This window comes from Anoxybacillus sp. EFIL (genome assembly GCF_013096955.1).
Lineage (GTDB): Bacteria > Bacillota > Bacilli > Bacillales > Anoxybacillaceae > Anoxybacillus > Anoxybacillus ayderensis.
In genome coordinates this window covers 461,374-519,044 of record NZ_SDLH01000001.1, presented here as the reverse complement: position 1 = coordinate 519,044, position 57,671 = coordinate 461,374, and the positions used below count along the sequence as shown (strand labels likewise).

61 protein-coding genes, 1 riboswitch and 1 other annotated feature (2 of these 63 only partly in view) are annotated in these 57,671 nt (G+C 43.9%); of the genes, 38 read left to right on the top strand and 23 right to left on the bottom strand.

Annotation, left to right across the window (positions count from 1 at the left end):
* From cobT to ES017_RS02640, 5 genes are all read left to right on the top strand, one after another.
* Positions 1–580 carry the 3' portion of a nicotinate-nucleotide--dimethylbenzimidazole phosphoribosyltransferase gene (gene cobT / locus ES017_RS02660; RefSeq protein ID WP_021094033.1) on the top strand. It extends 446 nt beyond the left edge of the window, so the window shows 580 of its 1,026 coding nt (coding positions 447–1,026); its start codon lies off the left edge, out of view; it ends in the stop codon at positions 578–580.
* Positions 573–1,322, top strand: a complete 750-nt coding sequence (cobA, locus tag ES017_RS02655; RefSeq protein WP_035062932.1) for a uroporphyrinogen-III C-methyltransferase — start codon at positions 573–575, stop codon at positions 1,320–1,322. Before cobT ends, cobA begins: the two co-directional genes overlap by 8 nt.
* A complete protein-coding gene (gene cobO / locus ES017_RS02650) occupies positions 1,316–1,837 on the top strand; it encodes a cob(I)yrinic acid a,c-diamide adenosyltransferase (RefSeq protein WP_021094035.1) in 522 nt (173 codons plus the stop codon). Before cobA ends, cobO begins: the two co-directional genes overlap by 7 nt.
* Positions 1,838–1,912: 75 nt before the next feature.
* Positions 1,913–2,212 carry an AbrB/MazE/SpoVT family DNA-binding domain-containing protein gene (locus ES017_RS02645; protein ID WP_042534498.1) on the top strand — a complete coding sequence of 100 codons (300 nt, stop codon included), beginning with the start codon at positions 1,913–1,915 and terminating at the stop codon, positions 2,210–2,212.
* Positions 2,200–2,619 carry a type II toxin-antitoxin system VapC family toxin gene (locus ES017_RS02640; protein ID WP_021094037.1) on the top strand — a complete coding sequence of 140 codons (420 nt, stop codon included), beginning with the start codon at positions 2,200–2,202 and terminating at the stop codon, positions 2,617–2,619. The genes ES017_RS02645 and ES017_RS02640 overlap by 13 nt, the downstream gene beginning before the upstream one ends.
* Before the next feature lie 24 nt (positions 2,620–2,643).
* On the opposite strand, the gene metH is transcribed toward ES017_RS02640, so the two are convergent.
* From metH to ES017_RS02625, 3 genes are all read right to left on the bottom strand, one after another.
* A complete protein-coding gene (metH, locus tag ES017_RS02635) occupies positions 2,644–6,033 on the bottom strand; it encodes a methionine synthase (protein ID WP_021094038.1) in 3,390 nt (1,129 codons plus the stop codon).
* Positions 6,026–7,873, bottom strand: coding sequence for a bifunctional homocysteine S-methyltransferase/methylenetetrahydrofolate reductase (locus ES017_RS02630; protein WP_021094039.1), 1,848 nt, complete (start codon positions 7,871–7,873; stop codon positions 6,026–6,028). The genes metH and ES017_RS02630 overlap by 8 nt, the downstream gene beginning before the upstream one ends.
* 69 nt (positions 7,874–7,942) lie before the next feature.
* Positions 7,943–8,045, bottom strand: a riboswitch (SAM riboswitch).
* A gap of 90 nt (positions 8,046–8,135) precedes the next feature.
* Positions 8,136–8,627 (bottom strand): YajQ family cyclic di-GMP-binding protein, encoded by a 492-nt coding sequence (locus ES017_RS02625; protein WP_021094041.1) that lies wholly within the window; start codon positions 8,625–8,627, stop codon positions 8,136–8,138.
* Between the two features lie 168 nt (positions 8,628–8,795).
* Here ES017_RS02625 and ES017_RS02620 point away from each other — a divergent pair, with 168 nt between their 5' ends.
* From ES017_RS02620 to ES017_RS15855, 3 genes are all read left to right on the top strand, one after another.
* Complete coding sequence (locus ES017_RS02620; RefSeq protein ID WP_021094042.1) at positions 8,796–9,761, top strand: BMP family lipoprotein; 966 nt, start codon at positions 8,796–8,798, stop codon at positions 9,759–9,761.
* A 9-nt stretch (positions 9,762–9,770) separates the two neighbouring features.
* Complete coding sequence (locus ES017_RS02615; protein WP_235045427.1) at positions 9,771–11,426, top strand: methyl-accepting chemotaxis protein; 1,656 nt, start codon at positions 9,771–9,773, stop codon at positions 11,424–11,426.
* Positions 11,427–11,572: 146 nt separating this feature from the next.
* Positions 11,573–11,662 (top strand): putative holin-like toxin, encoded by a 90-nt coding sequence (locus tag ES017_RS15855; RefSeq protein ID WP_003395444.1) that lies wholly within the window; start codon positions 11,573–11,575, stop codon positions 11,660–11,662.
* Between the two features lie 398 nt (positions 11,663–12,060).
* Here the strand turns inward: ES017_RS15855 and ES017_RS02610 are convergent, their stop codons facing one another.
* Both ES017_RS02610 and ES017_RS02605 read right to left on the bottom strand, forming a co-directional pair.
* Positions 12,061–12,186 (bottom strand): DUF3941 domain-containing protein, encoded by a 126-nt coding sequence (locus ES017_RS02610; protein WP_003395443.1) that lies wholly within the window; start codon positions 12,184–12,186, stop codon positions 12,061–12,063.
* A gap of 29 nt (positions 12,187–12,215) precedes the next feature.
* The gene (locus ES017_RS02605) at positions 12,216–13,079 is read right to left on the bottom strand and encodes a DegV family protein (protein ID WP_021094768.1); all 864 of its coding nucleotides are present in this window, start codon (positions 13,077–13,079) and stop codon (positions 12,216–12,218) included.
* 87 nt (positions 13,080–13,166) lie between these two features.
* Here ES017_RS02605 and ES017_RS02600 point away from each other — a divergent pair, with 87 nt between their 5' ends.
* Positions 13,167–14,000: a YitT family protein gene (locus tag ES017_RS02600; protein ID WP_021094767.1), complete on the top strand. Its 834-nt coding sequence runs from the start codon at positions 13,167–13,169 to the stop codon at positions 13,998–14,000.
* 24 nt (positions 14,001–14,024) lie between these two features.
* Here ES017_RS02600 and ES017_RS02595 read toward each other — a convergent pair whose 3' ends face one another.
* The 3 genes from ES017_RS02595 to ES017_RS02585 form a co-directional block, all read right to left on the bottom strand.
* A complete protein-coding gene (locus tag ES017_RS02595; protein ID WP_021094766.1) occupies positions 14,025–14,198 on the bottom strand; it encodes a DUF3813 domain-containing protein in 174 nt (57 codons plus the stop codon).
* A 1-nt stretch (position 14,199) separates the two neighbouring features.
* On the bottom strand, positions 14,200–14,352 hold the full coding sequence (locus ES017_RS02590) for a hypothetical protein (protein ID WP_009361918.1): 153 nt from the start codon (positions 14,350–14,352) through the stop codon (positions 14,200–14,202).
* Between the two features lie 89 nt (positions 14,353–14,441).
* Positions 14,442–15,248: a Cof-type HAD-IIB family hydrolase gene (locus tag ES017_RS02585; protein WP_021094765.1), complete on the bottom strand. Its 807-nt coding sequence runs from the start codon at positions 15,246–15,248 to the stop codon at positions 14,442–14,444.
* 108 nt (positions 15,249–15,356) lie between these two features.
* On the opposite strand from ES017_RS02585, the gene ES017_RS02580 reads away from it, so the two are divergent.
* Positions 15,357–16,124, top strand: coding sequence for an alpha/beta fold hydrolase (locus tag ES017_RS02580; RefSeq protein ID WP_021094764.1), 768 nt, complete (start codon positions 15,357–15,359; stop codon positions 16,122–16,124).
* Positions 16,125–16,237: 113 nt separating this feature from the next.
* On the opposite strand, the gene ES017_RS02575 is transcribed toward ES017_RS02580, so the two are convergent.
* The gene (locus ES017_RS02575) at positions 16,238–16,921 is read right to left on the bottom strand and encodes a Crp/Fnr family transcriptional regulator (protein ID WP_021094763.1); all 684 of its coding nucleotides are present in this window, start codon (positions 16,919–16,921) and stop codon (positions 16,238–16,240) included.
* A 175-nt stretch (positions 16,922–17,096) separates the two neighbouring features.
* Here ES017_RS02575 and argC point away from each other — a divergent pair, with 175 nt between their 5' ends.
* The 9 genes from argC (at position 17,097) to clpB (ending at position 29,381) form a co-directional block, all read left to right on the top strand.
* Positions 17,097–18,122, top strand: a complete 1,026-nt coding sequence (argC, locus tag ES017_RS02570) for an N-acetyl-gamma-glutamyl-phosphate reductase (RefSeq protein WP_021094762.1) — start codon at positions 17,097–17,099, stop codon at positions 18,120–18,122.
* Between the two features lie 14 nt (positions 18,123–18,136).
* Positions 18,137–19,363 (top strand): bifunctional ornithine acetyltransferase/N-acetylglutamate synthase, encoded by a 1,227-nt coding sequence (gene argJ / locus ES017_RS02565; RefSeq protein WP_021094761.1) that lies wholly within the window; start codon positions 18,137–18,139, stop codon positions 19,361–19,363.
* A gap of 7 nt (positions 19,364–19,370) precedes the next feature.
* A complete protein-coding gene (gene argB, locus ES017_RS02560) occupies positions 19,371–20,135 on the top strand; it encodes an acetylglutamate kinase (RefSeq protein WP_035063161.1) in 765 nt (254 codons plus the stop codon).
* A complete protein-coding gene (locus ES017_RS02555) occupies positions 20,132–21,289 on the top strand; it encodes an acetylornithine transaminase (protein WP_021094759.1) in 1,158 nt (385 codons plus the stop codon). Before argB ends, ES017_RS02555 begins: the two co-directional genes overlap by 4 nt.
* Before the next feature lie 49 nt (positions 21,290–21,338).
* Entirely contained in the window at positions 21,339–22,406 is a 1,068-nt protein-coding gene (locus ES017_RS02550; protein ID WP_021094758.1) for a carbamoyl phosphate synthase small subunit, read from the top strand.
* A complete protein-coding gene (locus ES017_RS02545; protein ID WP_171334712.1) occupies positions 22,399–25,503 on the top strand; it encodes a carbamoyl-phosphate synthase (glutamine-hydrolyzing) large subunit in 3,105 nt (1,034 codons plus the stop codon). Before ES017_RS02550 ends, ES017_RS02545 begins: the two co-directional genes overlap by 8 nt.
* Positions 25,500–26,444: an ornithine carbamoyltransferase gene (gene argF / locus ES017_RS02540; protein ID WP_171334711.1), complete on the top strand. Its 945-nt coding sequence runs from the start codon at positions 25,500–25,502 to the stop codon at positions 26,442–26,444. The genes ES017_RS02545 and argF overlap by 4 nt, the downstream gene beginning before the upstream one ends.
* 89 nt (positions 26,445–26,533) lie before the next feature.
* Complete coding sequence (locus ES017_RS02535; RefSeq protein WP_003395421.1) at positions 26,534–26,713, top strand: YjzC family protein; 180 nt, start codon at positions 26,534–26,536, stop codon at positions 26,711–26,713.
* An 85-nt stretch (positions 26,714–26,798) separates the two neighbouring features.
* The gene (gene clpB, locus ES017_RS02530; RefSeq protein WP_171334710.1) at positions 26,799–29,381 is read left to right on the top strand and encodes an ATP-dependent chaperone ClpB; all 2,583 of its coding nucleotides are present in this window, start codon (positions 26,799–26,801) and stop codon (positions 29,379–29,381) included.
* Positions 29,382–29,406: 25 nt separating this feature from the next.
* Here clpB and ES017_RS02525 read toward each other — a convergent pair whose 3' ends face one another.
* Positions 29,407–29,586 carry a YjzD family protein gene (locus ES017_RS02525; protein ID WP_042894246.1) on the bottom strand — a complete coding sequence of 60 codons (180 nt, stop codon included), beginning with the start codon at positions 29,584–29,586 and terminating at the stop codon, positions 29,407–29,409.
* 138 nt (positions 29,587–29,724) lie between these two features.
* On the opposite strand from ES017_RS02525, the gene ES017_RS02520 reads away from it, so the two are divergent.
* The 7 genes from ES017_RS02520 (at position 29,725) to ES017_RS02490 (ending at position 35,658) form a co-directional block, all read left to right on the top strand.
* On the top strand, positions 29,725–30,426 hold the full coding sequence (locus ES017_RS02520) for an alpha/beta fold hydrolase (protein ID WP_171334763.1): 702 nt from the start codon (positions 29,725–29,727) through the stop codon (positions 30,424–30,426).
* A gap of 84 nt (positions 30,427–30,510) precedes the next feature.
* Positions 30,511–31,470: a BMP family ABC transporter substrate-binding protein gene (locus tag ES017_RS02515; RefSeq protein WP_021094752.1), complete on the top strand. Its 960-nt coding sequence runs from the start codon at positions 30,511–30,513 to the stop codon at positions 31,468–31,470.
* Positions 31,471–31,577: 107 nt separating this feature from the next.
* The gene (locus ES017_RS02510; RefSeq protein WP_021094751.1) at positions 31,578–32,510 is read left to right on the top strand and encodes a beta-ketoacyl-ACP synthase III; all 933 of its coding nucleotides are present in this window, start codon (positions 31,578–31,580) and stop codon (positions 32,508–32,510) included.
* 33 nt (positions 32,511–32,543) lie between these two features.
* Positions 32,544–33,785, top strand: a complete 1,242-nt coding sequence (fabF, locus tag ES017_RS02505; protein WP_171334709.1) for a beta-ketoacyl-ACP synthase II — start codon at positions 32,544–32,546, stop codon at positions 33,783–33,785.
* Positions 33,786–33,856: 71 nt separating this feature from the next.
* Positions 33,857–34,579 (top strand): DUF2268 domain-containing putative Zn-dependent protease, encoded by a 723-nt coding sequence (locus ES017_RS02500; RefSeq protein ID WP_021094749.1) that lies wholly within the window; start codon positions 33,857–33,859, stop codon positions 34,577–34,579.
* A 55-nt stretch (positions 34,580–34,634) separates the two neighbouring features.
* A complete protein-coding gene (locus tag ES017_RS02495; protein WP_171334708.1) occupies positions 34,635–34,841 on the top strand; it encodes a YuzI family membrane protein in 207 nt (68 codons plus the stop codon).
* A 76-nt stretch (positions 34,842–34,917) separates the two neighbouring features.
* Positions 34,918–35,658 (top strand): YjbA family protein, encoded by a 741-nt coding sequence (locus ES017_RS02490; protein WP_042894250.1) that lies wholly within the window; start codon positions 34,918–34,920, stop codon positions 35,656–35,658.
* A 30-nt stretch (positions 35,659–35,688) separates the two neighbouring features.
* On the opposite strand, the gene trpS is transcribed toward ES017_RS02490, so the two are convergent.
* Positions 35,689–36,678, bottom strand: a complete 990-nt coding sequence (trpS, locus tag ES017_RS02485; RefSeq protein WP_171334707.1) for a tryptophan--tRNA ligase — start codon at positions 36,676–36,678, stop codon at positions 35,689–35,691.
* A gap of 47 nt (positions 36,679–36,725) precedes the next feature.
* Positions 36,726–36,953: a binding site (T-box leader), on the bottom strand.
* 35 nt (positions 36,954–36,988) lie between these two features.
* Positions 36,989–37,321 (bottom strand): DUF3899 domain-containing protein, encoded by a 333-nt coding sequence (locus ES017_RS02480; protein ID WP_216367384.1) that lies wholly within the window; start codon positions 37,319–37,321, stop codon positions 36,989–36,991.
* Between the two features lie 283 nt (positions 37,322–37,604).
* Between ES017_RS02480 and ES017_RS02475 the strand changes: the two genes are divergently transcribed.
* From ES017_RS02475 to ES017_RS02455, 5 genes are all read left to right on the top strand, one after another.
* A complete protein-coding gene (locus tag ES017_RS02475) occupies positions 37,605–39,257 on the top strand; it encodes a peptide ABC transporter substrate-binding protein (RefSeq protein WP_021094744.1) in 1,653 nt (550 codons plus the stop codon).
* A 104-nt stretch (positions 39,258–39,361) separates the two neighbouring features.
* Positions 39,362–40,291: an oligopeptide ABC transporter permease gene (gene opp3b / locus ES017_RS02470; RefSeq protein WP_021094743.1), complete on the top strand. Its 930-nt coding sequence runs from the start codon at positions 39,362–39,364 to the stop codon at positions 40,289–40,291.
* Entirely contained in the window at positions 40,288–41,301 is a 1,014-nt protein-coding gene (opp3C, locus tag ES017_RS02465) for an oligopeptide ABC transporter permease (protein ID WP_021094742.1), read from the top strand. Before opp3b ends, opp3C begins: the two co-directional genes overlap by 4 nt.
* Before the next feature lie 20 nt (positions 41,302–41,321).
* On the top strand, positions 41,322–42,380 hold the full coding sequence (locus tag ES017_RS02460) for an ABC transporter ATP-binding protein (protein ID WP_042534479.1): 1,059 nt from the start codon (positions 41,322–41,324) through the stop codon (positions 42,378–42,380).
* Positions 42,377–43,306, top strand: coding sequence for an ABC transporter ATP-binding protein (locus ES017_RS02455; RefSeq protein ID WP_171334706.1), 930 nt, complete (start codon positions 42,377–42,379; stop codon positions 43,304–43,306). Before ES017_RS02460 ends, ES017_RS02455 begins: the two co-directional genes overlap by 4 nt.
* A gap of 100 nt (positions 43,307–43,406) precedes the next feature.
* Here ES017_RS02455 and ES017_RS02450 read toward each other — a convergent pair whose 3' ends face one another.
* Positions 43,407–43,598, bottom strand: a complete 192-nt coding sequence (locus ES017_RS02450; RefSeq protein ID WP_009362180.1) for a hypothetical protein — start codon at positions 43,596–43,598, stop codon at positions 43,407–43,409.
* Positions 43,599–43,846: 248 nt separating this feature from the next.
* Between ES017_RS02450 and spxA the strand changes: the two genes are divergently transcribed.
* Entirely contained in the window at positions 43,847–44,257 is a 411-nt protein-coding gene (spxA, locus tag ES017_RS02445) for a transcriptional regulator SpxA (protein ID WP_021094738.1), read from the top strand.
* 17 nt (positions 44,258–44,274) lie between these two features.
* On the opposite strand, the gene cls is transcribed toward spxA, so the two are convergent.
* Both cls and mecA read right to left on the bottom strand, forming a co-directional pair.
* Positions 44,275–45,780, bottom strand: a complete 1,506-nt coding sequence (cls, locus tag ES017_RS02440) for a cardiolipin synthase (protein WP_021094737.1) — start codon at positions 45,778–45,780, stop codon at positions 44,275–44,277.
* A gap of 57 nt (positions 45,781–45,837) precedes the next feature.
* Complete coding sequence (mecA, locus tag ES017_RS02435; RefSeq protein ID WP_021094736.1) at positions 45,838–46,506, bottom strand: adaptor protein MecA; 669 nt, start codon at positions 46,504–46,506, stop codon at positions 45,838–45,840.
* Positions 46,507–46,729: 223 nt separating this feature from the next.
* Between mecA and ES017_RS02430 the strand changes: the two genes are divergently transcribed.
* A complete protein-coding gene (locus ES017_RS02430; RefSeq protein WP_021094735.1) occupies positions 46,730–47,914 on the top strand; it encodes a competence protein CoiA in 1,185 nt (394 codons plus the stop codon).
* 37 nt (positions 47,915–47,951) lie between these two features.
* A complete protein-coding gene (pepF, locus tag ES017_RS02425) occupies positions 47,952–49,748 on the top strand; it encodes an oligoendopeptidase F (protein WP_021094734.1) in 1,797 nt (598 codons plus the stop codon).
* Positions 49,749–49,778: 30 nt separating this feature from the next.
* Here the strand turns inward: pepF and ES017_RS02420 are convergent, their stop codons facing one another.
* From ES017_RS02420 to ES017_RS02400, 5 genes are all read right to left on the bottom strand, one after another.
* Complete coding sequence (locus ES017_RS02420; RefSeq protein ID WP_021094733.1) at positions 49,779–49,943, bottom strand: hypothetical protein; 165 nt, start codon at positions 49,941–49,943, stop codon at positions 49,779–49,781.
* Between the two features lie 219 nt (positions 49,944–50,162).
* A complete protein-coding gene (locus ES017_RS02415; RefSeq protein WP_035063158.1) occupies positions 50,163–51,005 on the bottom strand; it encodes a ClpXP adapter SpxH family protein in 843 nt (280 codons plus the stop codon).
* Positions 50,992–51,393: a globin domain-containing protein gene (locus ES017_RS02410; RefSeq protein ID WP_171334705.1), complete on the bottom strand. Its 402-nt coding sequence runs from the start codon at positions 51,391–51,393 to the stop codon at positions 50,992–50,994. The genes ES017_RS02415 and ES017_RS02410 overlap by 14 nt, the downstream gene beginning before the upstream one ends.
* Positions 51,394–51,449: 56 nt before the next feature.
* Entirely contained in the window at positions 51,450–52,055 is a 606-nt protein-coding gene (locus tag ES017_RS02405) for a lytic transglycosylase domain-containing protein (protein ID WP_003395364.1), read from the bottom strand.
* Positions 52,056–52,100: 45 nt separating this feature from the next.
* A complete protein-coding gene (locus ES017_RS02400; protein WP_171334704.1) occupies positions 52,101–52,676 on the bottom strand; it encodes a CYTH domain-containing protein in 576 nt (191 codons plus the stop codon).
* A 133-nt stretch (positions 52,677–52,809) separates the two neighbouring features.
* Here ES017_RS02400 and ES017_RS02395 point away from each other — a divergent pair, with 133 nt between their 5' ends.
* The 4 genes from ES017_RS02395 to ES017_RS02380 are packed head-to-tail and all read left to right on the top strand — an operon-like array spanning position 52,810 to position 55,506.
* Positions 52,810–53,166, top strand: coding sequence for a UPF0738 family protein (locus tag ES017_RS02395; protein ID WP_003395360.1), 357 nt, complete (start codon positions 52,810–52,812; stop codon positions 53,164–53,166).
* A 12-nt stretch (positions 53,167–53,178) separates the two neighbouring features.
* Positions 53,179–53,817 carry a GTP diphosphokinase gene (gene yjbM, locus ES017_RS02390; protein ID WP_171334703.1) on the top strand — a complete coding sequence of 213 codons (639 nt, stop codon included), beginning with the start codon at positions 53,179–53,181 and terminating at the stop codon, positions 53,815–53,817.
* A gap of 6 nt (positions 53,818–53,823) precedes the next feature.
* Positions 53,824–54,615, top strand: coding sequence for an NAD kinase (locus ES017_RS02385; RefSeq protein WP_003395357.1), 792 nt, complete (start codon positions 53,824–53,826; stop codon positions 54,613–54,615).
* Positions 54,616–54,627: 12 nt separating this feature from the next.
* Complete coding sequence (locus ES017_RS02380; RefSeq protein WP_171334702.1) at positions 54,628–55,506, top strand: RluA family pseudouridine synthase; 879 nt, start codon at positions 54,628–54,630, stop codon at positions 55,504–55,506.
* On the opposite strand, the gene prpE is transcribed toward ES017_RS02380, so the two are convergent.
* From prpE to ES017_RS02365, 3 genes are all read right to left on the bottom strand, one after another.
* Positions 55,503–56,240, bottom strand: coding sequence for a bis(5'-nucleosyl)-tetraphosphatase PrpE (prpE, locus tag ES017_RS02375; RefSeq protein ID WP_171334701.1), 738 nt, complete (start codon positions 56,238–56,240; stop codon positions 55,503–55,505). The two genes, ES017_RS02380 and prpE, sit on opposite strands and share 4 nt — an antisense overlap.
* 67 nt (positions 56,241–56,307) lie before the next feature.
* On the bottom strand, positions 56,308–56,694 hold the full coding sequence (locus tag ES017_RS02370) for a hypothetical protein (RefSeq protein WP_042894268.1): 387 nt from the start codon (positions 56,692–56,694) through the stop codon (positions 56,308–56,310).
* Positions 56,695–56,719: 25 nt separating this feature from the next.
* On the bottom strand, positions 56,720–57,671 hold the 3' portion of the coding sequence (locus ES017_RS02365) for an amidase domain-containing protein (RefSeq protein WP_012575650.1). It continues 149 nt past the right edge of the window; only the last 952 of its 1,101 coding nucleotides appear in the window; the start codon falls outside the window, past its right edge; its stop codon occupies positions 56,720–56,722.

Sequence of the window (57,671 nt, the reverse complement as noted above, 5' to 3'; positions counted from 1 at the left end):
TATGATTGATTACGGCATCCGCTGTTTGATCGTTGGGGAAATGGGGATCGGCAATACGACGACAGCTAGCGCTCTGTTAGCAGCGATAAGCGGCCGCAACGTGGCTGAACTTGTCGGCAAAGGAACCGGTGTTCGTGATGAAGCATTGAAACGTAAGCGAGACGTGATTGAACGTGCCCTTGCAAAACATAAGCCGAGTGCGTCTGATGCCATCGATTTATTGACAAAAATCGGAGGGTTTGAAATTGCGGCGATGGCGGGAGCGATGATCGCAGCCGCAGAGCGACGCATTCCGATTTTGCTTGATGGCTTTATTTGTACCGTCGCGGCGTTAATCGCCGAACGACTGGATGAGCGGGTCGTTCATTATATGATTGCGGGGCATCGGTCGCAAGAACCGGGTCATCGCATCGCTCTTGAGTTGTTACATAAAGAGCCGCTTCTTGATTTACGTATGCGTCTTGGAGAAGGAAGTGGAGCGGCGGTGGCCTTTCCGATTGTCAATATGGCGCTGGCGATGCTTCATATGGCGACATTTTCATCAGCAAACGTAGCGACAGGGAGCGATCATGATGAATAAAGGAAAAGTATATATTGTTGGGGCAGGTCCAGGGGATCCGAAGCTCATTACTGTATACGGACGTGAATGTATTGAAAAGGCGGATGTCATTATTTACGATCGGCTCGTGAGTTCACAGCTGTTGACTTACGCAAAAGAAGGAACAACGCTTTTATATTGCGGCAAAGAGCCGAGAAAGCATGGGAACATTCAGCAACAAATTCATCAATGGCTTGTTGAACATGCGTTGCAAGGAAAGACGGTCGTCCGTTTAAAAGGCGGCGATCCGTTTATGTTCGGTCGCGGCGGGGAAGAGGCGGAGCATTTACGCGCATACGGCATTCCGTATGAAATCGTCCCAGGTGTGACAGCTGGCGTCGCTGCTCCGGCATATGCTGGCATTCCTGTGACGCATCGCAATTATGCTGGAGGGGTGACGTTTATTGCAGGACATCAGAGCGGGGAACGTGATCGCATTCGCTGGGACGCATTAAGCGAGGCAACAGATACGATCGTATTTTATATGGGGATGGCAAACATCGCTTATATTTGTGAACAACTACAACGTCATGGTAAAGATGGCGAGACGCCTGTGGCAGTCATCGAATGGGCAACAACGACAGAGCAACGAACCGTTGTTGGTACGTTACAAACAATCGTTGACATCGTTCATGAAAAACAACTTTCTTCCCCTGCCATTATCGTTGTCGGAGATGTCGTCCGCTTACACGATCAATTAAAGTGGGTGGAAGAAAAATGGTGATTGTTTATACGGGGGATGGAAAAGGAAAAACAACCGCAGCGGTCGGCCTTGCCGTTCGCGCTGCGGGACATGGAAAAAAAGTGATCGTCATTCAATTTATTAAATCGCCCTACCGTCCATATGGCGAGGCGAAAATATTGCAGCAACTTGGTATTGACGTGCATCAAACAGGGGTTGGCTTCACGTGGACGAAAACGCCAGAAGAACATCGCCAAGCGCTACAAAAAGGGTGGGCGTTTGCACAACAGCATGTGTTATCTGGTTTATACGATGTCGTCGTTTTAGACGAATTAAATGTTGCTTTAGCCATTTCGTCGTTTCCGATTGATGATGTTTTACCGCTTCAAGATGTTGTGCATACGTTGGCGAATAAGCCGGCGCATACGCATGTTGTCGTGACAGGAAGAGGGGCAAAAGAAGAAATCATTCAACTTGCCGATTTAGTGACGGAAATGAAAGAAGTGAAACATTATTACCATAAAGGCGTTCATGCGATCAAAGGAATTGATTTGTAGATGATTCGTTATTTCATCTTTACCATTGAATAATGTAAAGATAAAATAAAAGTAAAGAATATGTGGGGGGATACGATGAAAAATAACACATATGTTTATGCGTCGACGCTTTCTTCGAAACATCAAGTGACGATTCCGACGAAGGTGAGAGAATTGCTCGGGGCAGAACCGGGCGATCAAGTTGTGTTTGTTTATGGCGAAAATCAAGAAGTAACGTTGAAAGTAAGAAAGAAAGATTCGTTACTATCGTTATTTGGAAGCATGCCACCAAAGCGGGAACAAGAAGAGATGAATTGGGAGGACATTCGAAAAGAAGCTAGAGAACAATGGCTTGCTAGCAAGCAGAAGAAAGAAGATGAACGATGTACATTTTAGATGCAAATGTAATTGTTCGCTTTTTAACTAACGATGATAAAATCCAATCACCAATTGCTTATCGATTATTCGAAAAGGCGGTAAACGGAGAACTGTCGTTTGTACTACATCCGTTAGTGATTGCAGAATGTTGTTGGGTTCTCGAGTCAAAACGTTACGGTTATCGGAAAGAAGAAATAGCTGAACGCTTAACACAGCTCGTTGAGGCTCCTTGTATAAAAACGATCGATAAAGAAATTGTGCTGCAAGCGATAGCGAGTTACGGAAAGCATCGGGTTGACTTTGCGGATGCTTATCTTAGTTCACTTATGAAACATTCCCATACTGTACAAGCGGTCATCACATGGAATGAAAAGGACTTTAAAAAACTAGCATGTGAATATTATTTGCCTGATCGTATTGTGTGAAAAAGCTGATGAAAGTCAGCTTTTTCACAACACGTTAAAATATCTTGCTTCCGGATGGGCGAAGACGATGGCAGAAACGGACGCTTCTGGTTCCATCATATAGCCTTCCGTTAAATGAATGCCGATTTCTTCTGGGCGTAAAAGGCGGAATAGTTTTTCTTGGTCTTCGAGATTCGGACAAGCAGGGTAGCCGAAAGAAAAACGCTGTCCTTGATATTTTGCCGCAAATCGTTGTTCCATCGTAAAATCAGGAGAATCTGGAAAGCCCCAACGGTCGCGCATAATTTGATGGACGCGTTCTGCTAATCCTTCCGCTAGTTCAAGCGCTAACGCTTGAATGGCGTGGCTTTTTAAAAATTGTCCTTCTTCTTTTAGACGTTGTGCCATATCGCGCACACCTGCCCCGGCCGTCACAGCAAATAGCCCGACATAGTCGATTTGTTCATTCGAAAGATAATCTGCTAAGCATAAATATGGCGCTTTCGTTTGTCTTGGAAACGTAAACGTTTCAATGACCGTTTGTTGATCATGCGGGTCATAAATAATGATCGTATCGCCATCGCTTCTGGCTGGGAAAAATTGATATACCGCTTTCGGTGAAAGCGACTTTGTTTGTTTTGCTTCAGTGAGCAGCTCATCGATTAACTCTTTTAACATGATCGCTTTTTCGTTTCTTTCCGCCAACAGCTTTTTTACATTTCCTTTTAAACCGAGATGGTGCCCGAGAAGCATTTGCCAATTGACGTACGGTTCAATATGTGAAAGCGGAATGTCTTTTAATATATGTTTTTCTGTATCGGTCGGCACGTAAATCGGTGCTCGCTTCACATTTGATTTTGTCATGACAGCGACTGCGCTTTGCTGTTCGATTGTTTGTTTCGTTTTTTCTTTTTTCTCATAAGAAATGTCTTGTTGGACGATACGGTTGGCAAGCGTCAATCCTTCCATCGCATCTTTCGCGTATAAAACAATGCCGTCGTATTCTGGCGCGATTTTCGTATCGGTAAATTTCCGTGAAAGAGCGGCGCCGCCAACTAAAATTGGCAAGGAGATGCCCGCTTGTTTTAAGTCTTGGGCGGTGAGCACCATTTGTTGAGCTGATTTCACAAGCAGCCCAGATAAGCCGATCATGTCTGGCTGTTCGTTTCGCACCGCTTCGATGAGCTGTTGCGGCGTGACTTTAATGCCTAAATCGACGACGTGAAACCCGTTGTTACTTAAAATAATATCGACTAAATTTTTTCCGATGTCGTGCACATCGCCTTTGACTGTTGCGAGCAGCACTTTTCCTTTGACGCTCGTTTCGTTTTTTTCCATATACGGCTCTAAAAAGGCGACGGCCGCTTTCATCACTTCTGCGCTTTGTAACACTTCCGCGACGATGAGCTGATTATCATTAAATAGGCGACCGACTTCGTCCATTCCGTTCATCAGCGGACCGTTAATAATATCAAGCGGGCTGTACGTTTGTAAGGCGAGCGTCAAGTCTTCGATGAGCCCGTCTTTCGTTCCTTCAATGACGTATGTGGCAAGCCGCTCTTCTAACGTCATATGGACGTTTGTTTGTTTCGGTTGTTTCGTTTTATCGCGATAAAATTGAATAAATGCGTTTAACGTTTCATCGTTTGTGTGAAATAACAACGCCTCTGCTAAGCGCACTTCTTCTTCAGGAATGGACGCAAAGCGCTCTAATTTTTCCGTATTGACGATCGCGTAATCGAGCCCTGCTTGCGTGCAATGGTATAAAAAGACGGAGTTTAACACTTCGCGTCCGACAGGTGGCAAACCAAATGAGACGTTGCTAATGCCGAGCATCGTTAAGCAGTTTGGCAAATGTTTTTTAATGAGGCGAATGCCTTCGATCGTTTCTTTTGCTGCGCCAATATATTGCTCATCTCCAGTGCCAATCGGGAAGACGAGCGGATCGAAAATAATGTCGTGCGGTGAAACGTCATATTTATTGACGAGTAAATCGTATGAACGAAGGGCGATGTCAAGCTTTCGTTTTGCTTCAATCGCCATTCCTTGTTCGTCAATTGTGCCGACGACGACTGCTGCACCGTATTGATGAAGAAGCGGAATAATTTTTTCAAACCGTTCTTCCCCGTCTTCTAAGTTAATGGAGTTAATAATCGCTTTTCCTTGGGAATACGATAACGCACAGGCGATGACGTCTTCATCGGTCGAGTCGATGACGAGCGGCACTTTCACTTTTTTCACGACTTGTTGAATAAATTGTTCCATATCTTCTTTTTCATCGCGGTCAGGGTCCGCTAAACAAATGTCGATGACGTGCGCTCCATTTTTCACTTGTGCGCGCGCAATTTCTGCCGCTTCTTCATATTTGCCTTCTGCGATGAGCCGTTTAAATTTACGTGAGCCAATGACGTTCGTTCGTTCCCCGACAAAAAGCGGACGCATCGTTTCATCATATATCAACGCATCAATGCCAGACACAGCGTGCATGGCAAACTGTTTTGGGATCACGCGCGGCGGAATGTCGCGAACAGCTTCCGCGATAGCGCGAATATGTTGTGGCGTCGTGCCGCAACAGCCGCCGACAATGTTTAACCATCCTTTTTCAGCAAATTGGCGAATTTTTTTCGCAAGCATGTCTGGCGTTTCGTGGTAATGCCCTTCTTCGTCAGGAAGCCCAGCGTTCGGATAACAGCTGACGGCCGTGTTCGCTAATGAAGCGAGCGAGCGCAAATGGTCGGTCATAAATTCCGGACCTGTGGCGCAGTTTAAACCGACGGCAAAAGGTTTCATATGTTGAATGGAAATAAAAAACGATTCGATCGTTTGCCCGGCAAGCGTCGTTCCCATCGGTTCAATCGTTCCAGAAATCATCAGCGGCACTCGTTTTCCGACCGCTTGAAACGCTTCAGTAATACCGAGAAAGGCGGCTTTGACGTTTAATGTATCTTGGCACGTTTCTAACAACAATAAATCGACGCCGCCAAGTAATAGCCCGCGCGCTTGTTCTTCGTATGCGGAAACGAGCTCCGCAAACGTCGCTCCGCCTGTGACAGAAAGCGTTTTTGTCGTCGGGCCCATCGAGCCGGCAACGAAGCGCGGCCAATCGGTTGTCGTATATTTTTCCGCTGCTCGTTTTGCAAGTTTAGCTGCTTCGATATTTAACTCAAGCGCTAAATGGCCGAGGTCATATTCATCTAGTACGATGCGCGTTGCCCCGAACGTATTCGTTTCGACAATGTCAGCTCCTGCGGCAAAATACGCTTCATGAATGTGAGAAATGACGTGTGGGGCAGTGATCGTTAAATATTCGTTGCATCCTTCATATGCTTCACCGCCAAAATCGTCTGCGGTTAAGTTGGCGGCTTGGATCATCGTCCCCATCGCTCCATCAATAATTAAAATTTTCTTTTCAAGCTGTTCAAATAAACTAGCCATGATAAACCGTCCTTTCTTTTGCGAGCCGCTCTTTTTCATGAATGTAGCGAACGAGTTCGACCGTCATATCGTAACGTAAAAATGGTGTAATTAAATAAATGCCTTGGAATAAATCGAACGCGGCATCGATGAGCGCTTTGGCGATCGCTAATCCTTCTTTCGTTGATTGAACACGGTCGTTTGCGCACATGGCCATGCGGTTGCGAATGTCGTCAGACAATGTAATGCCCGGCACTTCGTGATGTAAAAAGTCAGCGTTGCGTGCGCTTGTGAGCGGCATAATGCCGATGTAAATGGGCGTCGGTAAATGTTTCGTCGCTTCATACACGTCTTCGATTTGTTTTTCGCTATAAAGCGGCTGTGTTAAAAAGTAGTGCGCCCCGCATTCAATTTTTTTCTCGAGCCGCTTCACCGCTTTATCTAAATGGCGTACGTTCGGGTTAAAGGCGGCAGCGATCGAAAAGTTCGTTTTTTGTCCGAGCGGTTTGCCTGAGTACGAAAGCCCTTCGTTAAATTGGCGAATTAACGAAATGAGGTCAAACGATGATAAATCGTAGACGGACGTTGCGCCCGGAAAATCGCCTACTTTTGATGGATCGCCTGTTAAAGCGAGCACGTCGGTCATGCCGAGCGTATGAAGCCCCATTAAGTGCGACTGCAAGCCGATTAAGTTTCGATCGCGACATGTAATATGAATGAGCGGGCGCATGCCGAGCTGTTGTTTGACGATCGTGCCGACAGCGACGTTGCTAATGCGCGGTGTCGCAAGCGAATTGTCGGCAAGCGTTAAGGCATCAATGTTCGCTTCTTTTAACGCCTTTGCTCCTTCTAAAAATGTCGTTAAGCCGAGTTTTTTCGGCGGATCGAGCTCGACGATAATCGATCGGCGCGTGCGAGCGATGTCAGCAAGAGAAGGGGCTGTCGTTTGTTTTTCTTCTTGGACGACGATCGGATGGCGCTGTTTTACTTCTTTTTTATATACAGGTGTGCGATCGGAAAGGGCGCGAGCAATGGCGGCAATATGTTTTGGCGTCGTACCGCAACAGCCGCCGATAAGCCGAACCCCTTGTTCACGAAAGGCGCGCGCCGTTTCTTCAAAATATTGTTCGCTCGTTTCGTAAATAAAGCGACCGTCGCGATATTGCGGCAAGCTTGCGTTCGGATATACCGATAAAAAAGCGCGTGTTGGAATCGGCACTTCTTCAAGCGAGCGCAACATATGATATGGACCGAGATGGCAATTTAAGCCGACGACATCGGCACCGAGTTGTTCTAACTCGGTCAGCGCTTCGGCAAGTGGCATTCCGTGTTGCAGAACGCCGATATCGTGCAACGTGACGTGGGCGATGATCGGCAACGTCGTTTCTTTGCGAGCGATGGAAAGCACCGTTTGCAATTCTTCAAAATCGTAATACGTTTCAAGCAAAAGTCCGTCGACACCTTCGTTTAACAACACGTACAGCTGTTCACGAAACGTTCGTTTCACTTCTTCAAGAGAAATCGTGCTTTTATTCGTGCTACGCAGTCCTCCGATCGTACCGAGCACGTAGGCGCGCCCTTTTGCCGCTTTTTTGGCAAGTTCGACCGCGGCTTCGTTTATTTTTTTTACGTCATCTTGCAGCCCGTAACGTGCTAGTTTCACGTAGTTGGCGCCGTATGTGTTCGTTTGAATGATTTCTGCGCCTGATTCAATATACGCTTCATGAATATGGACAATTTCTTCAGGTTTTGTGACGTTTAATTCTTCAAAACAACGATCGATGCCGTGCGCATATAATAATGTCCCCATCGCTCCATCAGCGATGACGATGCGTTCTTTTAAATCATCTAACAATCCCACGTCCATTCCTCCGTTTCTTCGTTTAAAGTAAAAAAGTCTTCCCCATAAGAAGAAGACTTGACGCGCTCCTTCTTATCTTCCAAGCGAATCGCTTGTCTGGACTTAGCACCTTGACGATCGTCAGGTTGCTGAAGGTTCATCGGGCCAGTCCCTCCCCTTCTCTCGATAAGATGTTGTATGAAGTTATTCATAAATGTAACTGATTTTTTAGAAATATTCAACTATTTTATTTCAAAAAAGAAAAAGAAGGCAAAGCGCCTTCTTAACGGTAGTTGACGAATTGAACGTCAATCGGTAAATCTGCCTCGCGAATGGCGGCGATCACTTTTTGCAGGTCGTCTTTACTTTTGCCGCTGACGCGAATTTGGTCTTCTTGAATTTGACTTTTTACTTTTAAGCCTGTATTTTTAATGATTGTGTTAATTTTTTTCGCATTGTCTTTGTCGATGCCTTGGACGAGTTTCGCACGTTGACGCACCGTTCCGCCAGATGCTGCTTCCACTTTTCCGTATTGAATGTTTTTTGTCGGCACGCCGCGTTTAATGAGTTTGCCGATGAGCACATCTTTGAGTTGCTCCAGTTTAAACTCATCGTCAGAAATGAGAATGAGCTCATCTTTTTCAAGCGAAATGTCGCTTTTGCTTCCTTTAAAGTCGTAGCGGTTTTGAATTTCTTTTAACGCGATGTTGACTGCGTTCGTCACTTCCGACAAATCGACTTTTGACACAATATCAAATGAACTTTCTTTTGACATATGAACCACCTCAGCATAAATTCGTTGTGCTTCCATTATAGTCGATTGTTGTCATACGAACAACTTTACAAAATCTTTATATTATAAAAAGTAAATAAAATGTCGGAATGTGTCGATATAATAAATGAAGCACGATTTGATCGAGAGATAAGGAGATGAGGAAATTTTATGAAAAAAATGATTTCACTCTTGATGGCATTCGTTTTGTTGCTTGCCGCGGGATGTTCGCAAACGAGTTCTTTTCAACCGAAAGAGCGAATAAAAGTGGGCATTATGTTGTCAGACGTCGGACTCGGTGATCAGTCATTTAGCGATTCGGCGTTTAAAGGATTAATGAAGGCGCGCGATGAGCTCGGCATCTTTTTTGACTACCGTGAGTTAAAAGAAACCGAGACGTATGAAAAAGGGTTAACAGAGCTCGTTGAAGCAGGGAACGATCTCGTCATCGGATTAGGATTTATGGTGCAACAAGATTTAGAAAAAGTCGCGAAAAAATATCCGAAACAGCAATTCGTATTAATTGATGCGGTATCTGATCTGCCGAACATTACATCGATTACGTTTAAAGAAGATGAAGGAAGCTTTTTAGCGGGCGTAGTGGCTGGCATGTTGACGAAAACGAACAACGTCGGTTTTGTTGGCGGAGCGGATGTGCCGCTCATTCGTAAATTTGCGAACGGTTTTATTCAAGGGGTAAAAGCGGTTAAACCGGAAGCGAACGTGCAGGAAGTGTATGCCGGCAATTTCGGTGATGATAAGCTTGGGGCACAAATTGCAAAACAAATGATCGCAAATGGGGCAGACGTCTTGTATGCCGCGGCTGGATTTACCGGTGTCGGCGTGCTGCGCGAGGCGGAAATGAATAAAAAATATGCGATCGGTGTCGATAGCGACCAATATTTTTATGCGGAAAAAGCGGTTGTCACATCGATGTTAAAAAATGTCGATGTCGCATTATATACAGTCATTAAACAATACGTTGAAACGAAAGAAGTGCCAAAAGGGACGGTTCAACTTGGCTTAAAAGAAAACGGCGTCGATTTGGCGCCGATTCGCGTCGTGACGTTCACTCCAGAGCAACAAGCGACGCTTGAAAAATGGAAAGAAAAAGCGACAAACGGCATCGCAAAATAAAGGAGGAATATGATGACGATTAAACAACGATTGTTATTTCACTCATTAGCTACACCCATCATTGCAGGGGCTATTATTGTGTTTATTATTATAAATATGCTTTCGATTCAATCGTCGAATCAAGATTTTGTGCCGCTCATGATGAAAGCGCAACATTTGCAGGCGGAGCTAAAAGCGACGAAACAAAGTTTAAGCAACTATGCTTACAGTCCGACAGAAGGAAATAAACAAGAAGTGATCGTTCGTTTAGCGGAATCGGAAAAGCTGCTTCAAGCATTAAATAAAGGATTAACTGAGCCGTATTTTCGTTCTGCGCTTGAGCAAGCGAATAAAAAATTCGCTGAGCTTGCGAAACAATCGAATGATGCGCTTGATGCAAACGATGTAGCGGAAGTGCGCCGCCAGTCGATGCGTGCCGAAGGGGTATTGAACGATGTGTACGTCATCAACACGTATGTGAGCGAATATTATGCGCACATGCAAAACACGTTACAAAAACAAATTGATCGCGTCATTACCGTTTCGCTTGTTGCGATTGCGGTTGTGCTATTGTTTGCAGGATTTAGCGGCGTGCGTTTAACACAAAAAATGTCGACGCCGTTGCGAAAAATTGCTGAAAACGCAAAACAAATTGCGAACGGCAATTTGCGCATTGAGCCTGTGAAGTATAGTGGAAAAGACGAATTGGCCGATTTAAATGCGGCGTTTACGGCGATGGCTGATCAATTGAATGTGTTGCTTCAGTCAGTTGATACAGTCAGCAAGCAAGTCGAAGCGTTTGCGAAAGAAATTGATGAAGAAACGAAGACGTTAACAGAAATTAATAACCAAGTCGCTGTATCGACGAACGAATTATCTGCAGGGGCGCAAAGCATTTCTGAAGACTTACAAAGCGCCGTACAGCTCATTGAGCGAATGGAAGGAACTGTGCAGCAAAACGTCGGTCGGACGGAGCAAACGGCCCGTTATAGCGATGAAGCCGTTGAAGCGATTACGCATGGTCAAGCCGCGTTAGCAGAACAAAAAGGATTTATTGATGAAAATACGAAGGCGACCGCTTCGATTGAACAATCGACTGCGCAGTTTGCGACGTATGCAAGCAAAATTCAAGATATGGCAAAAGCGGTTGCTGATATTGCAACGCAGACGAACTTGCTTGCGTTAAATGCGGCCATTGAAGCGGCGCGAGCAGGGGAAGCGGGCAAAGGATTTGCCGTCGTTGCCGAAGAAGTGCGCAAGCTTGCGGAAGAATCGTCAAAAGCGACAAGCCAAATTTTCGAAATGGTACAGCTTATCCAATCGGGGTTGACGAATGTGACAGAAGCGGTTCGTCGTGGGGTTGACATTGCCGAAGCGCAGGCGAAAGCGATTGAAACGACGACGGAGGCGTTTGCACAAATTGAAAATAAAGTGCATCATATTACGACAGATATTCAAGCGCTTGTCGTCGGCATGAACGAATCAAAAGAGCTCGGCAAAAACGTTTTACAAAACGTTGAAAGCATTAGTGCGGTTGTCGAACAGTCAGCCGCAGGAAGCGAACAAATTGCCGCTTCCATGGTCGAACAGTTAGAAGCGTTCAAAAAAATGAGCGAAAAAGTGACGACGTTGCGTCAACTAACAGACGACTTACAACAAACGATGGCAAAGTTTCAAATGAAGTAAAAAAGATGCTCCGCGCGAGCATCTTTTTTACTAAGTATTGTTCAACTTTTTCGTTTTCAGTCGTATGTTGCAGTGATATAATGTGAATGGCACGGTGATATGCAGGGTGGGCAGTGGCTACTCCCTTATAGAAAGGGGGGCTACTGATGATTGCAGTTGAAGATGCACTAACGTTAATGATTGCCTTTGCATCTTTAATTGTCGCAGTAATTGCGGTTGCTAAAGATAAAAAGTAACCCACCCTGCTAGGCCCAAGTGAGGGTAGGTTACTTCCTAACATGTCTCGGGCCACTGCACGTCTTGCAGTAAGCCGTGTATCGTAGGGCATTGGTGGCAGCCAATGCCCTATTTTTAAAAGATAAGAAAGTATAAAAGTTCGAATTGATGTCTAGCTCCAAGCGCCATCGGCTCGAGTCGCTCCGCCCCACACTGCGGCGGCGACACATTGAGATACTTCGGTGTTGTTGCCCACGCAGAACCAAGCGACCGCTTGGTTCGAGCTCTCCTCGGTGGGGCTTGTGCGCTCTTCGCCGATAGGCGGGCGCTTTGCGCTTTTCTTATGTCAATTCATTTTCACCTTTCATTATAACGCGAAAAGGGAACAATGAAAAGAGATACTGCGATCCTCTTGTTTTTACAAATGATTCGTTTCTTTTGAATAGGCGCGTTTGCCAGCTTGGCGGTTTTTTTCGCGCTCCATATTTTTTTCATGTCGTTTGGCATTATTGTCTTTTGCTTTTTTGTCGTTATCGCTTGTCATCATCTCGCCCTCCTTTATCGGTAGTGTAATCATTGCTCAACCTGTTTATTCAAGAAAAAGAGGGCAATCGTTCCCGGTCCGGCATGCGCTCCGATGGCGCCGCCGATTTCAGAAATGAAAAATTGTTTGCATCCGAACGTTTCTTCAATCATCGCTTTTAGTTCGAGCGCCGTTTGTTCATCGTCGCCGTGACTAATGCCGATGAGTTGGTGTTCAACGTTTGCTCCGCGCTGTTGCATCAGCTCAATCATGCGCTTCAACACTTTTTTCCGTCCGCGCACTTTTTCAATCGGAATTAACTTTCCGTCCTCGACGTGAAGAAGCGGTTTAATGTTTAACACTCCACCGACGAACGCAGCGGTTTTGCTGACGCGTCCGCCGCGCGCTAAATATTGCAAGTCATCGACGGTGAAAATATGTTCCATATGGCGACAATACGTTTCGATTGTCGTGACGACATGTTCATACGGCATGCCGCTTTCAGCTAGCTCAACCGCTTTTTTTACGACAAGTCCAAGGCCGAGCGATGCGCATTTCGAGTCGATGACCGTCAATTTTGCATGAGGATATTGTTCAAGCACTTCGTTTTTCATCATGACGGCTGTTTGATATGTACCTGACAAAGCAGAAGAAAAAGCAATGTAAATGGCAGGGATGTTTTCTTGCGCAAGTGTCGTAAATAGCTCTTTCATTTCGGAAGGTTTCGCTTGCGACGTTTTCGGCACATCGCCTTTACGCATCGCTTCGTATACTTGTTTTGGTTGAATCGTCAGTTGGTCATCGTAATCGTGGTCGTTAATATGAACAACTAACGGCAAAAAGGCAATTTGTTTTTCTTGTATAAAAGAAAGTGGCAAATCGCACCCGCTATCCGCTATAATTTTAATATTCATTTCAATCACCCCTATGTATGTACTTATTTTAAGTGTAGCGATTCTTATAAAAAAAAACAATCTTATCGTTTTGTAGGAGGATGTTCTGTGGATGTAAAAAAATTGTTTGTCGTCGTGATTGGCGGATTATTAAATGCGATCGGCATGAATTTATTTTTAATTCCAGCAAACGTATATACGAGCGGATTTGCTGGAGCAGCTCAGCTCATTTCAAAAGTCGTTGGGGACTATACACCTTATGCGATTTCAACCGGTTTGTTGCTTTTTTTATTTAACATTCCGGTAGCTATTTTAGGGTGGAAAAAAGTAGGGAAGTCATTTACGTTTTACAGCTTTTTAAGCGTTGTGTTCATGTCGTTATTTCTCGAGCTCATTCCGATTCGTTCGCTTTCGGAAGATATTTTATTAAATGCGGTATTTGGTGGGGTGATTGCGGCCATCGGAACGGGCTGGACGTTAAAGTGGGGGGCGTCAACCGGCGGTTTAGATATTATTGCGCTCGTGTTGTCGCGCGTGAACGATCGTTCCGTTGGGACGTACATTTTTGCGCTTAACTCGATTATTATTTTAACGGCTGGATATATGTACGGTTGGGAAAAGGCGCTCTATACGCTTGTGACGTTGTATGTCACGACGCGCGTCATTGACGCCATTCATACGCGCCATCAAAAGCTTACGGCGCTCATTATTACGACAAAAGGGGAAGAGATGAAGCAGGCGATTAAATCGCAAATGGTTCGCGGCATTACCGTCATTCCAGCCAAAGGTGCATTTTTAAATGAAGATAAAGATATGTTAATGATCGTTATTACGCGCTATGAATTGTTTGATTTAAAACGAATTATTAAAGAAGTCGATCCAAAGGCGTTTACGAACATTATGCAAACGACAGAAGTGGTCGGCTTTTTCCGAAAAGAGTAGAAGCTGCGCACGAGGCGCAGCTTTTTACAATGCATCGAGTTCGTCTCGCAAGTCGTGCAACTGTTTTCGTTCGGCATCGTTGGCGTTGGCGAAAGCGGATGAGAGCGTATTTTTTGCCACAGCGATGGCGCGTTCTGTTTTTTCTTCTTTCGCTCTGGCGACTGCTTTTTTCGCTTGTTGAAATAACGGATTGCCCATATTAAAATCCCCCGAGGTTCGTATGGTCTGCTTTCTCTGCTTTGCGTCGTTCCGCTTCTTCATACGTCATATGATACGGAATGCGCTCATCATGTTTATAAACAGCATCGGCACCTTGCTGAATGAAACGTTTTGATTTATTTCGTTTGCCCACACGACATTCCCCCTTGTTCGCCGCTTGTGACGCATATGGCGTCGATGATAGTTTGTTCATGTTTGCGCCACAATACGTGAGGGAATTTTTTATAACTTTAATAACGATTGCAAATAAACGGCGATGCCATCTTCTTCATTTGTTTTTGTTACATCGTCTGCGATTGCTTTTAACGGTTCAATCGCATTGCCCATCGCGATGCCTACCCCAGCCCATTTTAACATCTCAATATCGTTATCTTCATCGCCGAAAGCGATGACGCGCTCGCGTGGAATGCCGTAAAAAGAAGCAATTTTTTCAAGACCGACTGCTTTATGAATGCCGGTTCGGACGATTTCAATGACGTGCCATGGGGCTGTCCAACTGCGATGGTCGATGACGTTCGCATGCACGTCTGATAAATATGTGCGAATGCGTCCAACGTTTTGTTCATCAGATAAAATTAAAATGCACGTCGGATCTTTGCGTAAAATGTCACGCAAGTTTCCGATATATACATTTGGGTTTCCTAAATTAAACAAATCAAGCAACTGTTCGTCATGTTCGTGAAAATACACATCGTCCATCACTTCGGCTAAAATGTTGCGCACGTTGTATTTTCGGCTTACTTCAACAATTTCTTTCACCGTCCCTAACTGAAGCGGCGTATGGTACATGCCCCAGCTGTCGTCTTTCGGATGATGAACGAACGCCCCGTTAAAATTGACGATTGGCGTCGTTAATTGTAATTGTTCATAATACATTTTGCTTGCGCGATACGGCCGTCCTGTCGCAATGACGACGATATGTCCCGCTTGTTTTGCTTTTTGAATGACGTCATATGTACGATCAGAAATCGTTTTATTATCTTTTAATAACGTGCCGTCTAAATCAATCGCAATTAAATGTTGGTCCATCGTTTGTTCCCCTTTTCGTTAAAATGATTCATTATTAGTGTATCGTTTTTCCAAAATATTTGTCTATATGGTAATATAATGTTAAAACATAAAATGGGAGATGAGAACATGGTATCCATTATTCGTGAGTCAATCGCAAACGTTCCGTGCTTGCATGTAGTGAAAGAAGATGATAAACATCATATGCGACCACTTGTCATTTTTATTCATGGATTTACAAGCGCAAAAGAACATAATCTTCATTTCGGCTATTTGCTTGCCGAAGCCGGATATCGTGTCGTGCTGCCGGATGCGCTTTATCACGGGGAACGTCCAAATCCGCTTTCTGACGATAAATTATATTTGTCGTTTTGGGATATTGTGTTAACGACTATACGTGAATTAGAAGAGATAAAAAATGAACTAGTCGAGCGAAAACTTGTTGACCCTGAGCGTATCGGTGTCGTTGGTACATCGATGGGAGGCATCGTGACGTTTGGGGCGTTAACGCAATATGATTGGATTCGCGTCGCTGGTTCGCTCATGGGCAGCCCATGCTATCAAACGTTTTTTGATTTACAGCTGCAATTTGCTGAGCGAAAAGGAATGACGTTGCCGCTTTCTAACGAACAAATTGAAACGTTGCGCAACACGTTAATGGCGTACGATTTATCGTTGCAGCCTGAAAAATTAAACGGCCGTCCGCTTTTCATTTGGCACGGAAAACAAGATGATGTCGTCCCGTTTGATTATACATACGCGTTTTACAAACAAATCGAGCCGTTCCATCAGCCGCTTATGATGCTAGTTGATGAACATGCGGGACATAAAGTGACGCGCGAGGCATTTTTACAAACGGTTCAATGGTTTGTCACACATTTATCGTCGTGCAAATAATAATAAATGGAAAATCGCTGTCGATTAAAAAAGTAGGGATTTATGAAATTGTGAATGCTGTTTATTTTGCGCTTGTCATTATAATCGTTTATTAAGCCGACAAATGTGTCGGCTTATTTCATGTTGCATATATCGATGGGGCAGCCTTCACAGCGAATTTCATCTTTTAAAAATTGCACATCGTGAATCGTGATTTTTCCTTTCTCGACAGAAACGATGCCGAGTTCTTTTAATTCTTTTAACAGACGGCTGACGACTTCGCGTGCGCTGCCGCAAAAATTGGCGAGCTCTTGATTGGTCATCGGCATATCAATGAAAATGCCGTCTTCTGTTTCGACACCGTAGCTATTCGCTAAGCGAATAAGCGTCGAATACAACGCCCCTTTTTTTCCGTGCAAAATTAAATCGCGTATTTTCGTTTGCATTCGTTGCAATTGCAAATGAACCCATTGCATAAACTGTAACGAAAACGCATGATCCGTCAACAGCTTTTCTTCAAGTTGCTGTTTGTGAATAACAGCTAACGTTCCTCCTTCCATCATTTTTGCACTTACCGTACAGATACACGTCAATTGAAACGGAACGACCTCCCCAAACGCATCGCCTTGTTCACAAATGCGAAGCAATAGTTCGCGCCCTTCCTCCGTCGTTTTGCTTAATTGCACTTTCCCTTCACATACAATATATAGCTCGTTTGCCGCTTCTCCTTCGCGAAATATATATTCTCCTTTTTGCATATCAATCATATGGTGAGGAAGGGAAAGAAGATCGGATAAGGAGATCGGTTGAATTGTCATACACTAACCACCTTTAATTATTGTCTACTTCCATTAAAAAGAAAAATACATATTCGGTCAATAAATGAATGAGAAAAATGAAAAAATATTTAAATATACATTTGATTTTATTTTTATGCAGTATTATAATGATAACTAAATTTATAACAATATACAGAAAGTGGGGAGCTGTTTCATGAAAGTCTCCATTATCGGAGCGACAGGCTATGGGGGCATTGAGCTCATTCGCTTATTGCAACATCATCCGCACATGCGCGTCGCTTCTGTTCATTCATCTTCACAAGCAGGTGTTTCGCTGCAAGATGTGTATCCGCATATTGGGGGGCGTTTCGTCTTGCGCGATATTCAAAGCGACGATATTGAAGGCGATCTTGTTTTTTTAGCGACGCCACCCGGCGTATCGAGCGAATGGACGCCGAAATTGCTTGCGGCGGGACATAAAGTCATTGATTTATCTGGAGACTTTCGTTTGCGCGATGGGAACGTATATGCGAAGTGGTATAAAAAAACGCCGCCGAACGAAGAAGTGCTCAAACAGGCGGTATACGGTTTAACGGAATGGAATCGCGAGCACATTGCAAACGCCAGTTTAATCGCCAATCCCGGCTGTTATCCGACAGCGACGTTGCTCGGATTAGCGCCGCTTGTCATTCAAAAATGGATCGTGCCTCATTCTGTTATCGTTGATGCGAAATCGGGTGTATCAGGTGCAGGACGTGGGGTATCGCTTGGCGTTCATTTTGCGGAAACGAATGAAAACGTAAAAATATACAAAGTAAATACACATCAACATATTCCGGAAATTGAACAAATGTTGCGCGATTGGAACGAACAAATGGGGCCGATGACGTTTAGCACGCATTTAATCCCGATGACGCGCGGCATTATGGCGACGATATATGCGGAAGCGGCATGCATCGTATCGCTTGATAGAATGATAGAGTTATATAAAGAAACGTATAAACATTGCCCGTTCGTTCGTGTTCGGGAAGCAGGGTCTTTCCCATGCACGAAAGACGTGTACGGTTCAAACTATTGCGATATTGGAGTCAGTTACGATGAACGAACGAATCGCATCACGGTTGTGAGCGTGATCGACAACTTAGTGAAAGGGGCGGCGGGGCAAGCCGTTCAAAACGCCAATGTGATGCTTGGATTAGAGGAACAAACCGGACTAACATCGATGCCGATGTATCCGTAAATGGGGTGGAGAAGATGAAGTTGATCGAAGAAAAAGTGAAATATGTCGCAGATGGAACGATTGTCACACCAAAAGGATTTCAAGCTGCTGGTGTGCATGCAGGGTTACGCTATACGAAAAAAGATTTAGGGGTAATCGTTTGCGACGTGCCGGCATCGTGTGCGGCCGTTTATACGCAAAACGTGTTTCAAGCCGCACCGCTTCAAGTGACGAAACAAAGCATTGCGGTCGAACAAAAGCTTCAAGCGGTCATTGTCAACAGCGCATATGCGAACGCATGTACAGGGGAACAAGGATTAAAAGACGCATACGAAATGCGAAAGTTGTGCGCGGAGGCGTTTGGGCTTCCAGAACATCTCGTTGCTGTTGCATCGACAGGAGTGATCGGTGAATGTTTACCGATGGAAAACATTCGCGCGAGCATCCCAAAATTGAAACCGACGGCACAATTAGATGGAGCCGTTGATTTTCAAACAGCGATTTTAACGACGGATCTCGTCATGAAAAAAACGTGTTATGAAACGGTTATAGACGGTCAAGTCGTGACGGTTGCAGGAGCGGCAAAAGGATCGGGAATGATTCATCCAAATATGGCAACGATGCTTGCTTTTATTACGACGGATGCAAACGTCCCATCAGACGTATTGCAAGATGCGCTTCGTTCCATTACGAACGTATCGTTTAATCAAATTACGGTCGATGGGGAAACGTCAACGAACGATATGGTCATCGTCATGGCGAGCGGGTTAGCTGGCAACGAGCCACTTTCTCCACAACATCCAGATTGGGCAAACTTTTATGAAGCGCTCCGTCAAACGTGTGAACATTTAGCGAAGCAAATTGCTCGCGACGGAGAAGGGGCAACGAAATTAATTGAAGCGCGCGTCAAAGGAGCGCGAACGGACGAAGAAGCAAAATGGGCAGCGAAACATATTGTCGGTTCCAACTTAGTGAAAACAGCAGTGTACGGAGCGGACGCAAACTGGGGACGCATTATTGGTGCAATTGGACATAGCGGAGCATTCATAAACCCGAATTGCGTGGACGTATGGATCGGTTCGATTCAAATGTTAAAACAAAGTCAACCGGTGCCGTTTTCGGAAGAAGAGGCGAAAGCGGCTTTAATGGAAGATGTCGTCGTGATTACAGTCGATTTACATGTCGGCAACGGGGAAGGCATTGCGTGGGGCTGTGATTTAACGTACGACTACATTAAAATTAATGCAAGTTATCGCACGTAAGGAGGGGATGAATGTGATTGTCATCAAATGCGGGGGCAGCGTGCTTCATGAGTTATCCCCATCGTTTTTTACAAGCGTGCAACAATTAAGAAACAGCGGGCTTGATGTTGTTATCGTGCATGGCGGGGGGCCAGATATTGGACAATTGTTACATGCGCTCGACATTCCGTCTGAATTTGTAAATGGATTGCGAAAAACGACAAAAGACGTGTTAGACGTTGTCGAAATGGTATTAAACGGAAAGGTGAACAAAACGCTCGTCTCGCTTTTACAAGCAAACGACATTCGCGCCGTCGGTTTGTCCGGTGTCGATGATTGTTTGTTGCAAGCGAAACCAATCGACGTACAAACGCTCGGCTATGTAGGAGAAGTCGTACACGTTCATGCGAAGATTGTGCATACGTTGTTGCGTCACGGATACGTGCCCGTCATTGCACCGATCGGAATGGATGAGCATGGCCAGACGTATAACATTAACGCAGATACAGCGGCGGCGGCGATTGCACAGGCGCTTTCAGCTGACAAACTCGTTTTTGTGACAGACGTCGCTGGCATTTTAAGCAACGGAGAAGTTGTCAAAGAAGCAACCGCTCATATGATTGAAGCGATGATTGCAGATGGAACGATTTCAGGAGGAATGATTCCGAAAGTGAAAGCGGCTCTTCATGCGCTCAACTCGGTCAATGAAGTCGCTATTGTGAGCGGAAAAGTCCCATTTTATAAAGAAGGAACGTGGCATGGAACGATGATGAAGAAAGAGGTGTACGTATGATTTTCCCAACGTATCAACGGTTTCCGATTACGGTTGCTAAAGCGGAAGGAACGAAACTCATCGCCACAGACGGAAAACAATATCTTGATTTTGTCGCAGGCATTGCGGTATGTAATCTCGGCCATCGCCACCCTGCTGTACAGCAGGCGCTCGAGGCGCAGCTAAACGAAGTATGGCACGTATCTAATTTATTTCATCTCCCTATTCAAGAAGAAGTCGCTTCCCTTCTTGTGCAACATTCCGTTGGCGATGCGGTGTTTTTTTGCAATAGCGGAGCGGAAGCGAACGAGGCGGCAATCAAGCTTGCACGCAAACATACGGGACGTTCTAAAATCATTACGTGCGAACAGTCGTTTCACGGTAGAACGTTTGCGACGATGACAGCGACCGGGCAAGCGAAAATTCACGATGGATTCGGCCCGTTGTTGCCGACGTTTACGTACGTGCCGTTTAATGATATCGCTGCGTTAGAACGAGAAATGGATGAAACGGTGGCAGCTGTCATGGTTGAAGTCGTGCAAGGCGAAGGCGGTGTTGTTGTCGGAGAAAAGTCATTTTTACAGGCAGCCGAGCAGCTTTGCCAAACGTACGGAGCATTGTTGATCGTCGATGAAGTGCAAACAGGCATCGGACGAACAGGCACGTTGTTTGCTTATGAGCAGTTCGATCTTTCCCCTGATATCATTACCGTCGCAAAAGGATTAGGAAGCGGCTTTCCTGTCGGGGCGATGATCGGAAAGAAACATGTCATATCGACGTTTAGCGCCGGAGTGCACGGCTCAACGTTTGGCGGAAACGCTTTGGCGATGGCGGCGGCGAAAGCGACGCTTCACATCGTGACACAACCGTCATTTTTACGGGAAGTACAAGAAAAAGGGACGTATTTTAAACAAAAATTAGCCGAACAGTTAAACAACGTTCAAATCGTGCAAGATGTGCGCGGTTTAGGGCTCATGATCGGCATCGCATGCAGTGAACCTGTTGCGAATATATTGCCGCATATTCATGAGCGTGGGCTTCTTGCTTTAGCAGCGGGGCCGAACGTCATTCGTTTATTGCCACCGCTCATCGTGACGAAAGAGGAACTTGATGAAGCGATAAATATATTACAAGAAGCGTTAACGTCATATGAACGTGATTTTTTATACGTATGAATGAATAAAAATTCTGTTTGTTTAATAAACATTCGTTTGGGGTGTGAACATGGAGGCGTATTTACATTTACAAAACGGCAAAATGTTTGCCGGAAAATTGGAAACGGCATGGACGGGAGATATTGCGGGGGAAGTTGTCTTTTTTACAGGGATGACAGGATATCAAGAAGTGTTAACAGATCCGTCGTATAAAAATCAAATCGTCGTATTTACGTATCCGCTTATTGGAAATTACGGGATTAACGAAGTCGATTTTGAAAGCAAACAGCCGCATGTAAAGGCGGTCATCGTTTATGAAGCGGAGGAGACAGGGTATCATTACGAAGCGACGTATAGTTTGAAACAATATTTGCAAAAATGGAACGTTCCGCTTCTCACCCATGTCGATACGCGAGCGGTCGTGAAACAAATTCGTGAGCACGGGGCGATGCCTGCGGTTATTTCAACGAGCCGGCAGGCGGTCGTGCAAGTGGAAGAACAAGCGCCCGTGCCGCTCGTGAGCACATCGGACATACAAACGTACGGAAACGGTCATATGCACGTTGTTTTGTTTGATTTCGGATATAAAAAGTCAATCGTTCATTCGTTAATGGCGTACGGCTGTCGCGTGACGGTCGTTCCGTACAATACGACGTTACAAACGGTCGAACAACTTGAGCCAGACGGAGTATTATTATCGAACGGACCGGGGGATCCGAAACAATTGTCTTACTATTTGCCAAATATTTTAGCGGTCATCGAACGGTATCCAACGCTTGCGATTTGCCTTGGGCATCAACTCGTTTCGCTCGCTTACGGCGGGGATACGGAAAAATTGCCGTTCGGGCATCGTGGAGCAAATCAGCCGGTATATGATGCGAAAACGAAAAAAGTGTTGATGACTTCGCAAAATCACGGCTATGTGGTGAAGGCAGAAAGTTTAGCGCATACGCCGCTTTCCATTCGTTTTATTAACGTCAATGACGGTTCGGTGGAAGGTGTCGCCCATGAAACGAAGCCGATTTTATGTGTGCAATATCATCCGGAAGCGCATCCTGGACCAAACGATACACAATTTATTTTTGCTGAATTTGTTGACATGATGAAAGCAGCAAGAAAGGAGAAAGTATATGCCTAAAGATTCAACGCTTCGTTCGATTCTTGTGATCGGTTCTGGTCCGATCGTCATCGGGCAAGCGGCAGAGTTTGACTATTCGGGAACGCAAGGTTGCTTAGCATTAAAAGAAGAAGGATACCGCGTCATTTTAGCAAACAACAATCCAGCGACAATTATGACGGATGAAGTGCATGCGGATGCGGTATATTTTGAGCCGCTGACGGTAGAAAGTATGGAAAAAATTATCGCAAAAGAGCGACCCGATGGGCTATTAGCGACGCTTGGCGGACAGACGGGACTGAATTTAGCGTTCGCTTTACATGAACAAGGTATTTTACAAAAGTATAATGTCCGCTTGCTCGGCACACCGATCGAATCGATTAAACGTGGCGAAGACCGTGAAGCGTTTCGGGCGTTAATGTATGAATTAAACGAGCCGGTGCCAGAAAGCGAAATTGTGACGACAGTTGAAGAAGCGGTACAATTTGCGAAACGAATCGGGTTTCCGATCATCGTTCGCCCAGCGTATACGCTCGGGGGAACGGGTGGCGGCATCGCACAGACGATGGAGGAGCTTGTCGACATCGTTACAAAAGGATTGCAAGAAAGCCCGATCACGCAATGTTTAGTGGAACGGAGTGTCGCGGGATTTAAAGAAATTGAGTATGAAGTGATGCGCGACCATACGAATACGTGCATTACGATTTGTAATATGGAAAACATCGATCCGGTTGGCATTCATACCGGTGATTCGATCGTCGTTGCGCCGTCGCAAACGTTGACAGATGTCGAATATCATATGTTGCGCTCAGCTGCCATTAAAATTATTTCGGCGCTCGGTGTTGTCGGAGGATGCAACATTCAATTTGCGCTCGATCCAAAAAGTAAAAAGTATTATTTAATTGAAGTGAATCCGCGCGTGAGCCGATCTTCTGCTCTCGCATCAAAAGCGACAGGGTACCCGATCGCAAGAATGGCGGCAAAATTAGCGGTCGGTTATACGCTTGCGGAACTAGTGAATCCAGTGACAGGACATACGTATGCGAGCTTTGAGCCTGCACTCGATTATGTTGTCGTGAAATTTCCGCGCTTTCCGTTTGACAAATTTTCGTTTGCCGATCGTCGCCTCGGCACGCAAATGAAAGCGACAGGAGAGGTAATGGCGATCGACCGTAATTTCGAGCGTGCGTTACAAAAGGCGCTTCATTCGCTTGAGTTAGATCATATCGGTTTACATTCACCAGCGCTTGCGAAACAGACGACGAAGGTGTTAGTAGATATCGTCAAAGCGGGAGACGATCGCCGCTTTTTCGCCATCCTCGAGCTGCTTCGTCGCGGTATAGCGACAGAACAAATACACGAATGGACGAAAATCGATTTGTATTTTTTAACGCGTTTCGCTCAGCTCATTGCGCTTGAACAACAGGCGAAAAACATAACGCTCGATACGGTAGATGAACAAACGTTTCGCACGTTGAAAGAGAAAGGGTTTTCCGATGCGTATTTAGCTTATATATGGAACGTTGATGAAAAAGATGTGCGAGAAAAAAGAAAAGCATATGGCATCGTTCCATCTTATAAAATGGTCGATACGTGTGCTGCTGAATTTTCGGCTGAAACATCGTATTATTATTCGACATATTTTGGCGAAAGTGAAATACAAACGAGCGATCAGCGGAAAATGCTTATTCTCGGCTCAGGTCCGATTCGCATTGGGCAAGGGGTTGAATTTGATTATAGCTCTGTTCATTGCGTGTACGCTTTGCAGCAAGCGGGATATGAAGCGATTTTAATGAACAATAACCCTGAAACAGTCAGCACCGACTTTACCGTTGCCGATCGTTTATATTTTGAGCCGCTGACGGTAGAAGATGTGTTAAATGTCGTGGAAGCGGAAAACGTCGAAGCGGTCATCGTGCAGTTTGGCGGTCAAACGGCCATTAACTTAGCGAACAAGCTTGAATCGTACGGTGTGTCAATCATCGGCATGAATAGTGAGATCATTGACCAACTAGAAGATCGGGAACGTTTTTATGCGCTCCTTCAGTCGCTCGACATTCCACATGTGAAAGGAACGATGGCAAACGATGAAGCGGAATTAATGGAAAAAGTGGAACGTATCGGTTATCCGCTTTTGCTTCGCCCATCGTACGTCATTGGCGGGCGTGGAATGCATATTGTTTATGATGAACAACAGCTTGCTTCACTAATCCAACAAGAAATGGTATATCCGATGTTAATTGATGAATATGTACGCGCAAAAGAAGGAGAGTTTGATGCGATTTGTGACGGACATAATGTGTTCGTTCCGACAATTATTGAACATGTCGAAAAAACAGGCGTCCATTCCGGTGATAGTTATGCATGGTTGCCTGCCCAATCGTTTACGGAAGAAGAAAAAGCGAAAATGATCGATTATACGAAGCGAATTACAAATAAACTTCATTTTAAAGGATTAATGAACGTGCAGTTTATCGTACGGGATGGGGAAGTGTACGTCTTAGAAGTCAATCCGCGGGCAAGCCGCACCGTTCCGATCGTCAGTAAAGTGACAGGTGTGCCGATGGTTCAACTCGCGACAAACGTATTGCTTGGGAAATATTTGTCGGAAGACGTCAAACAATCGGTTTCTATCCCATATGTTGTCTTAAAGTATCCGGTGTTTTCGACATATAAATTGCCGGGTGTCGATCCGCTTGTCGGTCCGGAAATGAAGTCGACAGGGGAAGGAATTAGCATTGCAAAAACAGTGCAAGAAGCGGCATATAAAGCATTTTATCCATATCTCGTAAAGAAAAAAGAGGCGTATGAAATATATGTCGATGCACGAGATGAGGCGAAGGTGTTAATCGAGCATGCAAAACAACAAGGGTTAACGATCGTAACAGATGAACCGTTCGAACGATGGGTCGAGAAAAAAGAAGCGCTCGCATTTGTTAGTTTCATGCGTGATGAACAAAGTGAATCGCGAAGAAAACAAGCGCTCGCTCGCCATGTGCTCGTATTGACGGAAGAAGAAACTGCACATTTGTTTGTTCAAGCGTGGTCGACAAAACATTTTTCCGTTTGTTCGATTCAAGATTGGTTAAAAAATTTACGTGAAGTGGTGAGAAAATGAATATGACAGCAACGATTCAGTTAAAAGGAAAAGATTTTTTAACGTTAGCGGACTATTCGAAGGAAGAAATCGAATATTTGCTTCATTTGGCGCTTGAATTAAAGGAGAAGCAACAAAACGGCGAACGGTACACGCCGCTAAGCGGCAAAACGTTGGCGATGATTTTTGAAAAGCCGTCAACGAGAACACGCGTCTCATTTGAAGTCGGCATGGTTCAATTAGGCGGTCATGCACTTCATTTAAGCAGCCGCGATTTGCAAATTGGACGTGGAGAAACGATTGCAGATACGGCGCGCGTATTATCGGAATATGTCGATGCGATTATGATTCGCACATTCGAGCATGAGAAAGTAGAGGAGCTTGCCCATTATGCGACGATTCCTGTCATTAATGGGTTGACCGATGACGATCATCCGTGTCAAGCGCTTGCCGATTTACTAACGATTTATGAAGTGAAAGGAAAACTTCAAGGGCTAAAGCTTGCCTACATCGGTGACGGAAACAATATGGCGCATGCGTTAATGCTTGCGGCGGCAAAAGTCGGCATGCATTGTGCAGTCGCTTCACCGAAAGGATATGAACCGAAAGAAGCGGTTGTCAAAGAAGCGAAAAGCAGCGCAAACGAAAGCGGTGCAACGATCGTTGTAACAAACGATCCGTATGAGGCGATTGCGGATGCAGACGTTGTATACACAGACGTATGGGCAAGCATGGGGCAAGAGGCGGAAGCGAACGAACGGATGCACGTCTTTGCGCCGTTTCAAGTCAATGAAACGCTCGTCCAACAAGCGAAAAGCGATTTTATGTTTTTACATTGCTTGCCCGCTCACCGCGGCGAAGAAGTGACAGAAGGGGTGATTGATGGAGTGCGTTCATACATTTTCCAACAAGCCGGCAACCGCCTTCATGCACAAAAAGCATTGCTCGTTTCGTTGCTGTAGCATTTGGATATCGATCCGTTATTTCTCATCATCGTTTTGAAACAAAACGGACATATTATGAAATGATCAGACGATGAGGAGGGATACGGATGGGACAAAGCCGACATTTTCGCCCCGGACAAAAAGCGCCAAACAACGGGATATATATTGAAATTGGCGAGACAGGCGACCAAGTGAAAAATCCGAAAAAATTAAAACTAAAAGCAGGTGACCGTTTCCCAGAAACGTCGAATCATAATCGTATATGGACGTACTTTCCAAAACCGTAAGCCATCCTTGCATAAGGGTGGCTTTCTCGTTATAATACGTAATAGATAAAGGTCAAAAAAAGTCAAAGTCAAAGGGGTGAGTGCGATGAATATGCAACAAATGACGGAAAAAGTGCAAGAGGCGTTCATGCGAGCGCAATCGTTGGCCATAGAGAAACAACATCAAGAAGTGGACGTTGAACACGTTTGTGTGGCGCTTCTCGAACAAGAAGATGGGCTTGCAAGGCGCATTTATGAAAAAATGTCTGTTTCCGTTTCAAGTTTGTTAGATGAGTGGAACAAACAACTCAACAAAAAACCGCAAGTCATTTCTAGTTCGGAGGCCGGAAAAATATATGTCACAAGCCGTTTGCAACAATGGGTTGTTCGGGCGGAACAAGAAGCGAAACAAATGAAAGATGAATATATATCCGTTGAGCACTTGTTGCTTGCGCTCGTTGACGACAAAGAAGCGAAACATATATTGTCACGCTATGGAATCGAGCGAGAAAAGCTATTGCAAACGATTATGGACATAAGGGGGAATCAACGCGTGGTTAGTCCAAATCCGGAAGCGACATATGAAGCATTGCAAAAATACGGTCGCGATTTAGTGGCGGAAGTGAAAGCAGGAAGAATTGATCCAGTCATCGGCCGCGATAGCGAAATTCGCCGCGTCATTCGCATTTTATCGCGCAAGACGAAAAACAATCCTGTTTTAATTGGAGAGCCGGGCGTTGGAAAAACGGCGATCGTTGAAGGGCTCGCCCAACGTATCGTGCGCAAAGACGTGCCAGAAGGGTTAAAAGATAAAACGATTTTTGCGCTAGATATGAGTGCGCTTATTGCAGGGGCAAAGTTTCGCGGAGAGTTTGAGGAACGGTTAAAAGCGGTATTAAATGAGGTAAAGAAAAGCGAAGGGCGCATCATTTTATTTATTGATGAACTGCATACGATCGTCGGTGCGGGACGGACGGATGGGGCGCTTGATGCAGGGAATATGTTAAAGCCGATGCTTGCGCGCGGAGAATTGCATTGCATCGGGGCAACGACGCTTGATGAATATCGACAATATATTGAAAAAGATCCTGCGCTCGAACGCCGTTTCCAACAAGTGCTCGTAGAAGAGCCGACGGTCGAAGATACGATTTCGATTTTGCGCGGCTTAAAAGAGCGATTCGAAATTCATCACGGCGTGAACATTCATGACGGTGCGCTCGTTGCGGCGGCGACGTTGTCCGATCGTTACATTTCTGATCGCTTTTTGCCTGATAAAGCGATTGACCTTGTTGATGAAGCGTGCGCGATGATTCGAACGGAAATCGATTCAATGCCGACAGAGTTAGATGAAGTGATGCGAAAAATGATGCAGCTTGAAATTGAAGAAGCGGCGTTGAAAAAAGAGCAAGATGAAGCGAGCAAACAGCGCTTGCAAGCGTTGTCGCAAGAGCTTGCGAATTTGCGCGAAAAAGCAAATGCGATGAAAGCGCAATGGGAAAAAGAAAAAGAAGCGATTCAACATGTGCGCGTGTTGCGTGAGCAGTTAGAAAAAGCGAAGCGCGAGTTAGAAGAAGCGGAAAACAATTACGATTTAAATAAAGCGGCAGAATTGCGCCACGGACGCATTCCGCAACTCGAAAAACAATTAAAACAGCTAGAAGAAACAGAAAAAGAGAGACGGTTGTTGCGCGAGGAAGTAACGGAGGAAGAAATCGCGACAATCGTGTCAAAATGGACGGGCATTTCGGTGACAAAACTTGTTGAAGGTGAACGCGAAAAGTTGTTGCGGTTAACCGACATTTTACATGAGCGCGTCATCGGGCAAGACGAGGCGGTACAATTCGTGAGCGATGCAGTGTTGCGCGCACGCGCAGGCATGAAAGATCCGAATCGTCCGATCGGTTCATTTCTTTTCCTCGGTCCGACAGGTGTCGGAAAAACAGAATTGGCGAAGGCGTTAGCGGAAGCGCTTTTCGATAGCGAAGAACAGATCATTCGCATCGATATGTCGGAATATATGGAGAAACACGCAGTTTCTCGTTTAATCGGGGCGCCTCCAGGATATGTTGGCTACGAAGAAGGTGGGCAGCTGACGGAAGCGGTGCGCAGAAAGCCATATGCGGTCATTTTGCTTGATGAAATCGAAAAAGCGCATCCGGAAGTGTTTAACATTTTACTACAAATGTTAGATGACGGTCGGATGACGGATTCGCAAGGAAGAACGGTCGATTTTAAAAATACGGTCGTCATTATGACGTCAAATATTGGATCGCATACGTTGTTAGAAGCGGTCGATGCGCACGGAGACATAAACGAAGAAGCACGTGAACAAGTGTTGAAACAATTGCGAGCGCATTTTAGACCAGAGTTTTTAAACCGAGTGGACGACATTGTACTATTTAAACCGTTAACCGCCCGCGAAGTGAAAAGTATTGTGGATAAGTTTATGAAACAATTAGAGGAGCGACTAGCAGAGCGCCATATGACGATTACGTTAACGGAAGAAGCGAAGACGTACATTGCGACACATGGATTTGACCATGTGTACGGCGCTCGTCCGCTCAAACGGTTTATTCAAAAACATATTGAAACGAAGCTTGCTCGTGAAATCATTGCCGGACGTATTGGAGAATACGACACCGTCACGATTGATATCGAAGGCGACGAATTCGTCGTAAAAAAAGGATAAACGGACGTATGCCGTTTATCCTTTTTTAATGATGCACAGGGTCGTTCGGAATGAGTTGTGCAATCAATAAAATGAGAACGGTTGCAACGACTGCCAACGTTGTACCTGTTTCGAAATGGTAAGCCGCGCCAATCATCGAGCTGACGACGTATGTCACCATGTTTACTAATAAAAACGTCCAGAAAAACGTCCAAAAAATACGCATGCCATTCCCTCCTTTACACTCTTTTTTATCTTAACATAAATGACGAATAGACGAAAATGAAAAATTGCAACGCCTAGTACACGCAAAAGAAAATCGCATACGATATATTGTACAATGATGTGCGTAAGGTGGACGATGATGACAGAGAAGCAACGATTTTTCCAATTTAGCGAGCAATGGTGTGCGATTCATGTTCCAGATCGGCCAAACGGATTTGGTTTACTTCTTTTAGGAGACGTCTCTCACTTCGTCGATGACAAAACGAGTTTATGGATGCAACATGTTGGGAAAAACAAGCTGTTAAACGATTTGTTACAACATGGCTATACGATTTTTTACTCGCATTTGTACGGGGCGAATTGGGGAAGTCAAAAAGCGGTCAAACTAGCGAAACAGCTCATTTATTATGTGCTGAAAACGGAAATTTTAAATGAGCGCATTTACGTGTTCGCAGAAGGAATGGGGGCGCTTGTCGCCTTGCAGTTGATGAACGATTTACGCGATCAAATACGGGCGGTTGCGCTATTAAATCCTTGTTTGCATTTACAGGCGCAACTCCAACATGAAAAAGAGCATAAATTTTTTTATAAGCGGATGTTACGTCAATTAAAGCAAGCGTACGGAACAACGGAAGAGGAATTGGATCTCCCTCCGCTTTCCGCACCGGTTGTGCCGATAAAAATTTGGCAAGTGTCAGGAGTGAATCCATATCCTCCAACGATTCATGCAAGAGCGTATGCGCAAGCGTTTGGCGTGCCTGTTTCATATCATTTGCCTGAAAAAACATATACGTTTGCGCAAGCCATTCATGCGTTTTATGAACAATATAGCGATGTATAGTCCCCATACCCATGGGGATTTTTTCTTTACCGATAGGAAAGGAAGCAAGTAAAATAAAAAATGAGACCGAAAAAGGAGTGTTGCATGTTGATGAGGCGATATACGTATTTTATTTTTGCACTACTTTTTATTTTATCTTCTTGCGCTCCTGCAAAATTATCATCGGGAAATGTACAAAAAGTTGGTTTGCTCGTTTCAGATACAATTGATGATCAAGTGTGGGGAACGAAAGGGTATAAAGGATTGCTTCGCATTCAAGCGAAATTTGATGCGGAAGTGTTTTATCGCGAAGGGGTAAACTCAAAAGCAGCGACGGCACAAGCGGTAAAACAATTTCACCAAAAAGGAGTCCATTTAATTTTTGGTCATGGAAGTGAGTATGGGGAGTATTTTGATGACATCGCAGATCAATATCCGAACATTCATTTTGTATTTTTTAACGGAGAAGCGAAAAAGAAAAATGTGACAAGTTTTAATTTCGCAGGGCATGCGATGGGCTTTTTTGGCGGCATGGTGGCGGGGCATATGACGAAAACGAACAAAATTGGCGTCATTGCCGCATTTGAATGGCAGCCGGAAGTGGACGGTTTTTTTGAAGGGGCTTTACATGAGAACGAAAATGCGAATGTCGACGTGGAATATGTACAACATTGGGACGACGTCGATACAGCCATAGCCATTGCCGAACGAATGATTGCTGAAGGGGTGGATGTCATATATCCAGCCGGCGATAAATTTAGTGTACCAGTGATTGAAAAAATGAAAGAACACGGTCTTTATGCGATTGGTTACGTAACGGATCAAGCAGATTTAGGAGAACGAACGGTGCTAACGAGCACCGTCCAACATGTCGATGCGCTATATGAACTTGTGGCGAAAAAGTTTATCGATGGAGAATTAACGTCTGGAACGACATATGTCGATTTTCAAGACGGCGTCGTCGAACTCGGCACGTTTAGCCCGCTTGTCGACAAACCGTTCCGACAAAAAATAAAAAAAGCGATTGAACGATATAAAGCAACAGGAAAATTGCCGAATGAGTAAATGAGGTGTCGAGTAAACGCCTCATTTTTTTATTGCATGAAACGAAAAAAGAAAGTAAAATTAGTACCAAGTAATAAAGTTTGATAATAAAAGGAGACGATATTTCCGTGAGTGCAGGAATTATTGGAATTGGACGATATGTGCCGGAACGTATTGTGACGAATAAAGAATTAGAACAACGAATGGATACGTCAGATGAATGGATTCGGACGCGCACAGGGATTGAAGAACGTCGTATTGCTTCAGACGATATAGATACGTCCGATATGGGTTATATCGCAGCGAAGCGCGCCCTTGATAATGCGGGCATTTCTCCTGAACAAATTGATCTCATTTTAGTAGCGACGGTGACGCCTGATCGCCCTTTTCCGTCCGTCGCATGTATGTTGCAAGAAAAGCTCGGGGCGGTGCATGCAGCGGCACTTGACGTAAGCGCGGCATGTGCAGGATTTATGTATGCGATGGTAACCGCGAAACAATTTATTGAAACAAATACGTACAAATACGTGCTTGTCGTTGGTGTAGAAAAGTTATCAAAAATCGTCGATTGGAGCGATCGAAATACAGCGGTGTTGTTTGGAGACGGCGCAGGAGCAGTTGTCATGGGGAAAGTTGCAGAAGGGCGCGGCATCGTATCGTTTGAACTTGGGGCAGACGGTACGGGGGGAAAATATTTATATCAAGACGACCATATTGTCATGAACGGACGGGAAGTGTTTAAGTTTGCGGTGCGCCAAATGGGCGAGTCATGCATTCGCGTATTAGAAAAAGCAGGATTGACGAAAGCGGACGTCGACTTTTTAATTCCGCATCAGGCGAACATTCGCATTATGGAGGCGGCGCGCGAACGGCTCGAACTGCCTGTTGAGCGCATGTCGATTACAGTGAATAAATACGGAAATACATCCGCTGCATCCATTCCGATTTCACTTGTAGAAGAAGTGGAAGCCGGACGCATTCAAGATGATGACCTTATCATTATGGTTGGCTTTGGCGGTGGATTAACGTGGGGCGCTATTGCATTGCGCTGGGGCAAATAACGATGGTATGATGAAACAAAGGAGTGATGAGTGGTGAACAAAAGACGAGTCGTCGTCACGGGATTAGGGGCTGTCACACCGGTAGGAAATGATGTTGAAACGACATGGAAAAACATCGTTGCTGGACAATCCGGCATCGGTCCGCTCACACGGTTAAACGCGGACGATTTTCCTGCGAAAGTGGCAGCGGAAGTGAAAGATTTTGATGTCGAACAATTTATCGATAAAAAAGAAGCGCGCAAAATGGACCGATTTACGCAATATGCGGTCGCTGCATCGATGATGGCAGTCAAAGATGCGAATTTACAAATTACAGAGGAAAACGCGCCGCGCATTGGCGTCTGGATCGGTTCAGGCATCGGCGGGATGGAAACGTACGAAGAACAGTTGAAGACGTTTTTAGAAAAAGGGTATCGTCGCGTCAGCCCGTTTTTTGTTCCGATGATGATTCCAGATATGGCGGCGGGTCAAGTGTCGATTATGCTTGGGGCAAAAGGAATCAACTCATGTACGGTTACCGCTTGTGCGACAGGAACGAACTCGATCGGTGATGCGTTTAAAGTCATTGAACGTGGCGATGCCGATGTGATGATTACAGGTGGAACAGAAGCGCCAATTACACATATGGCGTTTGCGGGATTTAGCGCAGCGAAAGCGCTCTCGTTTAACCCAGACCCAAAAACAGCGTGCCGTCCATTTGATCAACATCGCGACGGATTTATTATGGGCGAAGGGGCTGGCATTATTATTTTAGAAGAACTAGAACATGCGTTAAAACGCGGTGCCCGCATTTATGCGGAAATCGTTGGCTACGGTGCGACAGGCGATGCGTATCATATTACCGCTCCAGCGCCGGGTGGGGAAGGCGGCGTGCGTGCGATGCGTCAAGCGCTCTATGATGCGAATATGCAGCCAGAGGACATCGACTACATTAACGCGCACGGCACGAGCACAGAGTATAATGATAAATATGAAACGATGGCGATTAAAGAAGTATTTGGCGAGCACGCATACAAACTAGCCGTCAGCTCGACGAAATCGATGACGGGACATTTGCTTGGTGCAGCGGGTGCAATCGAAGCCATTTTCTCCGTTTTATCGATCCACGATGGCGTCATTCCGCCAACGATTAATTACGAAACACCAGACCCAGAATGCGACTTAGATTACGTGCCGAACGTGGCACGCAAACAAGACGTGCGTGCGGTATTAAGCAACTCGCTCGGCTTCGGTGGACATAATGCAACGATTATTTTCAAAAAATATGAAGGATGAGGTTCGCCTCATCCTTTTTCACATTTTCCTTTCGTTTATCGTACAATGCGATAACGAAAGGAGGGAATGTCATGGGAGTAATAAATACGAAACATTGGTTTGTGGACGATATGTGGCGAAAAAAAATAAAAGAAGATGTGCAACGTCATTTATTTGCGCACGGCATGGCGCGACATAACCAACATGATACGATGAAACAGCTCGCAGAAAAAAACGTATGGGCGTTTGTCGCAAAAAAGTTTACAGAACTCCAAAAAGAGTGGGATGGCCCAGACGTGCCTATATTTATTTTCCCTGCTGATGCTACGAACCGTTCGCTGCAACGTGAATTTGGTGGAAAATCAGGCGTCGCTTTTCGCGATCAACTATTTTTATTTTTGCTTCCTCACGTATCGAACGAACATATTTATGCCCTCCTCATTCACGAATATAACCACGTTTGTCGTTTGCATGCTGATCCGAAAGATGAGCGCGACTATACGCTTCTTGATCGCATCGTGATGGAAGGATTAGCAGAACATGCGGTGTACGAGCGGCTCGGAAGTGAATATGTCGCAACATGGACGACATATTATACAGAAGAACAACTAAAGCAATGGATGAAAAAATGGATAATCCCAAACCTCTCTACTCGACCAGACGATGCTCGTTATCGTTCGCTTTTGTACGGTTCTGCCTTTTATCCGCGCATGCTCGGCTATGCGGTCGGATATGCGGTTGTGAAGCAGGCGCTAGAAAAAAAGACGATGATAGAGCTACTTTCGATGAAAGCTGAAGAAATTTTTTTTACGTAACGCATCGTTTGCATGCTTGTTCATACATATAGTAGTGGACAAGGGGGACTGACGGATGCGTTTCTTTTTTTATTTGCTTGGGTTTGGGATGTCGGTCATTGGTGGGACGACGATGATTGCGTATTTAAACATTATGGCATCCCGTTCGGACTGGAAAGAATATTTGTTGTTTATTAGCACGAAAGTGGAATGCTACTTCTTGCCGATCGGGTTGTTCATTACGTGGTTAAGCATTTTTTTTCCTTCACATGATGATGGTTAAATTTAGGGTGAAATGGAATAAAATGAGCAACCTCTGACCATACTGTGAACAAATCGTTCGAAGTGAGGGGTTATGCATGTTATATCTTCACGATGTTTGGGTGAATTGGTTTGAAGGGGAAGAAAACGGATATAACGTTTGCCATTTTTACGAATGGAGAAAAGATGATGCGATTGAGTTGTTAGATCAAGTGCCGGTGTTAAAAGTGAGCACACAACTGTTTCACTACTTGGAAAATAGTTTGTCTGAAATTCCGAAGGCGCTGCTTGAAGATGTGCATCAAAAAGCGTACGTACGTAAAAATCATGAACGCATTCAGCTTGAATATTGTTTTATCGCTACAGATGGTTATGGAATTATTGCCATTGATACGATTGGCTATCATATTCCGATTCGCAAAAGCCGACTGATTCCGCGTCAAGAACAACTCGTGTACGACATGGTGAAAGAGCAAGATGTGCGCCTATATCTGTTTGAACAAAGTGAAAGAGAGTATCACATTTTATCGCCGCATCCGGCGCTTATGAGCGGATTGACGCGGAAAGAGCGGCAATTGAAGCAGCTGTTATTTATGGCGCTCGACCAGCTGTATGGAACGAAAAATGCGGCAGAAGTGCGCTATTGGTATACGGAATGGGCGCCAGAGAAGTATGCGTATATTCAGCAAATGTCATTTGAAGAAGCGTGGAATGGCTTGTATGAAGAAGCGAAATACGGTTGGTCCGAACGACACGCTCATTTATGCGAGCGGCTCGTAAAAGGGCAACCGTTTTTCGAAAAACTATGGGAAATGGAACAAGAACCGAAAGTCAATTAAAAAACTCAGCCCTACACGGAGCTGAGTTTTTTATTTTCTCTTTCTACCTAAGCCGATGGCGTTTTCCATTTTCTTTAACATTTTGCTTGCGACGCGATTTGCTTTTTCGGCACCTTCGTCTAAAATGTCGTCTAGTTCGGAGCTTTCCATGAGTTCGTAATATTTTTCTTGAATTGGCGTTAGGGCGTTAATAATCACTTCTGCGACATCTGCTTTAAACTCTCCATATCCTTTTCCAGCATAGCGCGCTTCTAGCTGTTCTATCGGTTCGTTCGCCAAAATGGAGTAAATCGTTAATAAGTTCGATACGCCCGGTTTATTTTCTTTATCGTAACGAATGACGCCTTCTGAATCGGTAACAGCACTTTTTACTTTTTTCTCGATCGTTTTCGCATCATCAAGCAGCGTAATGTACGATTTTTGGTTCGGATCGGATTTGCTCATTTTTTTCGTCGGATCGGTGAGCGACATAATGCGTGCCCCGATTTTCGGAATGCGCGCTTCTGGGATCGTGAAAATGTCGCCGTATCGTTTATTGAATCGCTCTGCTAAATCGCGTGTCAACTCAATATGTTGTTTTTGATCTTCGCCAACAGGAACGATGTCTGTCGAATAAAGTAAAATATCCGCTGCCATAAGTGGTGGGTATGTTAACAATCCGGCGCTGACCGCTTCTTTTCCTGCTGATTTATCTTTAAATTGCGTCATGCGCTCCAATTCGCCGATGTAGGCGATGCATTGTAAAATCCAGCCCGCTTGCGCATGCGCCGGTACTTCTGACTGGATAAATAACGTTGATTTGTTCGGATCAATGCCGACCGCTAAATAAAATGCAGCTAAACTGCGAATGTTTTTACGGAGCGCTAGCCGATCTTGCGGAACGGTAATCGCATGTTGATCGACGATGCAAAAGTAGCAGTTGTAGTCGTGTTGCAGTTCAACAAATTGTTTCATCGCCCCGATATAGTTCCCAAGCGTAATGACGCCGCTTGGTTGAATACCTGAAAAAATCGTCTTCATCGAATCACTCCTTTTCATTTTTTAACAATAAAAAAAGTCCTATCATCTTTAGGGACGATAGAACCGTGGTGCCACCCTAGTTATTGTCATTGCGACAATCACTTTGCCCATGCGGTATGCATGGCGCCTTTGTAACGTAAGGCAAACGTTCAAGCCTACTTTTTTTCAACTTGAATGCTCGAAAGCCCATTCCATACAACTAGCGGCTTGTTCGCACCGTCCACAAGCTCTCTGAACGCCTCGTTATATGTACTATTCTTTGTCATCGCATCGTTTTTTCTAGACATTTTATAATATTTGTTTTTTATTGTCAACGAACGTACGAAAAAATGAGCGTGAGCAATGTAATGATCAAACCAGCAAAGAAAAATGGTGCTCCCCACTGTTTTTTCTCTTCATCGTTTTCTTGCTCATTTTCATCATCAATTTCAACAGGGGGACGAAACAATCGTTTAAAACTAGAAATCGTCACATCAAAAAAACCTTTTTCATATATGAACCGAAATCCGCCAATAATAACAAGAGGTTGAGCGATATAAAAAGAAATATTAATAAATGTGAGCCACCAATTGCTTGAAAAAAGTGCAACCGTTAGCGCAATGAAAAATACGAGAAAGCTTGTCACGACTGCTTTTTTCACCATTCATCCACCTTTCGCGCTTAATCGCTGTGAAGTATTATACTAAAAAAAGTGTAAATTTTCTATTTACAAACGAATAAAAAACAAATAAAATAGTCATCAAGCTGATTTTATCACATATGTTAAAAAACCTTACACTTAGTTAAAATGTTAGAAAATTTAAAAAAAGTTTTTAAAAAATCTTTTCAAATATATTAATTCGTTATATAATGTCCTTGTGTTTCAAATCTTCTGATAAATCAGAAGATGGAAATAAATACAATAAACAGATGAGGGGGAAACTCGCATGAAGAAAAAGTTATCTATCTTTTTCGCTCTTCTTCTTGCTTTGTCCACGTTTTTAGCAGCGTGTGGCGGCAAAAAAGAAGAGGACAAGACTGCCAATGAAGGCGAAAAGCCAGCGCAAGAAGCGCCGGCAAAAGAGCAAGTATTAAACTTGCTTGAGAGCGCTGAAATTCCTTCATTAGACTCTACGTTAGCGACTGACAGCGTGTCATTCCGCGTCATGAACAACGTATTTGAAGGGTTATACCGTTTAGACCAAAACGACGAGCCTACGCCAGGAATGGCTGAAAGCTACGAAGTAAGCGAAGATGGAAAAGTGTACACATTCAAGCTTCGCGATGCAAAATGGTCAAACGGAGATCCTGTGACGGCAAACGATTTCGTATTTGCTTGGAGAAAAGCGCTTGATCCAAACACAGGTTCTGAGTATGCGTACATTATGTACGACATTAAAAACGCTGAAGAAGTAAACACAGGAAAAGTACCTGTTGACCAATTAGGTGTCAAAGCAATTGACGACAAAACGTTACAAGTTGAATTGAAAAACCCAATTCCATATTTCTTAAGCTTATTAGCGTTCCCAACATTCTATCCACAAAACGAAAAGTTTGTAAAAGAACAAGGGGACAAATACGGTCTTGAAGCAAACACAACAATTTACAATGGTCCGTTCGTATTAAGCGAGTGGAAACATGAACAAAGCTTCCAATTAAAGAAAAACGAACAATATTGGGATGCACAAACTGTAAAGCTTGAAACAATTAACTTCAACATCGTGAAAGACGTTGCGACAGCTGTAAACTTATATGAAACAAACAAAGCAGACCGCACAGGTTTAAGCGCTGAGTTTGTTGACAAATATAAAAGCGACAAAAACTTTAAAACAAAATCAGAGCCTGTAATGTTCTTCATTCGTATGAACCAAAAGAACGAAGTGTTGAAAAACGTAAACGCTCGTAAAGCGATTGCGATGGCGATCGACAAAGAAGCGATGGTTGCAACAATTTTAAATAACGGTTCAAAAGCAGCAAACTACTTCGTTCCAGAAGGATTTGTTAAAGGACCGAACGGAAAAGACTTCCGTGAAGAAAATGGCGACTTAGTCACATTTAACGCTGAAGAAGCGAAAAAATATTGGGAACAAGCGAAAAAAGAGCTTGGCAAAGACAAAGTAACGCTTGAGTTGTTAAATACAGATACTGAAGTAGCGAAGAAAATTAGTGAGTATGTGAAAGCGCAGTTAGAAACAAACTTACCAGGTTTAACAGTGAATATTAAACAACAACCATTTAAGCAAAAACTTGAACTTGAAAGCAAAATGCAATATGAGTTATCATTTGGTGGTTGGGGTCCAGACTATAAAGACGCAATGACATTCATCGACATGTTTGTCACAAACGGTGCTCACAACGAAACAGGTTGGTCAAATGTTGAGTACGACAAACTTGTACAAGATGCGAAAACAACGCTTCTTTCTGACTTACAAGCTCGTTGGGATGCGATGTTAAAAGCTGAGAAAATCTTGTTAGATGAGGCAGTTATCGCGCCAATGTACCAACGTGGTTCAGCGTACTTAGAGCGTGAATACGTAAAAGGCGTCGTTGATCATTCATTCGGTGCAGACAACAGCTACAAGTGGGCTTATATCGAGTAATCGAAAAGAAAGGAGAGTATATGTGCGATGAGCATATACTCTCCTTTTGCCTGCTAGTCAAAAAAATTTCAAAAAGTTTTTAATTTTGTAAGGAGGTGTGCGATATGGCACGTTATACGTTGCAACGTTTTATTTATATGTTAATTACACTATTCATTATTGCAACAGCAACGTTCTTTTTAATGAAGCTTCTCCCTGGTTCCCCTCTGCAAAATCAAGAGAAGTTAACGCCAGAGCAACAAAAAATTATTTTAGATAAGTACGGATTAAATGATCCAATTCCAGTTCAATACGTTCGTTATTTAGGCAATTTGGCAAAAGGTGATTTAGGGGTTTCGTTCCAATATGACAATCGCCCAGTTTCCACACTCATTGCTGATCGTATTGGTCCATCTGCGCAACTTGGTTTTCAAGCGCTTGTATTCGGAACAATTGTCGGCATTTTGCTCGGTGTGATTGCTGCTGTTCGTCACAATACAGCGATTGACTATGGAGCAACGGTGTTAGCTGTTTTAGGTATTTCCATTCCATCATTTGTATTCGGTGGATTGTTGCAATATTACATCGGTGTAAAATTAAAATTACTTCCTGTTGCGTTTTGGGAAGGATTTGAGTATACCATTATGCCGACGCTAGCGTTGTCGGTATTCGTTATCGCGAGCATCGCGCGCTTTATGCGTACAGAAATGTTAGAAGTGCTCGGTTCGGACTATATTTTAACAGCGCGTGCAAAAGGAATTAGCGGCTTTGGCGTCATTTTTAAACATGGATTGCGAAATGCAATGATTCCAATTATTACAATTCTCGGCCCGATGGCTGTAAACTTAATGACAGGAACGCTTGTGATTGAGCAAATTTTTGCGGTTCCTGGATTAGGGGAGCAGTTCGTTCGTTCCATTAACTTAAATGACTATCCAGTCATTATGGGCACGACCATTTTCTATAGTGCGTTATTTATTTTTGTTATTTTTATTGTGGACTTGCTTTACGGCTTAATTGATCCGCGAATTCGTTTAGCGGGAGGGAAAAAATGATGAATGAAAAGCAATTATCTCCTGAGTTGTTTGAGCTAGCGACAGAACGTCAAGGTGATATGGAAAAAATTAATCGTCCAAGCTTAACGTTTTTACAAGACGCTTGGATTCGATTAAGAAAAAATAAAGGTGCTGTCTTTGGATTAGTGATGATTATTATTATTGCACTCATGGCCATTTTTGCACCAATGATGAGTGAGCATACGTATAAAGACCAAAAAATACAACACGCGAAATTACCACCGCGCATTCCGGTGTTAGAACATATAGACTGGCTTCCGTTTAACGGAAAAGATATGAACGGCATTGATGTGTACGAAAAACGTGGGGTAAAAGAATATTATTGGTTCGGTACAGACGACCTCGGTCGCGACTTATGGACACGGACATGGTACGGTGCCCGCATTTCGTTATATATCGGTGTATTAGCAGCAGCGATTGACTTATTAATTGGAATTATTTACGGTGGCGTCTCAGGATTTTACGGCGGTCGTGTCGATAACGTCATGCAGCGTATTATTGAAGTGCTCGTCGGTATTCCAAACTTAATTGTTGTCATCTTATTTATTCTCGTATTTGAGCCGGGAATTATTTCGATTACGATGGCGATGGTCATCACCGGTTGGGTCACGATGGCACGTATTGTGCGCGGACAAATTTTAAAGCTAAAAAATATGGAATACGTTTTAGCAGCGCGTACGCTCGGAGCATCTGATGCACGTATTATCGGAAAACATTTACTTCCGAACGTCATCGGACCAATTATTATTACAACGATGTTTACGATTCCGAGTGCGATTTTTACAGAGGCGTTTTTAAGTTTCATCGGACTTGGTATTCGTCCTCCTGAAGCGTCGCTCGGTTCACTCGTTAATGATGGCTATAAATCGATCCAAACGTACCCTCATCTTATGATGATTCCAGCGTTTGTGATCAGCTTGCTCATTTTAAGCTTTAACTTATTAGCGGACGGTTTGCGCGATGCGCTTGATCCGAAAATGCGTAAATAACGGATGAAAGGGGTGGAACAATGGAAAAGGTACTAGAGGTAAAAGATTTGCATATTTCGTTTGATGTGTACGGTGGGGAAGTACAAGCTGTACGCGGTGTATCGTTTGACTTGTACAAAGGAGAAACGCTTGCGATCGTTGGGGAGTCTGGTTCAGGAAAATCGGTGACGTCAAAAGCGCTTATGCGTCTACTTCCGATGCCACCAGCGCGCATTAAGCAAGGTCAAATTTTATTAGAAGGTCGCGATTTGACAAAGCTGTCGGAAAAAGAAATGCAACGGGTGCGCGGAGCAGAAATTTCAATGATTTTCCAAGACCCGATGACAGCGTTAAACCCAACGATGACGATCGGAAAACAAATTACAGAAGTATTGTTAAAACATCAACAAATGTCCAAAGCAGAAGCGAAAGCGCGCGCCATTGAATTGCTTGACCTTGTTGGCATTAAAGAGCCAGCGCTTCGTTTTAAACAATATCCGCATCAATTATCAGGCGGTATGCGTCAACGGATCGTCATTGCGATCGCGCTCGCGTGCAATCCGAAAGTGTTAATTGCGGACGAGCCGACAACTGCGCTAGACGTGACGATTCAAGCACAAATTTTAGAGCTCATTAAAGACATTCAGAAAAAGACGGGAACGTCGATTATTTTCATTACGCACGATTTAGGTGTTGTCGCAAATGTGGCGGATCGTGTTGCGGTCATGTATGCCGGGAAAATTGTAGAGAAAGGAACAGTCGATGAAATTTTCTACAATCCGAAACATCCGTATACATGGGGGCTACTTGCATCAATGCCAAGCTTAGAACACGGTGACGAGGAATTGTACTCAATTCCGGGAACGCCTCCAGATTTATTAAATCCGCCAAAAGGAGATGCGTTTGCGCCTCGTAATGCATATGCGTTAAAAATTGATTACGAAATGGAGCCGCCGATGTTTCAAGTGTCTGATACGCACTATGCCGCGACATGGTTGCTTCACCCGAACGCACCGAAAGTCGAACCTCCGAAAGTCGTTCGTGAACGGATGAAAAAGTTCGAAGCATTAACGAAAGATCGAGGAGGGGAGAAGCGATGAACAAACTCGTTGAAGTGAAAAACTTAAAACAATATTTTAAAGTCGGGAAAGGTCAAGTCGTTAAAGCTGTTGACGATGTCACGTTCGATATTTATAAAGGAGAAACGCTCGGTCTCGTCGGTGAGTCGGGTTGCGGAAAGTCAACGACAGGACGCACAATTATTGGATTATATGAAGCCACAGGCGGCGAAGTGTTGTTTAACGGATTAAGCGTGCATCGGAAAAAATCAGCGAAAGAAGCGAAAGAATTAAAACGGAAAATGCAAATGATTTTCCAAGATCCGTATGCGTCATTGAACCTGCGGATGACTGTTGCGGATATTATTGCGGAAGGAATCGATATTCACGGCTTAGCGTCGTCGAAAGAAGAGCGCATGAACCGCGTATATGAACTGCTTGAGACGGTCGGATTAAACCGTGAACATGCGAACCGTTATCCGCATGAGTTTTCAGGCGGTCAGCGTCAGCGGATCGGCATTGCGCGCGCGCTTGCGGTTGAACCAGAGTTTATTATTGCCGATGAGCCTATTTCCGCGTTAGACGTATCGATTCAAGCGCAAGTTGTCAACTTAATGAAAAAGTTGCAACGCGAAAAAGGATTGACGTATTTATTTATCGCCCACGACTTGTCGATGGTAAAATACATTAGCGACCGAATTGGCGTCATGTATTTCGGGAAAATGGTTGAGCTTGCCGATGCGGAAGAATTGTATCGCAACCCGATTCATCCGTATACGAAGTCGCTTTTATCTGCGATCCCGCATCCAGATCCAGAAACAGAGCGGACGCGTAAACGTATTATTTACGATCCGTCGCAACATAACTATAAAGAAGGCGAAGACGTGCGCATGCGCGAAATTACGCCAGGTCATTTCGTCTACTGCTCAGAAGCAGAGTATGAAAAATATAAAGCGATGCACAGCTAATCTCTCGTTCGAGAGATTAGCTTTTTTCATTTGCTGTACTAAAGAATTATACAATATTTTGATTCGTTTGACTATTTTGTTTTTAAAAAAAGCTCCGAGATTATCTCGAAGCTTTTTTCCCGCCAACTGTTTTCCAGCCGGTTTGAATATGTTCGCTCATCGCTGTATGTAGCCGCTTTTTCTGTCCGCCAAATATGTTTTCACCGATGCCGTTTAAAATGACGCCCATAAGTGCGGTGATACCGATGACTAAAATGGCAACAATCGTAAAGTCGATAAAAAATTGTGCCATGTCATTTCCCCCTTTGTTTGCCATGTCTATTTTTATTGTAGAGAAAATTTCAAATGAAAGCAACGAAAAATGAAACCGTTCGTATTGGACAAGCGTATAAATATGTGTGGAAGTTAAAAAAGGTGTATCTTTCTAAACTTTTTTGTTGTATAATGTACGTTGTAGAGTTTTTTAAAGTCATTTTAAAATAAGATGTGTTTTAATACAGAAATGTATTCCAGCAACCCATTTTTAAGGGAGTGATATATATGGTTATCGTGTATTCATCGCCAAGTTGTACGTCTTGCCGAAAAGCGAAAGCATGGTTAGAAGAGCATCACATTCCGTATAAAGAGCGCAACATTTTCGCGGAGCCGTTAACGATTGAAGAAATTAAAGGCATTTTGCGCATGACAGAAAACGGAACGGACGAAATTATTTCAACAAGATCAAAAATTTTTCAAAAGCTAAACATTCAAGTCGACTCGTTGCCGTTACAAGATTTGTATGAAATTATTCGCCAACATCCAGGATTGTTGCGTCGTCCGATCATTATGGACGAAAAGCGTCTGCAAGTTGGCTACAACGAAGATGAAATTCGCCGCTTTTTACCGAGAAAAGTGCGCACGTATCAATTGCGTCAAGCACAACAGCTCGTCAACAGCAAAGGCTTAGCGTAACGTACACGCTAAGCCTTTTATAGTAATGGAGAAAGAAGACGGGCAGTTGACTCCGCAATGCGCATCCAAAGCGGGCGCCGCTGAAATTGTTTCATATTTATTTTGGTTGAGTGATGGAAGTCATCGATAAAGTCATCGACTAGCTTTTGTACGCTTGGTGTTTGATATAAAAACGCGTTCACTTCAAAGTTTAAATGAAAGCTGCGCATATCCATATTCGCTGTGCCGATCGAAGCAAGTTCCCCGTCTACGACAATAATTTTGCTGTGCATAAACCCTTTTTCGTATTCGTAAATGGTCGCTCCTGCCTCTAATAATTCTGGAAAATAAGAGCGGGAAGCGTAAAACACAATTTTTTTATCGGGTCGCTTCGGCACAAGAAGCCGGACGTCGATGCCGCTTAATGCAGCGACTTTGAGCGCCGTGAAAATATCTTCATCTGGAATAAAATACGGAGAGGCGATCCAAATGGAACGCTGAGCCGATGTAATCATCGCAAAAAATAAATGTTTAATGACTTCCCACTTCGTATCCGGTCCACCAGCGACAAGTTGGACGCCTCCGAGTGCCTCATCAACGGTTGGAGCGTTTAAATAGTTAAGCGTCAATAATTGTTGCCCCGTCATGTAATACCAATCTTGCAAAAAAATGAGTTGTAACGTGCGAACCGCTTCACCATAGACGAGTAAATGCGTATCGCGCCAAAAGCCAAAATATTCGTTTTTCCCTAAATATTCATCTCCAATATTTAACCCGCCGACAAAACCGATTTTTCCATCAATGACGATAATTTTGCGATGGTTGCGGAAGTTGATCGTATTGTTTAAAAACGGCAAGCGAACAGGAGAGAAAGGAATCATATCGACGCCTGCTTCGCGCATTTCCTGTATGTACGTTTTTGATAGTTTCCAACTTCCGACAGCATCGTACAAAAAGCGGACGTGTACCCCTTTTTTTGCTTTATGGATTAATATGTGCTTCAAGCGCTGGCCGATGTCGTCATCGCGCACGATGTAATATTCAAGATGAATGTGGTGTTCCGCTTTTTCTAATTCTGCAAAAATGGCGGCAAACGTTTCTTCTCCATTCGTTAACACCCGTGTTTTTGTCGCCGTTGAAATCGACTCTTTCGTCAACCGTTTCGCGAGCTGTAACAACGGTTGTTGATGAGGTTTCATATACAGTTTTCGTTCATGATCAGCACGATTTGTTTCGAGTTTGCGAAACGTTTGCTCATCGAGTAGCGCCTTTTTTCGGAAAAGTCGTTTCTTGCGATAATTTTGCCCGAAGAACAAATAAAAAATAAAGCCGATGAGCGGAAAACTGCCGAACAAAACGAGCCATGTGAGCGTTTTTGTCGGATGGCGGTTTTCTAAAAAGATGACGAATGAAATAAAAATGACGGACAAGGTGACAAATAAGCTGAACGTTCCGAGCAGCCAGCCTTCCCAATAATCTTTCGTGATCGTTAAAAAGCCGATGAAAACAAGGATAAATAGTGCAACCTTTAAAGCATTTCTCATGTATCATTCACCTAACCTTACGGAAAAAAAGCCGATTTCAAGCAATTGAAATCGGCGTTATGCGTTTGGAAAATGTTTTGCGATCATCGTTAGCGCTTGTTGTGCAATGACGATTTTTCCGTATTCTTCAAGACGATGAATCGTCATTTCGGAATCTTGCCCGTATTCAAGCAATATGCTTAACATATTGTCAATGTCGCGATCGGCATCTTCTTCTGTAAATTCGACGTATAAATAATAGTTGTTTTCAAATGCGAATAGGCGATTGTTTAATGTTGAAAAATCGCGACGATGAGCAAGGGCGATGACGTCTTCGATATTTTTAAAGCGGATGACGAACTGAAGCGGATTTTCAGGCGCTGCCGATGATGCTGCTTTAATGATGTTAAAATGTTGATCTAATATTTGTTCGATTTTTTCATCGACAGGTAAGTCTCTAAATCGTTCATCGTTAATTGGCAGTTCTAATTTCGTTCCGTCTTTTGAAATTTGCGCTTTTGTGACGAGCACTTCAATGCCTTTTTCAAGCGCATGCACTTGAATCCAAAGAGGACCTTCTAAATAAAGTTCCGCTTCTTGATGAATTTCATCAATCATTTCCCAAAATAATTCTTCGCTTCGTTCGCGATTGTACCAAATTTCTTCGCGATCAAATCCGCGTTCTTCAATGTCTCCGTACGACATATATAGCTTTAACGTATATTCATTGATGCGTTCGATTTCCATGTTCCTCAGCTCCCTTCTACGATTATCCATTCAGGAAGGGAATTCACCCCTGAGCATTCGCCCATCCTCCCACATCTTGTACTTCTATTGTATGATAAAATGTGAAAGAAGGGAAATAAAAAACGCCTAATTCAATAAATTTAGTTGTTCCCCTATTTTTTGTATTTCTTGCAGGAGAATCGTTCGCTTTGTTGAAAAAATGTATGGAGAAAGGGGAGGTTATATGTTTGTTGCGTTGTTTAAAAATGGGGAAGTATGTTCGTTATTAGACGATTGGACGGTTGAACAGCTGCATGTATGGCGAGCGAACGAGTCGTTTTTTTGTCCCGTTTGTCGACAGCGAGTACAGTTGAAAATCGGAAAAAAACGCATGCCGCATTTTGCCCATGAAGCAAAATGTATTATTGAAACAGAGCGAGAAACGCTCGCCCATTTACAAGGAAAACAACAGCTGTACGAATGGTTGACAAATGAACGACTGAAAGTAAAAGTGGAAACATATTTACCACACATTCAACAACGGCCAGACATATTTGTCGTCCATCATGAAAAGATGTATGCGTTAGAGTATCAATGCTCCACGATTTCATCCTCTTTATTTACGAAGCGAACGAAAGCGTATATGCACGCAAACATTGTCCCAATTTGGCTTCTTCATTCGTCACACGTGCAGCGTCGCGGATTGTTTTTTCAATTGTCCTCGTTTTCGTGGCTTTTTTTCAACGACCAAGAGATCATTCCATTTTATTGCTCAACGCAACGCACCATGTCGTTTCTTCATCATCTTATTCCGCTATCCGCAACGATTGCGTATGGGGAGTGGACGACCGTTCCGCTTCATATGATTTCGTTTTCTTCTTTGCATAAAACACCTCACGGACAACAAGACGCCCTTTTTCATGCGTGGAACATAAAAAAGAAACAGTGGCGCATGTCACCTCTCTACTACCGAACGAATCGCCCGTTTTGTCGCATTGTGTATGAAGCGCATATGACTCCATCGTTATTTCCGCATGAAGCAGGCATCCCCCTTCGCCATTCATATTGGTTTGAGACGCCACCGTTTATTTGGCAAACGTATATGTTAATCGAAATGATGAATATTCCGCTTCATGTGACGTTTTCGTTTCATCAATTATATGATCGACTGCAGCGTTTCATTCGTCAAAATGTAATTCGTATTCGCTCGCTTCCGCTCGTCACAAAGACGCATTATTCATATGCGCTCATGGACTATTTCCATGCGCTCGTTTCGCTTCGCTTTTTAAAAAAAGTCGGAAAAAGCTCGTTTCAGCGCATTCGGTCATGGTCGCTTCCGCACAACGTTGAAGAAGCGATTCGCGGGGATGAGCAAGTGTTGCGACGAATTGTAAGCAAAAAAGAGGATTTTTTCGTAAAACGAGAATAATATATAAGTAAACATTTTGAGTGAAGAGGTGATCCATATGGCAAAATCGTTGCCGACACGTAAAGACGTTCCGACAGAGTATACGTGGCGTCTTGAAGATATTTTTGCGACTGATGAACAATGGGAAGAGGAATTTCAGGCGATTGCCGCGCTTCTTCCGAAATTTTCGGAGTATAAAGGAAAGCTAGGGGAAAGCGCAGAAACGTTATATGAAGCGTTGCAATATCGCGACCATGTGTTGTTGCGATTAGGGAAGTTATATGCGTATGCTCATATGCGCCATGATGAAGATACGACAAACTCGCTGTATCAAGGATTTGAGTCGAGAGCGGAAGGATTGTATGCGGAAGCGGGCAATGCGATGGCGTTTATCGTGCCCGAAATTTTAGCGCTCGATGAATCGGTCGTGCGCGCGTTTTTACAACAATACGAACCGCTTCGACTGTATGAGCATGAACTAGATGAAATGAATCGTCAACGTCCGCACGTGTTATCGGAAAAAGAAGAAGCGTTACTTGCGCAAGCAGCGGATGTCATGAACGCGTCGAGCAATACGTTTGGGGCGCTAAACAATGCCGATTTGCGTTTTCCGACGATTCAAGATGAGAACGGGGAAGAAGTGGAAGTTACGCACGGTCGTTACATTCGTTTTCTTGAAAGCGAAGATCGTCGCGTGCGGCATGATGCGTTTAAAGCGGTATACGATACATATCGTAAATATGAAAATACGTTCGCTAGCACGTTAAACGGGGCGGTGAAGCGCAACAACTTTTTTGCGCGCGTTCGCAACTATCGTTCGGCGCGTGAGGCGGCATTAAGCAAAAATCAAATTCCGGAAACGGTGTACGATAATTTAATCGAAACGATTCATCGCTATTTGCCGCTGTTGCATCGTTACGTTCAGCTGCGCAAGCGCGTCCTCGGATTAGATGAGTTACATATGTACGATTTATATACGCCGCTTGTGAAACAAGTCGATATGAAAGTGACGTATGAAGAAGCGAAAGAGTTATTATTAAAAGGGCTCGCTCCGCTTGGCGAACAATATATTGCGATCGTGAAAGAAGGATTTGACAATCGTTGGGTCGATGTGCATGAAACGCGCGGCAAACGAAGTGGCGCATACTCGTCTGGTTCGTACGGCACGAATCCGTACATTTTAATGAACTGGCAAGATAATGTCAATAACTTATTTACGCTTGCGCACGAGTTTGGCCATTCGGTGCATAGCTATTATACGCGCAAATATCAACCGTATCCGTACGGAAACTATTCGATTTTCGTAGCGGAAGTGGCATCGACGTGCAACGAGGCGCTACTCAACAATTATTTATTACAGACGATCGATGATGAGAAGAAAAAGTTATATTTATTAAATCATTATTTAGAAACGTTCCGTGGTACGGTGTTCCGTCAAACGATGTTTGCGGAGTTTGAACATATGATTCATCAAATGGCACAAAACGGCGAGGCGCTCACCGCACAAACGTTAACGGAAAAATATTACGACTTAAATAAAACATATTTTGGAGACGGCATCGTCATCGATGAAGAAATCGGCTTAGAATGGGCACGCATTCCGCATTTTTATTACAACTATTATGTATATCAATATGCGACAGGGTTTAGCGCCGCAACAGCGTTAAGCAAACAAATTTTAGAAGAAGGCACACCAGCTGTCGAGCGATACATTGCGTTTTTAAAAGCTGGAAGCTCCGATTATCCGATTGAAGTATTGAAAAAAGCAGGTGTCGATATGACATCTCCAGAGCCAATTGAACAAGCGTGCCAAGTGTTCGAACAAAAACTGCAACAACTGGAGCAACTATTATAAAAGGCGACGGAATGGTCGCCTTTTTTCTGATTACCGAAACCCACGAAAGCGGTGGCGGTTGTTGAGATAAGTAAAAAATGAAAAGAAAGAAAGGAATAAAAACGGAATCGATACGAATAGCGGAAATAACCGCATTAATGCAAAAAAGTGAATAATGAGCGCAACGACGATCCAGATGATATATACAATAAGCATCGAATCCCTCCTTCTTCTTTATTTATATAGGGAAGTTGAAAAAGAAATATGACAAATATGTGACAAATGAATAAAACACTTGTCAAGACATGAAGGAGTTTGTTAATATATAAACGTGAAGTGAATCACAATCAAACAAACTTATACCCCTTTGTTTGACCGTGAAAAATTTCTCCCATCCCCTTTGTTGTCTTTATGACAAAGAAAAAAGACTCGGTGTTAGCCGAGTCTTTTTTCTTTATCAATCCAGCGCCAAAACGAGCCGATTTGTTCCACTTTTTGTTTTAAACGTAGCTTTTTTAGTTCACATTCCGCTTTGCAGCGCGGAATGTTATACACCATCGCAATGTCATCGATCGTCACGAACTGAGCGTGATGTAAAAACTGCTCGATTGGTGGAAGCGGAGATGGTTGAGGATGAAATCCGAGCATTTCATGGATTACATCGACATATACGTCGTACGGATAACGGCCTGAAATTTTAATGCCTTCCTCTTCAATATTTTCATTGAAAAAGACGAGCGTAGGGACGTCGCGAACGTCCATTTCCGCACTAATTTTTAAATCGCATTGAAACGCTTTGACAGCGGTCGGTGAAGATAAATCGTTTATAAATTCTTGCACGTCTAAACCGGCATCGATGGCGCATTGGATAAGCGTGCTCGTGTCTGTCATTGTTTTTTCTTGAATAAACACAATTTCTTGAAGTTGACGTAAAAAACGGATGCTTGCTTGCCGTCCTTGCAATTCTGCTGCTTTGACGGCGAGCGAGGCGACATACGGAATAGGTAGCGGTGCTTCAAGTAGCACCCGATCATCACATGCGATGCCTGTGCGCGTCGCATGCCGATCAATTCGTTTATACGTCACGCCGTTAAGCCGATCGAGTTGCCCTGTTAAGACGTGGCGCAACGTAAAATATTGCCCATATTCCATCCAAAGCTTTTTTAAAACAGGTTCGAGCGCCCAACAGTCCGGACAAAGAGGATCGACAAATAAGTAAATTTCTAATTGTTTTGTCGGTCCTTCTTGCTGATCGATTCGTTTTTCATTCACCTTCATGCTCCTTTCGCTCATCTTCTGGGGTGTTAATCATATGTTGGGCAGTTAAAATAAGCCGTTGATACAATTCATCACGCATCGGTCCTTTTAGTCCAATCGCATCCATCGCTTCATGCATACACGCAAGCCATGCTTTCGCGCGCGTAGGCGTAATCGGAAACGGCAAATGGCGAGCGCGCAACATCGGATGTCCATGTTCGGCTGTATATAGCGGAGGGCCGCCTAAATATTGCGTTAAAAATTGTTTTTGTTTTCGCGCTGTTTCTGTTAAGTCTGTCGGGAAAATAGGCGCTAAGTCGGGATGTTTCGCCACTCGTTCGTAAAAGGCATCAACGAGTTTTGAGACAACTTGTTCGCCTCCAAGCGCTTCGTAAGGGGATTGAAACATATTGAAAACTCCTTTGCCGAAATATATCAATATTGTAACAACGACGTTCTTTCATCTCAAACGATGCGACTTGCGGAGTAGTACGTTTGCATCACTTTTTTGACGTAGCTCATCGTTTCACGAAAAGGCGGAATGCCGCCGTACTTATCGACGTTGCCCGGCCCTGCGTTATATGCTGCAAGGGCAAGCGCAACGTTGCCGTCATAACGGTCGAGAAGTTGGCGTATATATTTCGTGCCCCCTTCAATGTTTTGCTGCGGGTCAAAGGCATCGTTTACGCCTAACATGCGCGCCGTGCTCGGCATTAACTGCATGAGCCCCATCGCACCAGCCCGGCTTTTTGCTTGTGGATGAAAGTTTGATTCATGGCGAATGATCGCATAAACGAGATTCGGATCGACATCGTATTTTGTTGCCGCCTCGTCAATCCATTGATGAATCGCCTGTTTTTGAAGCGGCTTTTCTTCGTATGTCGGCGCTTTCGTTTCAGCGCTTGTCATCATTGGAAGTGATGGACGTATCGTTTCTGTTTCTCCGTCTGTTTCGGCTGTTAACAACTCGCGAAAAAGATCGTGAAACGATGTCGTTGGCGCTTCTTTTTTTCCTTGTAAATGTTGCAACGCTTGTAGCTCTAAAAGCAATTTAATTTGTTGCACGTTCATGACGATCGCTCCGTTTCGTATTTTGCTTCGTAAAATCGTTCAATTTTATTTTTCTTTTGCTTCGTAAAATCGTTCAATTTTATTTTTCGTTTGCCGCTTTGGAATATGAAACGACTGTAATAGCTCCATAAATATGTTTTCGCCTTGTACGCGATCATTTGCTTCATATTCGATTTCATAGTCAGACACGTTCATATATTCACTGTAATCGAACACGAGCGTGCCGTTTTTGTACGCCCGTTCGACGCGATGGGTAGTAAGTGCGCCAAAGCAAACGACAGCTGCCGGGTCAATGTGAAGCGATTGTAGCGTGCGCGCCATATCGCCCGCAAGCGATTGCTCTCCTGCGATAAGCGACGTTGCCGTTTGTGTGGTGAGAGGCTCATGCGTTTCTAATAACCCGTCTTCATGTGGTTGTTTTAATGTTAATGTATATGTCCCATTTTTAAAACGAATGCGTAATGCGCTTTTTTGTTGTTTTAATTGAAAGTCGGGCGTATCAAAATAATAATTTTGTTGCACGCTCCATTCTTCATCGCGCACGCAAAATGCGTTCGTTAAGCGGGAAAATTCTTCAGCCGTCAACACGTTTTTAAATTCAATTTCTAATTCCCGTTTCATCTTTCTTTTTGCTCCCTTGTGTCATGTCTATCTTTTATTATCGACATATATGCGAAAAAGTGCAACTAGTGAACATCGTTAGGCGAAATGTGGTAAAATAAAGGCGGACATCATAGATGATGGAGGAAAAGAAATGAAAATATATGTACATGCAGCAGAAAGACAAGAACGCGGTTGGATGATGATGTGCGATGCGTCGCTTCAAGGTCTTCAGCCGAGACAGCATATGCTTGTTGATTCAGACGAATGTGCGTTCATATACATATTAGAGGCAGAAGATGCGTTCGTTTATGTCGTCATGCCAAAAAACGTTTGGGGGGCGCTGAAGGAGGTGCTCGCGACAAAAGAGCCCGTATTTCTTGTCGGGAGCGATACGACGATCGCATTAGATGGAATTCACGAAGAAATGGCATATTTAATTGAAAACATTAAAGGAAATGCAAACTACGGTGACGAAATGGAACAGGCGGTAACGGCATTTTTCGCATAAGTAGGTGGTTGAATGGAGAAACATTGGGAGTTTTTTTTAGCACCGTATAAACAGGCGGTGGAAGAGCTGAAAGTAAAGCTAAAAGGGATGCGCGCCCAATTTGAAATGCAAGGTGTTCATTCCCCGATCGAGTTTGTGACAGGAAGAGTGAAACCGATCGCTAGCATTTTAGATAAAGCGCAAAAGAAAAATATTCCACTCGATCAACTTGAACAACAAATGCAAGATATTGCTGGTTTGCGCATGATGTGTCAATTTGTTGATGACATTAAGACGGTCGTTCAATTGCTTCGGCAGCGAAACGATTTTACGATCGTTGAAGAGCGCGATTACATTACGCAAAAAAAAGAGAGCGGGTATCGTTCGTACCATGTCGTCATTCGTTATCCGGTGCAAATGATTTACGGTGAAAAAAACATTTTAGTGGAAATTCAAATTCGAACGCTTGCGATGAATTTTTGGGCGACGATCGAACATTCTTTAAACTATAAGTATAGCGGGAATTTCCCAGAAGACATTAAACTGCGCTTACAGCGCGCAGCGGAAGCGGCGTATTTGCTTGATGAAGAAATGTCAAAAATTCGCTTTGAAATTCAAGAAGCGCAAGCGGTGTTTTCGCGCAAACAAGACTTAAAAGAGAGCGAGGAGTGAAGGCGCGTGAAATTTGCGGTCATATCGAAAGGGGACGCGATATCAAACGAATGTATGCATAAAATTCGTACATATTTAACGGATTTTCGCTTAACGTATGACGAAGATCAGCCGGATATTGTCATCTCAGTTGGGGGGGATGGGACGCTTTTGTATGCGTTTCATCGTTATCGAAGCCGGCTCGAACATACGGCGTTTGTCGGCGTTCATACAGGGCATTTAGGGTTTTATGCCGACTGGGTGCCCGACGAAATAGAAAAGCTCGTTATCGCTATCGCCAAAACGCCGTATCAAGTGATCGAATATCCGCTTCTTGAAGTGACGATTCGCTACGTCGGTGGTGGGCGTGAAGTGAAATATTTAGCGCTCAATGAATGTACTGTAAAAAGTGTAAGCGGGACGCTCGTGATGGATGTCGAAATTCGCGGCGATTTATTTGAAACGTTTCGCGGGGATGGGCTATGCATTTCTACTCCTTCAGGAAGCACCGCATACAATAAGGCGCTCGGCGGTGCGATTTTACATCCATCGTTAGAGGCTATTCAAGTCGCGGAAATGGCGTCGATTAACAATCGCGTCTTCCGCACGATCGGCTCGCCGCTCGTTTTGCCGAAGCATCATACGTGCATGTTAAAGCCGGTCAACAACGTCGATTTTCAAATTACGATCGACCATTTATCGTTATTGCATAAAGATGTAAAATCGATTCAATGCCGCGTCGCTGATGAAAAAATTCGCTTTGCCCGCTTCCGTCCGTTTCCATTTTGGAAGCGTGTGCGCGAATCATTTATTCAGTAGAAAGGGATTCGTATGTTTCAACTTCGTTGGATTGTGACAAAGCAACAAGATGGAATGGCTGTAAGGGAATTTTTAAAAGAAAAGCATATTTCGAAAACAGCGTTGACAGACATTAAGTTTAAAGGGGGAAATATTGAAGTAAACGGTCAGCGCGTCACCGTTCGCTACGTGCTAAAAGAGGGGGATGAAGTGTGCGTATCGTTTCCGCACGAGAAAAGAAGCGCCGACATGCTTCCAGAGCCGATTCCGCTTTCAATTGTGTATGAAGACGATGATGTTGTCGTCATCAATAAACCGCCCGGTATGTCAACGATTCCGTCCCGTGAACATCCGCGCGGCACGTTAGCGAACGCCCTGTTGTTTCATTACGAACAGCAAAACTTGCAAACGACTGTGCATGTCGTCACAAGATTAGACCGTGATACGTCCGGGCTTGTGCTTGTCGCCAAACATCGCCACGTGCATCATATATTGAGTGAACAACAAAAACAAGGGCGGGTAAAGCGTCGGTATGAAGCGATTTGCCACGGGTACGTCACCCCGTCTGTCGGGACGATTGATGCTCCTATTGGGAGAAAAAGCGACAGCATCATCGAACGGGAAGTGCGAGCGGATGGTCAGCGTGCGGTGACGCATTATGAAGTATTGCAATATAAAAACGATATGACGCACGTGTCGATTCAATTAGAAACGGGGCGGACGCATCAAATTCGCGTCCATTTTTCGTACATTGGCCATCCGCTCGTTGGCGATGATTTGTACGGCGGCTTGCGCAAGCGCATGCAAAGGCAAGCGTTGCATAGCTGTGAGCTGACGTTTGTTCATCCTTTTCTTGAAAAGACAATGACGTTTCACGCGCCGCTTCCAGACGATATGGCGAGCTTGCTTTAGTCAAATGAACGAAATTTTTCAGCGACATATGGCATCGTCGATGAAACAGAGACCGTTTCCATTTCTGGATAGCGAAGCGCTGTTAGCTGTCCGCCGAATACGCAGCCGGTGTCGATGTTGACGGTGTTGTTGAGCCAGCGCGGTTTTTTCACAGGTGTATGCCCATATACGATAAGCGCGTCGCCGCGGTAATGTTTTGCCCAATCGCGTCGAACGGGGGAGCCGTCTGAATGTTTTTCGCCTGTAATGTCGCCGTATAAAACGAACGTTTTTGCTTTTTGATGGAATTTTCCGATGTAATCTGCGCGAATGCCAGCATGGGCAACGATTAGTTTTCCACCATCTAAGACGGCATAAAGGGGCGCTTGTTCGTACAGTGTCATAAACTGCGTACGAAGGCGCTCTTTCGTTTTCTCATCTGCTTGTTCCCACTCCGCTACCGTCGTTTCAAGCCCGTGCGTAATTTGTACGTTTCGACCGAGAAAAAAACGATATAGCTTGTCGCAGTGGTTGCCCGGAACGTACACCGCTTTATTTTGTTGAACGAGCGCAATGACGGTGTCAATCACTCGTAATGACTGCGGACCGCGATCGGCTAAATCGCCGACGAACGCAAGCTTTCGTCCGTTCGGATGAATCGGGACATCATTTTCCCATACGTAGCCAAGCTTTTTTGTTAATAACATGAATTCGTGAAAACAGCCGTGAATATCTCCGATAATGTCGTATATCATCTATTGATCTTCCCTTTTTTACTATTCATTATGTACAACAAATCCCCAGGGCAATACGCGCTGGGGACTACTCATTTTTTTGCCAAAAGATTTTTGGATCATATTCCGTAATTGTCATTTTGTCGTTATAAATACTTACTTGAATAAGTCGATCATCCTTACTAAACATATAACGATTTTCACCAATCTTCTTTATCGCTTCTTCATCTTTCCAACCCTCATTCACAATTATCTGATAGAAAGGATGAGACGGTATTAAGTCAGGTGACATAGGCTCTTTTAATTGGAACATAGCTTGTTCGATAAAGACAGGATGTACCTTACTTTTATCGCTATCTATTTTTATAACTTTTGCTCCTTCAGGAATTGGAAATCCATTATACATAGGGATTTCTTTTTTATTGCATCCTATCAACAAACTTAACAAGATAAATAACAGTATACACTTCTTCAATGTTTTCTCCTCACTTTAAACTTCACTAATTAGAATACCAGTAATCATTTGTTTGAATAAAGTAATGTTTTGCTAATGAATTGACTGATTTCCAAGGGCGGTTATAGTCACTTGGAGTATGTTGAGCAGTCAAAGGTTCTCCGTTGCTATCATAATTCACTACAATAGAAAGGTGATCGAAATAACCATCGTTGTCAAAGTCATATCCAACAAGACTACCTATTTTCAAATCTTTTACGTTACTTATATAATAAGCACCAAGCCCACCTGCATCATTGTTTCTTCTTGCATAATAAACATAATCATGAGCAACAGACCAACTTGTAGTGTTTTGGTTACCTTGATACCACCACCGCAAATCGCCCCACCAATCCATATTTACTCCACCACCGCGGTTAATTGCTTGTGAAATAAAGTTTGTACAATTATTTGAGAAAACTCTAAAGTCAGGGTTGTTTTTGTTATACCAATTGTATGCATATGATCTAGCTCCTGATCGATTGTACAAGTGTTGTGTGGACATTATGCTTATGTCGTTCGTTGCTTCAATAACTTGTTGTCTATTCATTTCTTCAATTGGAGGTAAGTTGCTATTTGATGCCTGTTCACTAGTGTAATCCATTTCATCTTCAAATTTGTAATCAACTAATGCATATAACTTGCTTCTTTTGTTTTCGCTGGACGTGAAAATAAACTCATGTGTTCTTGTCTCTAGCCATGGATGTTCCTCCATCTGTTTTTTATTTTTGTACTGGTAGTATTTAGCTACCTCCACACGTAAGCTCAATTTGATTGTGTCATTCATTTTATCTATTTGTATATCATCTACGTTTAAAATTTCTATTTTCTTGTAGGATGCACCTAGTTCGTTTATATAATTTTTATCTCTCTTTATAATACTTTCCAATCTCAATTGCGACTTAGTATTTTTTAGTTGAGGTACTTCACTTTCTTCTTGTTGTTGTGAAATAAGAGAG

Coding starts and splice junctions, on each gene's coding strand:
- ES017_RS02500 (WP_021094749.1), top strand. CDS start 33,857: ATGGGAGTAATAAATACGAAACATTGGTTTGTGGACGATATGTGGCGA.
- opp3C (WP_021094742.1), top strand. CDS start 40,288: ATGATGAATGAAAAGCAATTATCTCCTGAGTTGTTTGAGCTAGCGACA.
- ES017_RS02545 (WP_171334712.1), top strand. CDS start 22,399: ATGCCTAAAGATTCAACGCTTCGTTCGATTCTTGTGATCGGTTCTGGT.
- ES017_RS02625 (WP_021094041.1), bottom strand. CDS start 8,627: ATGTCAAAAGAAAGTTCATTTGATATTGTGTCAAAAGTCGATTTGTCG.
- ES017_RS02490 (WP_042894250.1), top strand. CDS start 34,918: ATGTTATATCTTCACGATGTTTGGGTGAATTGGTTTGAAGGGGAAGAA.
- ES017_RS02430 (WP_021094735.1), top strand. CDS start 46,730: ATGTTTGTTGCGTTGTTTAAAAATGGGGAAGTATGTTCGTTATTAGAC.
- ES017_RS02595 (WP_021094766.1), bottom strand. CDS start 14,198: ATGGGCAATCCGTTATTTCAACAAGCGAAAAAAGCAGTCGCCAGAGCG.
- spxA (WP_021094738.1), top strand. CDS start 43,847: ATGGTTATCGTGTATTCATCGCCAAGTTGTACGTCTTGCCGAAAAGCG.
- ES017_RS02460 (WP_042534479.1), top strand. CDS start 41,322: ATGGAAAAGGTACTAGAGGTAAAAGATTTGCATATTTCGTTTGATGTG.
- argC (WP_021094762.1), top strand. CDS start 17,097: ATGAAAGTCTCCATTATCGGAGCGACAGGCTATGGGGGCATTGAGCTC.
- ES017_RS02525 (WP_042894246.1), bottom strand. CDS start 29,586: ATGCGTATTTTTTGGACGTTTTTCTGGACGTTTTTATTAGTAAACATG.
- ES017_RS02450 (WP_009362180.1), bottom strand. CDS start 43,598: ATGGCACAATTTTTTATCGACTTTACGATTGTTGCCATTTTAGTCATC.
- cobO (WP_021094035.1), top strand. CDS start 1,316: ATGGTGATTGTTTATACGGGGGATGGAAAAGGAAAAACAACCGCAGCG.
- trpS (WP_171334707.1), bottom strand. CDS start 36,678: ATGAAGACGATTTTTTCAGGTATTCAACCAAGCGGCGTCATTACGCTT.
- clpB (WP_171334710.1), top strand. CDS start 26,799: ATGAATATGCAACAAATGACGGAAAAAGTGCAAGAGGCGTTCATGCGA.
- opp3b (WP_021094743.1), top strand. CDS start 39,362: ATGGCACGTTATACGTTGCAACGTTTTATTTATATGTTAATTACACTA.
- ES017_RS02620 (WP_021094042.1), top strand. CDS start 8,796: ATGAAAAAAATGATTTCACTCTTGATGGCATTCGTTTTGTTGCTTGCC.
- ES017_RS02610 (WP_003395443.1), bottom strand. CDS start 12,186: ATGACAAGCGATAACGACAAAAAAGCAAAAGACAATAATGCCAAACGA.
- ES017_RS02555 (WP_021094759.1), top strand. CDS start 20,132: ATGATTTTCCCAACGTATCAACGGTTTCCGATTACGGTTGCTAAAGCG.
- ES017_RS02575 (WP_021094763.1), bottom strand. CDS start 16,921: ATGACAATTCAACCGATCTCCTTATCCGATCTTCTTTCCCTTCCTCAC.
- ES017_RS02405 (WP_003395364.1), bottom strand. CDS start 52,055: ATGAACGTGCAACAAATTAAATTGCTTTTAGAGCTACAAGCGTTGCAA.
- ES017_RS02550 (WP_021094758.1), top strand. CDS start 21,339: ATGGAGGCGTATTTACATTTACAAAACGGCAAAATGTTTGCCGGAAAA.
- ES017_RS02410 (WP_171334705.1), bottom strand. CDS start 51,393: ATGTTTCAATCCCCTTACGAAGCGCTTGGAGGCGAACAAGTTGTCTCA.
- ES017_RS02535 (WP_003395421.1), top strand. CDS start 26,534: ATGGGACAAAGCCGACATTTTCGCCCCGGACAAAAAGCGCCAAACAAC.
- ES017_RS02495 (WP_171334708.1), top strand. CDS start 34,635: ATGCGTTTCTTTTTTTATTTGCTTGGGTTTGGGATGTCGGTCATTGGT.
- yjbM (WP_171334703.1), top strand. CDS start 53,179: ATGGAGAAACATTGGGAGTTTTTTTTAGCACCGTATAAACAGGCGGTG.
- argJ (WP_021094761.1), top strand. CDS start 18,137: ATGAAGTTGATCGAAGAAAAAGTGAAATATGTCGCAGATGGAACGATT.
- ES017_RS02585 (WP_021094765.1), bottom strand. CDS start 15,248: ATGGACCAACATTTAATTGCGATTGATTTAGACGGCACGTTATTAAAA.
- ES017_RS02515 (WP_021094752.1), top strand. CDS start 30,511: ATGTTGATGAGGCGATATACGTATTTTATTTTTGCACTACTTTTTATT.
- metH (WP_021094038.1), bottom strand. CDS start 6,033: ATGGCTAGTTTATTTGAACAGCTTGAAAAGAAAATTTTAATTATTGAT.
- ES017_RS02645 (WP_042534498.1), top strand. CDS start 1,913: ATGAAAAATAACACATATGTTTATGCGTCGACGCTTTCTTCGAAACAT.
- prpE (WP_171334701.1), bottom strand. CDS start 56,240: ATGATATACGACATTATCGGAGATATTCACGGCTGTTTTCACGAATTC.
- mecA (WP_021094736.1), bottom strand. CDS start 46,506: ATGGAAATCGAACGCATCAATGAATATACGTTAAAGCTATATATGTCG.
- ES017_RS15855 (WP_003395444.1), top strand. CDS start 11,573: ATGATTGCAGTTGAAGATGCACTAACGTTAATGATTGCCTTTGCATCT.
- ES017_RS02475 (WP_021094744.1), top strand. CDS start 37,605: ATGAAGAAAAAGTTATCTATCTTTTTCGCTCTTCTTCTTGCTTTGTCC.
- ES017_RS02420 (WP_021094733.1), bottom strand. CDS start 49,943: ATGCTTATTGTATATATCATCTGGATCGTCGTTGCGCTCATTATTCAC.
- pepF (WP_021094734.1), top strand. CDS start 47,952: ATGGCAAAATCGTTGCCGACACGTAAAGACGTTCCGACAGAGTATACG.
- cls (WP_021094737.1), bottom strand. CDS start 45,780: ATGAGAAATGCTTTAAAGGTTGCACTATTTATCCTTGTTTTCATCGGC.
- ES017_RS02520 (WP_171334763.1), top strand. CDS start 29,725: ATGACAGAGAAGCAACGATTTTTCCAATTTAGCGAGCAATGGTGTGCG.
- argF (WP_171334711.1), top strand. CDS start 25,500: ATGAATATGACAGCAACGATTCAGTTAAAAGGAAAAGATTTTTTAACG.
- ES017_RS02615 (WP_235045427.1), top strand. CDS start 9,771: ATGATGACGATTAAACAACGATTGTTATTTCACTCATTAGCTACACCC.
- argB (WP_035063161.1), top strand. CDS start 19,371: ATGAATGTGATTGTCATCAAATGCGGGGGCAGCGTGCTTCATGAGTTA.
- ES017_RS02380 (WP_171334702.1), top strand. CDS start 54,628: ATGTTTCAACTTCGTTGGATTGTGACAAAGCAACAAGATGGAATGGCT.
- ES017_RS02580 (WP_021094764.1), top strand. CDS start 15,357: ATGGTATCCATTATTCGTGAGTCAATCGCAAACGTTCCGTGCTTGCAT.
- ES017_RS02400 (WP_171334704.1), bottom strand. CDS start 52,676: ATGAAACGGGAATTAGAAATTGAATTTAAAAACGTGTTGACGGCTGAA.
- cobA (WP_035062932.1), top strand. CDS start 573: ATGAATAAAGGAAAAGTATATATTGTTGGGGCAGGTCCAGGGGATCCG.
- ES017_RS02395 (WP_003395360.1), top strand. CDS start 52,810: ATGAAAATATATGTACATGCAGCAGAAAGACAAGAACGCGGTTGGATG.
- ES017_RS02605 (WP_021094768.1), bottom strand. CDS start 13,079: ATGAATATTAAAATTATAGCGGATAGCGGGTGCGATTTGCCACTTTCT.
- ES017_RS02455 (WP_171334706.1), top strand. CDS start 42,377: ATGAACAAACTCGTTGAAGTGAAAAACTTAAAACAATATTTTAAAGTC.
- ES017_RS02480 (WP_216367384.1), bottom strand. CDS start 37,321: ATGGTGAAAAAAGCAGTCGTGACAAGCTTTCTCGTATTTTTCATTGCG.
- ES017_RS02640 (WP_021094037.1), top strand. CDS start 2,200: ATGTACATTTTAGATGCAAATGTAATTGTTCGCTTTTTAACTAACGAT.
- ES017_RS02415 (WP_035063158.1), bottom strand. CDS start 51,005: ATGAAGGTGAATGAAAAACGAATCGATCAGCAAGAAGGACCGACAAAA.